The sequence below is a fragment of the Actinosynnema sp. NPDC023587 genome, assembly GCF_040640215.1.
Taxonomy (GTDB): domain Bacteria; phylum Actinomycetota; class Actinomycetes; order Mycobacteriales; family Pseudonocardiaceae; genus Actinosynnema.
In genome coordinates this window covers 114,616-171,145 of record NZ_JBFABG010000013.1, presented here as the reverse complement: position 1 = coordinate 171,145, position 56,530 = coordinate 114,616, and the positions used below count along the sequence as shown (strand labels likewise).

Below are 56,530 nucleotides of genomic sequence, written 5' to 3'. Positions count from 1 at the left end.
GCGCACCCCGACGGGCCGCCGCCCCGCCCTGGCCGCCGCCCTCGGCGTGCTCGAAACCGTGTGCGCGGAACTGGAGCACGACGGCTGAAAGGCCGGGTGCGGCGACCGCCCACGCCGTCAGCCTCCCTGGCGTGACCGCCGGCGGGTGACCGCGATGAGCCCGGCACCCAGTGCCGACACCAGGACGCCCAGCCCGATCAGCAGCCCGACGGGGGAGCTGCTCCCCGTGGCGGCGAGTCCTCCGGGGTACGGCGACACCTGCCCCGGCGGCCTCGGGCCGCCGGGGGTGGCACCCGGGCCGGGCACGCCGCCGTTGCCGGCCGAGGTCGTGGTGGTCGTGCCCGGTCCCGTGCTCGTCGGACCCGTGCTCGTCGGACCTGGGGTCGTCGGTGCCGTGGTCGTGGTGGTGTCGGTCGTGGTGCCGGTCGTGTCGCTGGTGCTGGTGGTGTCGCTGGTGCTGGTCGTCGTCGGGACGACCTCGCACAGGTCCGTGGTGAACGTGTTGCTGTCCAGCGTCACCTCGCCGTTGCGCGCCAGGGCCCGGCCCTGGACGTCCGCGCCGGTGTTCGCCGTGATCGACGTCAGCGCCATGATCGTGCCGACGAAGTCCGAGTCCGTGCCGAGCGTCGCGGAGCTGCCGACCTGCCAGAAGACGTTGCACGCCTGGGCACCGTTGACGAGGTTGATCGAGCTGTTCGACGCGGTGATCAGGGTCGAGGACGTCTGGAAGATCCAGACCGTGTTCGGGTCGCCCTGGCCGTCGAGCGTCAGCGTCCCGCTCAGCTCGACCGCCCCGGGTGCCCGGTAGACGCCGCCGACCAGCGTCAGCCCGACGAGGTCGGCGGGGACGTCGGAGGTCGGCGCGCGGCCGGCCGCGTCGTTGTAGGCGACGGTCAGGTCGCTCTGCGCCTGGGCGGCCACCGCGTCGTTGGCGTGGATGGTGCCCCCGACGAGGCCCGGCGGGAAGCCCGTGATGCTGGTGCCGGGGCTCACGCCGAGGTCGCGGTTCAGGGTGCTGGCACCGGTGTTCGTGACGGACTGGGCACCGAGCACCGAGAAGCTCTCCGCCCCGCCCAGCTCCACCCGCGCCTCGACGGCGAACGCCGAGGGCGGGGCCGACACCGTGCCGAAGAGCGCCAGGGCGCTCATCACCGCGCCGACGGCCCCCAGCGCGGCCCACCGGGAGTGCCGGGACGCCCCGGTCGCGGCCGTTGCGGGTGTGCGGTTCATCCGTGTCGCCTTCCGTCGATCAGCCGAACGGGCCGCCGGCGGGCACGGTCGATCGAGGTCTCCCGCTCACGGGCGGGCGGCCGGACCGCTGGTCCACTGTGGACCGACCCGTGTCCCCGTCCGGGGCCTCGGCCACCGCGTGCAGACGTTAAGGGCGGGGGAGGTCGGTTGCCACGCGAAACCCCCCACGACCGCCCCACGGTGTGGATGTTCCACCCGAACGAGTTTCTCGTTCGGGGCGGTGGGCCGGCGGCTTCCGTACCCGATCGGCGGGACCTGCGCACCGCCGCCGGCCGGAATACTCGACGTCGTGAACGCTTCGCCGACCGCCCGGTACCCGCCTGTCGCCGTGTTCCGGGACCCCCGACCCGGTGGGGTCACCCCCGAGTTCGACCTCCCCGTCCGCTCCCGGGCGCAGCGGACCGCCGCGCTGTTGGGCGCGGTGCCGACGCACGCCGGCCCGGTCGAGCGCACCGCCGCCCTGCGGCGCGCGTCGGCGGTCGCCGAAGGGCTGGTGTCGGCGCTGTCCGCGCAGGGCCCGGCCGTGGTGGGCGAGGACCTGCCGGCCGGGTCGACCAGCCAGTCGTTCTTCCGCGTGCGCGAGGTGGACCTGTCCGACCACCAGGCCGCGCTGCACGGCGCGTCGATCGTGCTGCGCGGCCTGGAAGACCTGGGCGAGGCCCCGCTGTCCGGCTCCGACCTGGCCGTCGAGGTCGCCGGCATGGCGCGCGCCGTGCTCGACCTGACCGGTGCCACCGCCCCGGATTCCCCTCCCGAGGAGCCGGTGTCGCCCGCGCCGGCCGTGGCGGACACGTCGTGGGACGCCCGGTGGACGGCGCGGTGGATCATCGGCCACCAGGTGCACGTGCTGTTCAACGTCTGCGCGGCGGTCGCGGTGACCGACGCCGCGCACCACCTGCGCCTCGGCGCGACGACCTCCGCCCTGCGCAGGCTCGGCCACGCCACCACCTTCGTGCGGGGCTTCCCGGCGGCCATGGCCCACGCCGGCATGATCCCCGTCGAGTACTACACCGCGACCGTCCGCCCCACCATGCAGCCGCCCGAGGTGGAACGCCCGTTGAGCGGGCGGCAGCACCGCGCCTACAAGACCTTCCGCGCGGCGATGAAGGACCTGCTCGCGGTGGTGCCCGAGCCCTACCGGCAGCTCGCCGCCCGGGACCCGGAACTCGCCGCGGCCCGCGACGCGCTGCTCGAAGCCGACCTCGTCGACAGCGAGCGGCACGTCACCCTCGCCTACTCCATGGTGAGCCTGCAACGCTCCATCGCCCAGTCGCCCGACGGCCCGGACAACGCCGTGGGCGAACTGCGCCTGATGCGCCACCGGCGAGCGGCCCGGTACGCGCCGCTGATCCGCTTCGGCGACCACTACGTCGCCGATGCCGTGGCAGCCCTGCGGCACTGACCCCGAGACCGCACCGGAACCAGGAGCGAACGCCGATGCCCGAGCTCGCCGCCACCACCGACAGCGCCACCACCGACAGCGCCACCACCGACAGCGCCCTCACCGTCACCGCCGAGCTGGACCTGACCCCGTCCGACACCGCCGAAGTGGAACGCCTGGCGCGGGGGCTGAGCTCCGACAGCCGGTACCGGGTGGACGCACCGGAGTGGATCGCCCGCGCCCGGGACGCCTGGGACGAGGCTCCGCTGTCCTTGCGCCGCGCGGTGCGCCGGTTCCGGCGGCACTCGGGCCCGCAGGGCGTGCTGGTGATCCACGGCCTCCCGGTCGACGCCGCCGCGCTGCCCGCCACACCGTCCACATCGGACTCGGTGCAGCGCGAACCCACCGTCGCCTCGGCGGTGCTCGCCGTGCTCGCCTGCGGGCTCGGTGACCCGGTCGCCTACCGGGCCGAGAAGTCCGGTGCCCTCGTCCAGGACGTCGTCCCGGTGCCCGGCAAGGAGAACTTCTCCGGCAACGCCGGATCGGCGCTGCTGACCTTCCACAACGAGAACGCCTTCCACCCCCACGAACCCGACCACGTGCTGCTGCTGTGCCTGCGCGCCGACCACGACCGCGTCGCGGGCCTGCGCACGGCCTGCCTGCGCGAGGCGCTGCCCCTGCTCCCCGAGGCCACCAGGGACGTGCTGTCCGCGCCCGAGTTCATCCTCCGACCGCCCCCGTCCTTCGGCACCGACGACACAGCCCGCGCACCGCAACCGGTGCTTTCCGGAGCGGACGACGACCCCGACATCCGGATCGCCCAGATCGCCGTCACCGCGCTGACCCCACGGGCCGAGGCGGCACTGGCCGAACTCGCCCACGCCTTCGACACCGCCGTGCGCACCACCCGACTGGCACCCGGCGACATGGCCGTCGTGGACAACCGGGTCACCGTGCACGGCCGCACACCCTTCCGTCCCCGCTACGACGGAGCGGACCGCTGGGTCCAGCGCACCTTCGCCCTCACCGACCTGCGCCGCTCCCGCGACCACCGCCCCGACGACGGCTACGTCCTCGCCCGGTGACCACGCGCGCCCCTCCGGGGGCCTTGGGCAGCCGGCGCGGTTCGAGCTGCACCAGGCCGGGCACTCCGTCCGCGTGTCCCGGGTCGTCGGCTTGCGGTCGGCCTCCACCCGCATGGTGGTCTCGAACTCGAAACCGGCCTTGCGCTGGACCACCGGCTCCCGGCCGGGGGTGCGTCGCAGGTGCAGGATCGTCTACCGCAGACGACCTCCCGGCGGACCGGAGTCCGTCCCGCCAGGTTTGGCGTCCCCCGTGTCGAGGAACCTCGATCCCATGGGGATCTCGACGTCCCGGCGGCGTCCGTCGGCGTGGTTTTTCGGGTTGATGGGCGTGGCGGTGATCATCGGCTTCGCCATCGGCACGTACGCGGTGTGGAGCAACGACTCCGCGTTGGCCGAACGCGGGCGGAAAGCCACCGCCCGCGTGGTCGACACGCACAAGAACGACGAGGTCGAGTTCCGCACCCCCGACGGCACCCCCGTGCGCGCGGCGATCGGTCCGAGCATCACCGGACCGGAGGTCCGGGTGGGCGAGGAGATCGAGATCATCTACGACCCCGCCGACCCCTCGTCGGACGTCGAGGACGCGCGGGCACCCGACGACCGCAGCTTCGCCTACCTGCTGCTCGGCATCACGGTCCTGGCCGTCGTGGGCGTCCCGTTGGCCACCTTGCGCCTCGCACGCACGTCAGGCCGCACCCCGTCCCCGTGACCGGTCCGCGTCGGCGCGGCGGTGCCGGCCGGGAAACCGTCGAACGACCTCGGGCGGGTGTCCCGTCGACCGGGTAGCCGATCCGGCCGACCCCGGCGGCGAGCAGGCCGAGCGGCCAGTCCGCACCGTCCTGGTCCCCGCCGGGGAACTCGATGTCGCCGTGCCGCCGGCCACGGCTCGTGGTCGTAGGCGTGGGAGCGGTCGGTCCGCGACGTCGTGGCGGTCATGCGCACATCCAAGCCCGAGGGGTCAGGCGGACGTGCGGAGACCTCGGGCGTGCAGGCGGGGGAGCACTTCCTGGGCGAAGTAGTCCAGCTCGGCGAGGTAGTCGACGAAGCTCACCGTCATCCCGGAGAACCCGGCCCGGTGGAAGCGCTCGACCTGGTCCGCGACGTCGTCGGGATCGCCGACCAGGGGGCACGTTCCGTGCCCGGCGGCGAACCGGGAGCGGAAGGTCGCGAGCATCGCGGGGGTGAAGGACTTCGCGTGCAGCCCTTGCAGCCGCATGAGGTTGTCGACCGCGTCCCAGTCGGCGTGGTCGTGGGCGTAGTGGTGCAGGTACTCCTGCGCCTCGCGCCGGGTCGGGCGGCACACCACGTGCGCCGGTGTGAACACCCTGGTGGTGCGGCCGTGGTGCCGCCGCGCCCGGTCGGTCAACCGGCGGACCACCGCTTCCCCGTCCTCCGGACCGGCGACGATGGTGAACGCGATGTCGGCGTTGCGCGTGGCGAAGTCGAGGCCCTGGTCCGAGGACCCCGCGTTGACCACGGGGAGGGGACCGTCGTGCGGTCCGGGCAGCCCTTCGACGTCGCGGAGGCGGAAGAACCTGCCGTCGTGGTCGAAGGCGTCCGGCCGGGTCCAGATGGCCCGCACGACGTCCCACCACTCCTGGGCCAGCGCGTAGCGGTCGTCGTGGCTGTCGGGGAGGTCGGTGCCGAACGCGTCGTACTCGGGCTTGTTCCAGCCCGCCACGATGTTGAGCCCGGCCCGCCCCCGGCCGATCTGGTCGAGCGTGGCCAGTTGCTTGGCCACCGCGACCGGGTGGGTGAAGGCGGTGTGCACCGTCGAGAACACGACCAGGCGGGTGGTGCGCGCGAGGAGGCCCGCACCCGACGTCGTGGGGTCGAGCACCTCGCCGTGGAAGTCGCTCCGCCCTCCGTAGCCCTTCCAGCGAGCGGCCGGCAGCAGGAAGTCGATGCCGACCTCCTCGGCCCGCCCGGCCAGCCGCAGGTTGTCCGCCCAACTCCCGGACCACCGCTCGGGAGCGGTGGTCACGGCCAAGCCCGACGAGCAGTTCGCCGCGAACAGACCGAGCTTGAGCCCCTTGCCGTCCAGGATCGTCTTCATCGGGTGGTCCTCTCGTCGCGATGCCGCCCGCGTGCCACACCCCACGATCCACCTCGCGGGCCGCGAGGTGACCGCACGTTGCGGCTGTTCGTCCCGGTACCGTCGATCTCCTGCGGCGATCCGGCCGAGTCGGCCACGTCCGCGTCCGCGTCGAGGAGGTCGCACGACCATGCCACCGAGGGAGGAGTCCGCGCAGCCGGAATGGGTGCCGCGCGGCAACACGAGGGTGGACTGGGGGAGGGCCTCGGTCAGGGTCAACCCCGACCACAAGCGCGCGGCGTCCCGGTACGGCATCATCAGCGCGCTGTCGGCGGCGGGCATCGACGCGGCGCACATCCACCTGTACTACGACGACGACGAGCACGGCGCGTACTGGGTGGTCGACCCGTTACGCGGTCGCAGCGCGCTGCTCACCGACGACACGGAGAGCTACGCGGGCTGGCTGGAAGGACCGTGGCCGTTCGTCGCGAAGTTCCGCGACCCGGACGGCGTCGTCCGCACGGAGGTCGATCTCTCCCTCGACACCCTCGTGGCCCAGGTCATCGCGTGGTGCACCGAGGGCTGACCGCCGCTAGCGGGCGTTGTAGTGGGCCTGGACCTGGGCTGCGGTCAGGACCCGGGGGTAGAGGGCGACCTCGTCCAGCGTGCCCTTGTACGGCTTGTCCGTCGGAGCGCCGTCCGGGCCGGCGAACGACAGGCGGGAGGCCGGGACCGTGAAGCCCGGCAGGCGCAGCGCCGTCGCCGGGCTCGCCTTGCCGTTGACGTACACCTGCCCGGCGCTCGCCGACACCGTGACGGCGACGTGCTGCCAGGTGTTGTTGGTCAGGTAGCCCGAGCTGAGGGTGATGAGCTGCGTGGACGAGTTCTGCAACAGGCCGACCTCACCGCCGCGCAGCACGATCCGGTAGGTCGCCGCACCGGTCGCCGACACGAACTGGAAGAGCGTGCTCTCCGACGACGCGAAGTCGGCCTTGATGAACGCCTCCCACGTGAACACCGACGGCGCGGTGCGGACCGTGGTGGTCGCGAAGCCCAGAGCGGTGTTGGACGGGAACGCGGCGGCCTTCTGGTTCGGGTCCGAGGTCAGCGCACCGGGCACGCCGTACTGCGGCGATCCCCGGAACTGGGCGTGGAAGTTGTTGCCGGACGCGTCGCGGGCGGTCGGGCCGGCCGTCTCGCCGAGGCGGTAGTAGTACTGGGGCTGGTTGGCCAGGACCGCCGCCGGATACCCGGTCAGCGCCGAGGTCCGCCAGCTCGCGGCGGTCGCGGTGGTGTCGGTGAAACCGGCCCGCGCCGTGGTCACCCCGACGGTGACCAGCACGACCAGCGCCGTCCCGGCGGCCACCGCCTGCCGGGTGGAGCGCGGCCGTTGGCCGAACGCGCCGGCCGTGAGCAGCGACAGCGCGCCCGCGATGGCGATCAGCGGCACCCAGCGGCCCTCGCCGATCCACGTGAGGGGGTAGCCGACCCACGGCACCCGCAGCCGTGCCAGGCCCTGCACGTCGTCGACCGGTACCGGGGTGGGGTCCGGGTCGGCGTTCGCGTCGCCCTTGGTGACCAGCGTCCGGTCGCTGTTCACCGACAGCACCCGGTGCAGGATCGTGCGGTCGTTCGGGCCCGGGTCGCTGAACAGGATGATCTGCCCGGCGGCGACGTCGTCACCGGCGATCGGCGACGCCGCCACGACGTCGCCCCGGTCGATGCGCGGTGACATCGAACCCGACACGACGGCCGAGCTCTGCCAGCCGATCAGCGGCGGTACCAGCGACCACAGCACGAGCCCGACCACGATGCCGAGCACCGCGCGGCAGACCGCCCGCCCGGCCGCTGAGGGCCAGGCGTCGACGGACGGTCGCGCGGTGCTCTCCGGATTTCGGATGTCAGCCTCGTCCCTGTTCGGGAAGCTGTCAGGACGTGGTTTCGGCGGCCCAGGTGAAGGTGACGCCGGTGTTCTTGCCCATCAGCTCGGTGGTGTCACCGGTCGGAGCGAAGTTGTAGGCGATGCGGAAGGTCTTGGCCACCGAGACCGGCGTCTGGTAGCCGAGCACGCCGGTGGAGTAGGAGCTGATCGCGTCGAACGCGGCCAGCGTGCCGGTCCACTGCGCGTTCTGGTCCGGCGCGAAGGACGCACCGGAGCCGGTACCGCGTTGGATGGTGAGCGTGATGTTAGTGGCCAGCACGCCGGTCGGCTCGACGGGAGACGTGGCGTACATCCGGATGTCCGAGGCGTAGTCACCCGTGTAGGTGACGGCGACGTCCTTGGTGCCACCGGTGTCCGGTGCCAGGTTCTCCACCGCGAAGACCGCCTGGCCCTCGTGGTCGTTGGTGAGGTTGATCGTGCCCGTGCTCCACGAGTTCGACCCGGTCGAGGTCTGCGCGGAGAACGCGGCCTGTGATGCGGCGAGCACGAGCACACCGGACAACAGGATTCCCAGCGGTGCCGCTGCGTATCGGACGATGGCCTTGGCTCGCGTCGACTTGGTCATCAGGCTCTTTTCTCTCCAGGTACCAGTGGAACTCATTCTATGTAGGTGAGACGCGCGGAGCGGCTCGTTCGTACGCCGGTTCACGGGTGACGTGGAGCACCCTTCTCTGGGACGCTGAGCAGCTACTTTCCTTGCATGATCAGGACTTGTGATCACGGCAAGATCCACAGTGGACGATCAAGGTGCACGCCTCGCGTCGTGCCGGGTGGCGGCGGGTGGTGGGCGCGAAGAGCGTCGCGCGGGCGGTTCGGCCGTTCCGCGGTCCGACTGTCGGGAAAGCCGGGGAGAGGGAATCGGCAAGTCTTTCCCATGGGCACCCACGATCTCAGGGAATCGCGTCGACGGCATTCCTGGTGGCCGCCGAGGGAATGATGTACTCGACCGGCGTGCACGTTTCAACAGTGACGTCGAGCGGGTTGTCCAGCTCATCCGCGCGGGGGTGGGCCTGAGCCTCGGTGGCCGAGTGTTGCAGCCCGCCCGGCAGCGCCGTCGCCGGGGAGGCCGGAGGGGGACGGAGGGGGACGGAGGTCGTGCGACCGGTGCCGGACGGTGCGACCGTGGAGCGGTTGGGGGTCCACGTTGCGGATGGTGCACCGGGTCCCGATTATCGTCTTCCCGGTGCGGCTCGACGGCCGGCCGGTTGCCCGGCTCGGTGGAACCCGCAGGGGACAGGAGAGGTGATGGGCGGGGTGCTGGACCCCGTGACGCGGTTGGCGGTGCTGGAGGCGATCACCGACGGCGCGTTGCGGGAGCTGGAGCTGGAGCAGGTCTTCGACGTGCTCCTGCCACGGGTGCGCGAGCTGTTCGCGGTGGACACCGCCACCGTCCTGCTGACCGACGCCGGAGGCCGGCAGTTGGTGGCCAGGGCGGCGTCCGGGCTGGAGGCGGAGGTCTTCCAGGGCGTCCGGGTCCCGGTCGGCGTGGGTTTCGCCGGTCGGGTGGCGCAGCAGCGGAAGCCGGTGCGCATCGACCGGGTCGACGAGTCGACCGTGGTGAACCCCCTGCTGTGGACGCGCGGACTGCGCGTGCTGCTGGGCGTGCCCATGGTGACGCAGGGGGACCTGGTCGGCGTGCTGCACGTGGGCCGCACCGCTCCCCGGGAGTTCGACGACGAGGAGGTCGTGCTCCTCCAGCTCGTCGCCGACCGGCTCGCGATGGCCGCGCACGCGCACCGGTCGCGGGTCGAGCGCACCGCCGCCGCCATGCTCCAGGACAGCCTGCTGCCCGAGACGCTGCCGGCCACCGCCGAGTGGCACCTGGCGGCCCGGTACGTACCCGGGGCCCACAGCCCGGTCGGCGGTGACTGGTACGACGTGTTCCGGCTGCCCGGCGACCGGCTGGGCCTGGTGATCGGCGACGTCGCGGGCAGCGGGCTGGCCGCCGCGATCGTCATGGGCCGGCTGCGCAGCGCGTTGCGCGCCTACGCGCTGGAGTTCACCGACCCGGCGGAGGTGCTGGGCAGGCTCGACCGCAAGGCGAGCCACTTCGAGGGCTACGCCATGGCCACGATCGCCTACGGCGTGATCGACACCCCCGCCCACCGGCTGGAGCTGGCGCTGGCCGGCCACCCACCACCCGTGCTGGCCGTGCCGGACGGCCGGTCGGTGCTGGTGGACGCCCCCGTGGGACCGCCCGTGGGGTACGGCCTGGCGGTCACCGGCCGCCGGTCGGTCGGCGTGGACCTGCCGCCGGGCGCACTCGTGGCCCTCTACACCGACGGGCTGGTCGAGCGGCGCGACGTGGACCTGGACATGCGGTTGGAGCGCCTCCGGGCGGTCACCCGGGCCGAGCCGCCGGAGACCGCCTGCGTCCGGATCATGGCCGCCCTCGTGGGCGACACGCCCGCCGCCGACGACGTGGCCCTGCTGGCGGTCCGCCGCGCCATGACGGCCACCTGACCGCCGACCGACCACGGATGGAGCAACACCGGACGGTCCGAACGCCGTGATCCCGATCACGTCCGAGGCTGTGGCGAATGGCGGTGGAACGCTCGGCAGACGGGCTCCCGGGAACCCGTCGGGAAGCGAACTACCACGTCCAACGGCATGTTCGCCTCGCGATCACGACCGCCGCCGCCCCGGACGGGGCCGTGCGCCGACCGCCTCGACGCACGAGTTCGGCGACCCACGTGGGGGAGACACCCGCCCGGTGCGTTAGCCGCCGAACGATCCGGGTAATCCGCGACCACGTGATCACCGTGCCGCGGCACTGCGGGTCACCAGGCCTCCGGGTTCCAGACCAAGGGACCCGGAGGCCGCTCACCTACCCGGTCGGTTTCCCGACACCTGGTCGACGAGTTGCCGCGCGAGCAGCCACACCTTCGTGTTCTCCTCCTGGGAGCGGGCCACGAGCAGCTCGAACGCCCCCTTGGAGTCGACCGCGTGCACGGCCATCAGCACGCCCTTCGCCTGCTCGATCACGCACCGGCGTTCGAGCGCCTCGGTGACCTGCGCGGCACTGCGCACGTGGCCGAAGTCCCGGAGGGCACCGTGCACGACCGCTTCCGCGCCCGCGGTGTACACCCGCAGCAGGTGCGCGTCGGCCTCGCCGAAGCCCTCGGCGGCGAACCCGAAGCAGTTGACGGACCCGGTTCTCCCGCCGCCGAGCGACAGGGGTGCCGACAGGACACCGCCCAGGTGGGCGGCGCGCCCGGCGTCGGCGAAGGACGGCCAGCGCCCGGTGGCCTCGGCGAGGGTCGCCCGGACCACCCGGCCGGTGCGGGCCGCGACCAGGCAGGGACCTTCGCCGGAGGCGTACTGGTGCCGGTCGAGGTCCAGGAAGTCGCGATCGGTGATCGCCGCCGTGACCGCCTCGGCCCCGTCGATGACGGTCACCGAAACGATGTCGGCCGCGGGGACCGACGTGACGGCGTGCTCGCCCACCGCCTGGAGCACCTCGTCCAGGTCACCGGCCCCGGCGGCGGCGCGGGTGAGGGCCGTGATCGCCCGCGTGGTGTCGGAGAGCGCCTCGAACCACCAGGAGGTGGCGGGCAGGGGAGTGGCACTGCGGTCTGCTGCTTCGGTCATCGCCTGACCTCCTCGACGAGCGGTTCGCCGGCCCGGTGGTGTCGCGGGCGGGGGAGTTCCCGGTCGCACGTCGATCGGAAACCAGACTTGCCTGCCGTGTTGGTCACCGCCGCCTGCGGGAACGGTGACGACAGCGGGGCGGTGAGAGCCCCGGAAGGGTCCCTCACCGCCCCGTTGGGCTTGGGTCAGCTCGGCCGTCGGCCGTCTGCGGGGTGGGAGAACGCGGGGTCGGCGACACTGGACGGTGCCGGTGCGCCCAAGGGCTGGGGAGCGGCGGGCCCGGGGCCTGCGGCCGGGTTGGGGCGCGCGGCGGTGTTGGGAGCCGGCGAGCGCTGGGCGTCGGCCGGGTCCGGGTGGGCCGCGCTGCCCGGACCGTCGGGGACCACCCCGCGCCACGCGCCCGTCTCGCCGTCGAGGTCCTCGATGAACTCCTTGAACCGCTTCAGGTCACCCTCGATCCGGTGCCCCACGACGCCCAGGGCCGTGCCGGCCACCTCCAGCGCCGTCTCCGGGTCGTACTCCAGGTGGAGGTGGACCCGGGTGGACGCGTCGGCCAGGCGGTGGAAGGTCACCACGCCGCTCTGCCGGGGGCCGTCGACGCTCTGCCACGCGATGCGCTCGTCGGGGGTCTGCTCGGTGATCTCCGCGTCGAACTCCCGGGTGGCCCCGCCGATGCGCGTCACCCAGTGGGTGCGGGTGGCGGTGAGCTGGTTGATCTTCTCGACGCCTTCCATGAAGGCCGGGAAGGACTCGAACTGGGTCCACTGGTTGTAGGCGGTGGTGACCGGGACGCGGATGTCCACGGACTTCTCGATCGTCGTCGTCAAGCGGAACCCCTCCTGTTGTCGTGGTCGGGATGTCGATCCCGCCGGAGGGGTGCCCGCACCGGGCCGGTTCCACACCTGGTTTCTCCTCCGACGAGGACCCCGGTCCCAGCGGGGCGTCGAGTCCGGAAAGGACGGTCGACGCGCGGTTCCGGCGGTGGGCGTCCGCCGCGACCACCGGTGAGCCCCCGGTCGCCGGGCGTGGCGTCGTCTGATCGGCGAGCGCGCGGACCCGTTTCGCGAAAGCGTCGGCCGGTCCACTTCGGAATTCATCTGCGGGTTTTCGTCCGGTGAAGAATGTATGCACGGTGGCGGTGCCGCCCCGTTCGCACGGCATGGCGGTACTGCGGCACGACGGTCGTCACTATCCGTGCTCCGATATTCGTTTTCGCACCGCGAACAGCACGTTCGCGCGAATTCACCGCTCTGGCAGGGCATCTCGGCCCCTTCACTCAGCGACACCGCGCTCTAGGCCATTAGCGTGGCCCCGGAGGTGCGGAGCTGGTCGGCTTGCTGGCCCCGATCAACGGCCCGTGCTCCACAGGCGACGGGAAGAAGCGCAGGTCAAGAGGATTATTCGCGTTTATTCTTGGTGATTATGGAATAATTTCAGGGTGAGGGAGAGTTCGCGATGTGGTTGTCCGCTGGGCCTGAAACTTACTCTGGGTCGATCGCTCCCACTTTCAGGCGAAAATTCATCGCCCGGGTGGGGCTGCTGGCGTTGGTGCTCACGATGGGCACCACGCCCGCATCCGCGACCGAGCCGCGCTGGCCGGTACGGGTCCAGGTGTTCGTGGCCAACAGCGGGAGCAATACCGTGTCCGTCTACAACACGCGGCTGGGCGAAGTGGTGGCGACCATTCCGGTCGGCGACACACCGGTGGGCGTGGGCACGGCACCGGGCGTGGGCGGGGTGTACGTGGCGAATGAGCAGTCCGACACCGTTTCGGTGATCAATCCGAGGAGCCTCGAAGTGGTGGCGACCGTGCCGGTCGGACTGCACCCGTTCGACGTCGCGGTGACCCCGACCTACGCCTACGTGACCAACTACGGCTCGGGCACCGTCACCGTGATCGACGTCCAGACGAACCAGCCGCTCCAGGCCATAGAGGTGGGCCGGTTCCCCCACGGTGCGGTGGCGAGCCCGGACGGCAGCCGCGTCTACGTCGCCAACAACGGCGGCCAGAGCGTGACCGTCATCGACGCCAACGCCAACAGCACCATCGCCACCATCCCCGTAGGACTCTTCCCCGCCGGTATCGCGCTCAACGCCGAGGGCGACCGCCTCTACGTGGCGAACACGGGCTCGGACGACGTCACCGTGATCGACACCCTGGGCAACCGGCCCATCCGGACGACCAAGGTGGGCAACGCGCCGATCGGCGTGGCGGTCACCCCGGGCGGTCGGGTGCACGTGGCCAACTCGGGTTCGAACACGGTCACGGTCCTGGAACGGTCCGGTGCCGCGATCGGCCCGGCGCTCCCGGTGGCGGAAACCCCCGAGGGGGCCGCCGCGAGCCCGGACGACAGCTTCGTCTACGTCACCAACTCCGGGGCTGACCTGATGTCGGTCATCAGCGCGGGCGCGCCCGCGCTGGTCGCGACGGTGCCCGTGGGCGACGACCCGGAGGGCGTCGCCGTCACCTCCTGACCGCCCCCGGCTCGGTATCGGACAGGTCGGCGGACCGGCGCGACCAGTGCCCCGTGTAGACGGTGTCCGAGGACGGGGAGACGGGTACCCCTCGCCCGAACGAAACTCCACGGGAACTCCACGGGAGGCGACATGAAGGCTGTGACCTGGCACGGGCGGCGCGATGTCCGGGTGGACACCGTGCCCGACCCGATCCTCGAAGAACCGACGGACGTGATCGTGCGCGTCACGTCGACCGGGGTGTGCGGTTCGGACCTGCACCTGTACGAGGTGATGGGGCCGTTCCTGGACGAGGGGGACATCCTCGGGCACGAGCCGATGGGCATCGTCGAGGAGGTCGGCTCGGAGGTCACCGCGCTCAAGCCGGGCGACCGGGTGGTGGTGCCGTTCAACGTCTCGTGCGGCGCGTGCTTCATGTGCGACCGGGGACTGCAATCGCAGTGCGAGACGACGCAGGTGCGCGAGCAGGGCTCGGGCGCGGCGCTGTTCGGCTACACCAAGCTGTACGGGCAGGTCCCGGGTGGACAGGCGGAGTACCTGCGGGTGCCCTTCGGCAACACGCTGCCGATCAAGGTGCCGCAGGGGCCGCCGGACGACCGCTTCGTCTACCTGTCCGACGTGCTGCCGACGGCGTGGCAGGCGGTCGAGTACGCCGACGTGCGGGAGGGTTCCAGCGTCGTCGTGCTGGGCCTGGGGCCGATCGGTGACATGTCGGCGCGGGTCGCCCTGCACCGGGGCGCGGGCCTGGTCATCGGGGTCGACTTCGTGCCGGAGCGGATGGCGCGGGCCAGGGCGCGCGGGGTGGCGGTGCTGGACCTGCGGGAGAGCCACCTGGTGGAGCAGATCCGCGACCTGACCGGCGGACGCGGACCGGACGCCGTGATCGACGCGGTGGGCATGGAGGCGCACGGCGCGCCGGTCGCGAAGCTGGCGCACCAGGCCGTGGGCCTGCTGCCGGACGCCATCGCGGCGCGGTTCATGAAGACGGCGGGCGTGGACCGGCTGCACGCGGTGCGATCGGCGATCGAGATCGTGCGTCGTGGCGGCACCATCTCACTGTCCGGTGTGTACGGCGGCATGGCCGATCCGCTGCCGATGCTGAGGATGTTCGACAAGCAGATCCAGTTCCGCATGGGACAGGCGAACGTGCTGCGGTGGGTGCCGGAGATCCTGCCGCTGCTGACCGACGACGACCCGTTGGGCACCGACGACTTCGCCACGCACCACCTGCCGCTCGCGCAGGCACCGCACGCCTACGAGATCTTCCAGCAGAAGCGGGACAACGCGGTGAAGGTGCTCCTGACACCGTGAGCCGGCACCGGACTCCTCGACGGGCGGTGGTCACCTCCGGTTGAGGCGGGCCACTGCGGCGGTGAGCAGTTCACCCGGCCGGGGAATGCGGGACGCGAGCACGGTGAACGGGCTGCGGCCGATGACCCGGCCAGGGTAGGAACCCGAGACGCGGCCCGGTCCCTCCACCGTCCTGTCGAGGTTGTCCACGCCGTTGTCCGGACCGCTCTTGCGCGAGACGTAGGCGGCCAGCCCGCGCACCGACAGCAAGGCGTCGGTCATCGCGGGGAACAGGCGCTGTCCCAGGAAGAACGCGGCCGTCGAGCCACCGACCGGCACCTCCCGCCGGGGGTGCTCGGCGGCCGTCACCACGGCGTCCGCGACGAGTTCGGGCGCGTACACCGGCGGCAGGGGTCGGGGCAGCTCGCCGAGGTGGGTGCGGGAGTGCTCGAAGAACGGGGTGTCGATCGCGGCGGGCATGATCGTGGTCACCTTGATCGGGTCACCGGACTGGGCCAGCTCGACCCGCAGGCTGTCGTAGAGCGCGCGCAGCGCGAACTTGCTCGCCGCGTAAGGGGCCTGCCACGGCACGGACCGCACGCCTTCGATGGAGGCGATGCCGATGATCGCCCCGCCGCCCGCTCGGCGCAACGCGGGCAGGACGGCCTGCACGGCGTGGACGTGACCCAGGAAGTTCACCCGCATGACCCGGTCGAACTCCGCCGCCGGTACGTCCTCGACCCGGCCGACGACGCCCACACCCGCTGCGGTGACCCACGTGTCGATCCGCCCGAACCGCTCCTCGGCCGCGCGGACCAGTGCCCGGACGGCGGTCTCGTCGGCGATGTCCGTCGGCACGGCGACGGCGCGGTCCCCGATCTCGGCCACCACGGCGTCCAACGCCTGGGCGTTCCGCGCCGCGCACACCACCCGCGCTCCGCGTGCGGCGAACCGGAGGGCGGTGACCCGGCCGATGCCCGACGACGCACCGACCACGACGACGACCTGCTCCGACAACGGTTTCGGCATCGATCCTCTTCCCCTCCACGACGCGCCAGGACCGGACCCGGGCTGCGGGGCGGGGTGACGCGACCGTGGTCCTCACCCGCCCCAGTCCCGAATCCGGTCCTGGCGGCCATCTTCCGGTTGTTCGGCTACGCGCGCGTGAGCCTGGCCCACACGCGGTGCTCGCCCATCAGGGCCAGCAGTTGCTCCACGACCTCGCTCGGCTCGCCGGTCACCACGCCGGGCCCCGTGCCGACCACCGCCGTACCGGCACCCCACGCGCCGATCGCCTTGGCGTGCCGGTAGGTCTCGGCGACCAGCAGGTCGACGCGCGGGTCGACCGGTGACGCGCCCGCACCCGCCTTCTCGTCCCGCACGGGCAGGGCGTCGGGGGCCGGCGGGGGAGCGGCGGCCACCAGCAGCGCGTCGAACTCGACCGAGCGCGCGGTCAGGAACGTCCGCTGGGCCACGAGACCGTGGGCGAGGTCACCGCCCCGGCTCGCGATGATCAGCGGCACGATGCCGGCCGCCTGGAGGGCGAGCTTGGCCGTGCGCACGCCGTCGAGCCCGTCCTCGTCGTCCGCGTCAACGACGATGCCCACCAGTCGTCCGGCCAGCGGCCAGGTCTGCCCGAGCTGGGACAGCGCCGGGCTCGGCTCGACGTCCGGCAGCTCCTGGACCTCGGGCACGGGCAGCCCCAGTCCGGCGGCGACCTCGGCGCACAGGCGTTCGTCGACCCGCGCGAGCACGAGGAGCTCGCGCTCCTTGATCGCCTGCTCGTAGCACTTGCCCAGCTCGAAGGTGAACGCCCGGATCACGTGTTCCTGCTCCACCGGGCTCAGGCTGCGGAAGAACAGCCGGGGCTGGGTGAAGTGGTCGTCGAACGACGCCGCCGCCCGCCGGACCTTGGCGGACTCCGCGACCCGTTGCGGCACCTCGACGAACGCCTTGTCGGCGGCACCGGCGTGGAACGGGCAGCCGCCGTCGAGGGAGTTCGGCTTGTACGGCGCGACACCACCGTGCACCGCGTGCTGGTGGAACCCGTCGCGCAGCATGTCGTTGACCGGCGCGTGGGGCCGGTTGATCGGGATCTGGTGGAAGTTCGGGCCCCCCAGGCGGGTGAGCTGCGTGTCGAGGTAGGAGAACAGGCGGGCGTGCAGCAGCGGGTCGTCGGTCACGTCGATGCCCGGCACCAGGTGCCCGGTGTGGAACGCGACCTGCTCGACCTCGGCGAAGTAGTTGGTGGGGTTGCGGTTGAGCGTCATCATCCCGATCGGCTGCACGGGGGCGAGCTCCTCGGGCACGATCTTGGTCGAGTCGAGCAGGTCGATGCCCTCGAACGTCTGCTCGGGCGTGTCCGGGAACACCTGGATGCCCAGCTCCCACTGCGGGAACGCGCCGGACTCGATCGCGTCGAACAGGTCGCGGCGGTGGAAGTCCGGGTCGACGCCGTTGATGAGCTGCGCTTCCTCCCACAGCAGGGAGTGCACGCCGAGCTGCGGCTTCCAGTGGAACTTCACCAGCGACGTCTCGCCCGCTTCGTTGACCAGCCGGAACGTGTGGACGCCGAAGCCCTCCATGGTCCGGTAGGAGCGCGGCACGCCCCGGTCGGACATGTGCCACAGCACGTGGTGCGTGGCCTCGGTGTGCAGGGAGACGAAGTCCCAGAACGTGTCGTGCGCGCTCTGCGCCTGCGGGATCTCGCGGTCCGGGTGCGGCTTCGCGGCGTGGATGATGTCCGGGAACTTGATGCCGTCCTGGATGAAGAAGACCGGGATGTTGTTGCCCACCAGGTCGAACGTGCCCTCGTCGGTGTAGAACTTCGTGGCGAACCCACGGGTGTCCCGCACCGTGTCCGCCGAGCCGCGCGACCCCACGACCGTGGAGAACCGGACGAAGACCGGCGTGGTCTTGCCCTCGGCGAGGAACCCGGCCTTGCACACGCTCTCCGCCGAGCCGTAGCCCACGAACACCCCGTGCACGCCCGCGCCGCGCGCGTGCACCACCCGCTCCGGGATGCGCTCGTGGTCGAAGTGCATGATCTTCTCGCGCAGGTGGTGGTCCTGCAACAAGGTCGGACCGCGCTCGCCCGCCTTGAGCGAGTGGTCGGTGTCGTACAGCCGCACCCCCTGCGCGGTGGTGAGGAACGCACCCTGCTGGCTGTTGGCCACCTTGGGAGCGCCGGTCGGCGCTCCGGTCGGGCTCACCGTCTCGGGCGCGTCCTGGTCGGGCTTCGGAGGGAGGGGCTCCCGCGGCTCGGTCGGCTCGGTGACGCTGGGCGGCTCACTCGACGGGGCCCCGGGCACGTCCGGGGTCACCAGGTCGGTCACCTTCTCGACAGCCTTCTCCAAAGCGTTCTTCACGATCTTTGCGGGTTTCTTCGATTCCACTAGGTCTCCTCGGGTCACCTGTCTGTCGGCTACCCGGCAAACGGCCGTCTACACCGGTCTTCACTCTTCATCTGGATGGTGTTGGGAACACCGTCCGTGACGGCGCTGGACACGCCCACGCGTGACAGGACCACCCCTCCGGTCGGCCGTCCCGCGCTCGGTGGATCACGGTGGCCGGCCTGTCACCGACAGTGCCCGCCCGGCAGGGCCGTCGTTCCGCTGCGAGCGGAACCGCTGCGGACGGCCGGGTGGCCGGTGGCAGGATGACCCGCATGGCAGAGATCCTCCCCTTCTCCCGGGGCCGCGCGGCCGAGCCCGAGCCGCTGTGGCGCGAGGTGCTCGGCCGCAGCCTGCGCGCCGCCCGGGAGGAGCGGGGCGGCCGGCTGGTCGACGTCGCCGAGCGGGCCGGGATCTCGCCGCAGTACCTGTCCGAGATCGAGCGCGGGCGCAAGGAGCCGTCGAGCGAGATGATCGCGGCGGTCGCCGGCGCGCTCGGCGTCGACCTGCTCGGCCTGCTCGTCGGCATCGCCGGTGACCTCGGGCAGCGTCCGGGCACGGGTCCGAGGGCCGGTCGCCGACCCGGGGGACCCGTGCTCATGGCCGCCTGAGCGCGCTTTCAGGCGCGCTGGTCGAGGACGTGGTCCGCCAGCCCGTAGGTGACCGCGCCGCGCGCGTCGAACACGCGGTCGCGGTCGGTGTCGTGCCGCAGTTCCGCGACGTCGTGGCCGGTGTGCGTCGAGAGGATCTCTTCGAGCTGGGTGCGCACCCGCACCACCTCGTCGGCCCGCAGGATCAGGTCCGGGATGGTGCCCCGGCCCTGCGCGGCCGGCTGGTGGAGCACCACGCGGGTGTGGGGCAGCACGAAGCGGTACCCGGCCCGGCCGGCGGCCAGCAGCACCGCGCCGGCCGCGACCGCCTGGCCGACGCACGTCGTCGCCACCGGTGCCTTGATGAAGCGCATGGTGTCGTACAGCGCGAGCATCGCGGACGGGTCGCCGCCCTCGCAGTTGATGTAGAGGCTGATCTCGCGCTCCGGGTTGTCCGCCTCCAGGTGCAGCAACTGGGCGATCACCGCGTTGGCCACGCCGGAGTCGATCGCGGTGCCGAGGTAGACGATCCGCTCCGCGAGCAGGTGCGAGTAGACGTCCATGATCCGCTCGCCGCCCACGCCGCGCGTGATGACGTTGGGGATGGTGTAGGTGCTCATGCGCGTGCTCCCGCCCGTTGGCCGAGCCCCAGTTCGTGCCGGCGCACGGGCACCACTTGGTCCAGGTCCTCGACGACGTGGTCGATGAACCCGTAGGCCAGTGCCTGCTCGGTGGTGAACCAGCGGTCGTGCAGGGAATCGGTGAAGATCCGGTCGACGGGTTGGCCGGTGTCCCGCGCGGTGAGCGCGAGCACCGTGTCCCGGGTGTGCCGCAGGTCGTCGGCCTGCACCTCCACCTCGACCGCGGAGCCGCCGATCCCCGCCGATCCCTGGTGCATCAGGATGCGGGCGTGGGGGAGGGCGAAGCGCTTGCCCGGCGTGCCGGCGGACAGCAGGAACTGCCCCGCGCTGCACGCCAGCCCGAGGGCGAGCGTCGCCACGTCGCACGGCACGAGGCGCATCACGTCGCGGATGGCCAGCATGGACGGGACCGAGCCGCCCGGGGAGTGGATCCACAGCGCGATGTCCTTGGTCGGGTCCTCGCCGGCGAGGGACAGCATCTGGGTGGCGAGCACCGTCCCGTTGTCGTCGTCGAGCACGCCGTCGAGGACCAGCACCCGCTGGCCGAGGAATCGCTCGCGGAGCCGGTGGTCGAACAGCGGTGGCCTCTCGTGGTTCGTCATGCCCCGACCATGCCGCCCCCGCGCCGCCGTTCGCCGCCGGCTCCGCTGTGAGCAGATCAGCCCACGGCGGACGTGAGCAGATCAGCCCGCGGCGGACGTGGCCGGTCCACTGTGGACAGAACCGCCGCGTCCGGTCGGCGTGCTCCGGTCCCGCGCGGCGGCCCGTTGCCCGCCGCTGAACCGGTCCGGCACAGTGGAGTCATGACGACTGCCAGGAACGCCCGCCACCGGCGGCTCTCGGCCTACCTGGCTTCCCGCGGTGACATCGAGCTCGCCGCCCTCGTGGACGCGGGCCGGGCCCAGGGCACGGGGGTGGGCGGCGGCTCGGCGGTGCTGGACGTCGACGGCGTGCCGGTGTTCGTCAAGCGCATCCCGCTGACCGAGGTGGAACTGGCCCACCCGGGCTCCACCGCGAACCTGTTCGACCTGCCGGTGTCCTGCCAGTACGGCATCGTCAGCCCGGGGTTCACCGCGTGGCGCGAACTGGCCGCGAACCAGCTCGTCACGGACGCCGTCCTGGCCGGCGAGACGCGGTCGTTCCCGCTGCTCCACCACTGGCGGGTGCTGCCCGGCCGTGCGCCGGTCGCGGCCGAGCACGCCGACGTCGACGCGGTCACCGCCGCCCTGGGCGGCTCCCCGGCCGTGCGCGCGCGCCTCGAAGCCCTGGTGGCCGCGTCGTCCAGCCTCGTGCTGTTCAGCGAGTACGTCCCGCTCGCGCTGGCGGACTGGCTGCGCGAGGACCCCGTGGGCAAGGCCGCCTCGGTCGAGCGGCAGTTCGCGCTGATCACGACGTTCCTGCGCGGTCGCGAGCTGCTGCACATGGACGGGCACTTCGGCAACCTGCGCACCGACGGGGACCGCGTCCACCTGACCGATTTCGGGCTGGCGACCTCACCGCGCTTCGACCTGTCGGACGCCGAACGCGACTTCGCCGAGCGCCACGCCACGCACGACGCCGCCTACGCCGCCATGCGCCTGGTGAACTGGCTGGTGACCGACGTCTGCGGGGTGGCCGTGCCGGTCGACGGCGGTCCGGTCGCCCGCAACGAGTTCGTGCTCCGGTGCGCCGCCGGCCACCTCCCGGACGGCGTGCCACCGGTCGTCGCCGCGATCCTGACCCGGCACGCACCCGCCGCCGCGACGATGAACGCCTTCTACTGGCGGCTGTTCGACGGCGAGGTCGACGCCGAGTACCCCGAGGCGGCCCTGGGACCCGGGACGACGCGGTGGCTCAGTCGCCCGGTCGGTCCGTAGCGGCGTCCCCGCGCGAGGTCAGGTCGCGCAGCATCTCGTCGCCGGCGTCCACGTAGGCGGTGAAGAAGTCGGCGACCCCGGTGAGCCGGGACTTGGCGCGGTCGCCGTCGGCCAGTCGGGTGCCGCTGCGGAGCACGCGGACGAAGGCGCGGGTCCGCGCGTGGCTCGCCGCCAGGAGTTGGTCGAACCCGCCCGCCGCTTCGACCAGCAGGCGGCGGCTGCCCGATTGCGGGATGGTGCGCGCCAAACCCCACGCGACCAGTTCGCGGACCGCCGTGCTCACCGCGCCCTTGCTGAGACCGAGCGCGTCGCCGAGGGCGTCGAGGGACGCCGGGTCCGCGTCGAGCAGCAGTTGCCCGTACACCCGGCCGGTCGCGCGCGGCAGGTGCCACGACGCGAGGAGGTCGCCCAGCGCCGCGACGAACGCGGCCCGGTCGTCGTCCGCGCTCACGTCGCGGTCTCCCACCGGGTGACGAGCTCGCCGATCACGGCGGCTGTCGCGGTCCCGGCGTCCAGCGTCACGTTGTGCCCCGCGTCGGGGATGACGTGCTCGGCCACCCCTTCGGCGACGGCCCAGCGGGGCATGGCCGCGGCGATGTTGCCGGTGCGGTCGCGCTCGCCGCGGATGAGCCCCAGCGGCACCGGCGTGCGGTAGGTCCGGTCCGGGTCCACCAATGACGCGGTCGCCCGCCACACGTCCAGGAAGACCCGTTTCGGCATGCGCGCGAAAGTGGCCTCCGACTCCGCGATGCCCTCCGGCGTCACGGCCGAGGCGCGGGCCAGGAGCCCCGGCAGCCGGGAGGCCGGCACGAGTGCCAACGACGGTGCGGCGAGTGCGAGCAGGGACCGTTCGACCGCGCTGAGCGGCCCGGCGTTCCACGTCGCGTCCACGACCACGAGCCCGTGCACCCGATCGGGCAGGCGGCGCACGAGCGCCTGCGCGAGGTTGCCGCCCAGTGAGTGCCCGACCAGCACCGGGCGTTCCAGGCCCAGGTGGTCGAGCAGCGACACGAGGTCGTCCAGCGCGGCTGCGGCGGTGAACCGGGTGCCCGCCGCGAGGGTGGACTCGCCGTGGCCGCGCAGGTCCCAGCCGACCACCCGGTGCCCGGCGGCGTGCAGGGCGCGGGCCGGCACGTCGAACATCCGGTGGTCCATCCCCGCGCCGTGCGTGAACACGACCGGGCGCAGGCTGCCCGCGAGGTCGCGGTACCGCAGCTCGGCGTCCTCGCGACGGAGCACCGCAGTCAGGTTCACCATATTCTGAATATAGCGAATACCTGTCACGGCCCGCACGGGCGCGTCCTCTCCGCGACCGGTCGGAGCCGCTGCCGGCGCGACTCCTCCGAGCGACCGCGCTACCGCTCGACCAGGTGCACCGGGACGCCGAAGCCGGTCCCGGCAGCCAGCAGTCGTCGCACCGCCTCGCGCTCGTCCGACGACCCGTAGTCGACCTGGATCAGCGCGCGGTTCGGGTCGTCGCACGGGGTGCCGACGTTCACCGCCACCTCACCGCCCACGCCCTTGATCTCGTCGGCCAGCCTCTGGTTCCCGGCCAGCCCGGCGGACGCCTCGGCCGGGCTGGGGAGCTGCTCGCACGGCGGGTGGGCATCGGTGGAGGACGACCCGAAGCCGTACGCGGCGGCGGCGACACCCCCGCCCACGACGAGTACCGCGACCACGCCGATGACGATCTTCGACACCGTTCTCACCGCGAACCACCCCTTTGCCCGGAAACGGGAAGCGACCTCCGGCGGATCACGCCGTGACCGCCCGTGCACTGCCGATCTCGTACCGCGTCCCGCACGCCTCGATCATCTCGGCGTCGTGCGTCGACACGATCACCGTGCAGCCGCCGGCGGCGAAGTCCGCGAACAGGTCGATCACCTTGCGGCGGTTCGGCGCGTCGAGCGACGCGGTCGGCTCGTCGACGAACACCACCGCGGCCTGCTTGTAGATGGCGCGGGACAGCGCGAGCCGCTGCTTCTCCCCGCCGCTGAGGTGACCGGCCACCTCCTCCTGGCGACCACCCAGGCCGGTCTGCTCCAGCACGCGCGCCAACCGGTCCAGGTCCCCGGTGGCCCGCTTGCGGAACAGGCCCGAGCTCATCGTGACGTTGAACGCCACGGACTCCTCGTCCATGATCCCGTAGTCCTGGAGCACGAACGCCGCGTGGTCGCGCCAGAACCGCCGTCGCGCGGCGGCACCGTACGCCGTGACGTCGTCGTCGCCGACCAAGATCCTTCCCCGGTCCACCGGGAGCAGCAGCCCCAGGCAGTGCAGCAGGGTCGTCTTGCCCGACCCGCTCGGACCGACCAGGGCCGTCATCGTCCCCGGCTCGCAGCGCAGGGTCTCGCCGTCGAGCACGGTCCGACCGCCGATGGCCACGCCGACGTCCTCGGCTCGCACCAACATCCGCGCAGACTCCGATCAGATCCGCCGCCGACCCACGCCGGCGAAGCACCAGCGGGCGGCGAGCACGTGGCACAGCGGGACGATCAGCAGCCCGACGGCGGCGACCACGAGCACCGCCACCACCCCCTCGGGCCGCTGGAAGAGCAGGGCGAGGCCGGTGAGGCCGATCCCGACGAGGACCTCCCGGGCGACGCGGACCCGCAGGACGTGGGCCCACGACCGACCGGCGAGCCGCAACGGGAAATCGCGCTTGGCGTGCAGCAGGGCGGTGATCAGCGCACTGATCGCGGCGGCCACGGCGAAGGCGACCAAGAGCGCGGCCAACGCCAGGTTGAGCAGCCACGTGACGTAGGCGGTGAACTGCGCCAGCAGGATGCCGTCCTCGGCGATGTAGACCACGTGCAGCTTCCCGGTGAACCCGCGGGCCCGCAGCGAGTCGACGCCCAGACCGTTGCGCTGCAACAACTCCTGCGTCGCCCCGATCTCGCTGAACACGATGTTGCGCGTCGACGCCAGCGAGGTCAGGTTGCTGTCGTCGATCACGCTGTACGCGGAGGGCAGCACCGCGACGAGGACGTCGTGGAGGAACACCAGTTGTCCGCCCCCACCACCCATGGCGACGGGGAGCCGGTAGTCCTGGACGGGCCGGAAGAACCGCATCCCCGCGAGCACCTCCGCACCCGGCCGGCCGTCCCGGGACCACAGCTCCAGCGTGGGTGCCAGGTTCTCGGCGTTCGCCAGCGCCTCGGATCGCGGCACCGGTTCGAGCGCGGGCCGGGGAGCGCCCTTCGTGACCAGGTCGAGCCAGCGCTGGTTCACCAGCGCGACACCGGAGTAGTCGGTCGACCCGGCGGGCCGGGTCCGCTCGGCGAAGGTGAAGGACAGCGCGGCGGTGCCGCGCGATTCCGCGTCCCGCACCGCCTTGCCGAAATCGGGCTCGACCGCGAGCATCTCCTGCTCGCCGAGGCCGAACTGGACGCCGACCTGATCGGAGAGCTGCCGCCACATCGCGGTGTCGGCGGCGGTGGCCGCCGCCTGCCGGTAGGCCGTCCATGCGGGACCGGCCGACGACACGACCAGCAGGAACGTCAACGCCTGCACGATGACGGCGGCGGTCCGCAGGCTGCGCACGGCCGGCTGCCGCAGGGCGAGCACGGTGACCGTGGGCCACGCGGTGGCCGACATGGCGAGCGCCGCCAGCAGCGCGGCCCCGGTCACCGCGAGTTGCAGGCCGAGCAGCACGGTGACGAACGTCCCGACGTAGACCCAGTCGTAGGCCAGGCCCACGTACACCGTCGACGCGGCGAGGACCACCAGGCCCGAGGCGGCCAGCGCCCCCGCGAACCCGCTGAGGTCCTGCACCAGGATGCGCCACACCGGACAGCCGCCGAGGACCCGCAGCGCCCGGCCCCGGGCCTTCATCGACAGCCAGAACAACGCCAGGGCGACGATCATCGCGAAGGCGGCGAGCACCGCCGACAGGAAACTGCCCTCGTTCACCACGAAGCCGAAGGACTCGGAAATCGAAGCGGCCCGCGCGTGCACCACGACGCCCTCGCCCGACAACGCCGCGATGAACTCGTCGAGCCGGGAAACGTCCCCGGTCAGCAGGTAGGAGCCGTCCGCGTAGGAATTCGCCAGGCGTTCCCGGTCGACCACTTGCCCCGTGCCGCCGCCGAACCAGCCGAATTCGGTGGGCGGCACGTCCTCGGCGAAACTCACGAAGACCTTGCGATCCGCCTCGCCGGCACCGGCGAGGTCCGGCGCGATCTTGACCAGGCCGAGTCCCAGTCCGGTGTCCAGTTGCGCCAACCGGTCGAATGCCTGCTCGTCGTCCAGCGCCGACGACCCGAAATCCAACCCCACCCGGCCGTGCGCACCGATGGCCTGCGGATACTCCCGGTCGTGCAGATCGGTGACGATGGTCGCCACCAATGCCAACAATGCGAACAGCGCTCCCGCTACGACCGCGACGATCCGCTGGTACAACGGCTCTCCCCCGGGAGTTCCTGTCGAACTGTCGATTGACAGCGCACTCCGGCTCTGGTAAGTGCCGGCACCGGAGTCGAGGAATCAGTCATGTTAGTGATGTCGGCGCAGGGCCGCAACGGTCAGGGCCGCCGTAAGCGAAGTGCCCCGGCACCGGACGGCCACGACAAGAATGCGCGCCACCTTCCGGACGACGTTGTCGGGCCGCGCGGGGTTCGAGGGGCGAGAGATTCGCATCGCATCGGCGGGTAATCGCCCGACCTCGCTGCGGAGTCGGTTGTGGACGGTCGATCTCACCGGCCGGCGGACGGATTCCCGGTCGGGGTAACGCGGCGAGACCGCGCGGCGAAGAGTCACTGATGATGATCGTCAGCCGCGTCGTGGCGGCCTGGTGGATCACCGCCGCTCGGCCGCGCCGACCGACTTCGAGGAGCCGCACCGCCCATGGCACAGGACGAGAACTTCCGGTTCGTCGTCGCAGAGGAACGGCTGTGCGAACTGGCCGACAACCAGACGGGCCAGGTGGTCCTGCGCGGCGACATCCACGCCGCGAAGATCAACGCGGACGTCGAGCAGGCTGTCGTCTACGTCGACCTGAGCGACTCGACCGTCTCGGCCGTCACCAAGCGCGTGGGCGACCCGGAGCCCGCCGGCATGGCCTGGGACAACAACCAGGACCAGGGGTACTTCCTGGAGAGGATCGCGGTCCTCGTCACCGCCACCACCCAGGACGGCGAGAAGCTGGAGCTGCGGCAGAACGCGCCGCAGACGACCCACGAGCGGGGCACGGTCTCCAGCCACGTGGACTACTCCCTCGGCGCGGACGAGGCGGCGAGCATCGGCTTCTTCGGCGAGGAGCCGACCGGCTCGGTGTCCGCCGGCGTCCACGAGGGCATCTCGTGGGGCAACTCCTACTCCCGGGAGATCCAGGACTTCGAGGTCGACAACCAGTCCACCGGCACCGAGGCGGCGCACTTCTACGACCTCCGCGCGCACAGCGGCGGCCGGTACGACGACTGGAAGTCCCTGATCCACAACGACATCACCACGTTCGGCATCGGGCACATCGACCTCGTGCACCCGGTCAACCGGACCTGCGTGTCGAACGTGCCGATCGCCTCCCAGGCGGTCTTCTCCCTGCCCCGGCTCACCGGCGAGCAGCACCTGGTGATCGACATCTCCATCACCGCCACCTTCCGGCGGGTGTGGGCGGAGACCGCGGACTTCCTGCTGGAGATCGAGAGCCACAGCCACGAGATCACCGCGACCGCGACCACGACCAAGGTCCTGTACCCGTGACCGAGGCACAGGGCGGGCCGCCGTTGCGCGAGTGGGCAACCGTCGAGGTGGGCGTGCTGTACCGGTGCCAGCAACCCGGTTACGACCCGCAGGGCGACGGCGACGCCCCGCACGCCTTCACCGAAGCCCAGATCGCCTTCCTGCGCGGCCAGGGGGTCGGCCTCATCGTGTCCGCCAACGAAGAGGCCCTGCCGGAGGACAACGTCAAGCTGCTCCAGGACTCCGGCATCCGGTACGAGCACTTCCCGGTGGTGGACTTCACGGCCCCGACCCGGGAGCAGGTCGTCCGCGCGTCCACGATCATCCAGCGCACGGGCCAAGAGGGCAACGCGAGCCTGGTCTACTGCGGTTTCGGTCACGGGCGGACGGGCACCTTCGTGACCGCGTGGGAGATCCTGACCGACCACCCCTTGCGCGAGCAGGCGGCGAGCCTGGCGGAACTGTGCCACGCGAACCACGTCGAGCGGGCGGAACAGGAAGCGTTGTTGGAACGGCTGGACACGGACCTGCGCGGGCTGCTGGTCGAGCCGGACGCCGGCGGCTCGGACTCCGGCGGCTCGGAATCCGACGAGTCGGACTCCAGCGAGTCCGACTCCGACGGCGACTCCTCCGGTGATTCCGAGTCAGGGGACCGCGACGTCGACGACCGCGAACCCCGCGACTTCGACACGACCGATCAGCGCAGCGCGTCCGAAGGACCGATGAGGGACGGCCCGATCGACGGCCGTTGAGCCGACGCCGAGGACGCTGCTGTTGCGGCTCGGCGCGTGGTCGCGGTTCGGGTCACCACCAGGGGGTGGAGTTGCCCGGGGTGCAGGTTCCGTTCGGGGCGGCCACGTAGCACGCGCGGAAGGCGCGGCTCGGGCTCGGGCTCGTCGGGTACGCCTGCGTGTAGTTGCGGCTCCCGGCGGTGTAGGTGGAGAAGTCGTCCGCGATCCGGTCACCGGTCAGGTCGACCTCGAAGCGGATGAGCTCGGGGCCGGTGTAGTCGAGGATTCGGCCCCAGCCGTACTGCGTGCCGCCGCAGTTGCCGTGGCGGACCTGGACGAGCCGGCCGCTGACGGTCTGCTGCACCGCCGTGAGCGGGTTCGCGCACGTGGCCGGGTCGTTCAACCACGGAGGCGCTGCCGCAGCCGTGGCCGTCCCCGCGAGCAGCAGGGTGAGCGCGGCGGTGGTCGTCAGGACCGCCGTGATCTTCGTCGTCTTCCTCATGGTTCCCCCTTGTCGCCGGTGCGGCGGACACGGTCGGCGCTGCCGCGCGCGACCGCCGGGCGGTGGTCGTCGGCGTCGTGGTGCCGGCCCGGCCCGGTGTCGTCACTCCCCGCCGACACGAGCCCCCCGCCGTCCATCCCCATGGTCCCACTGTCGGTGGATGCCGGCATCGACCCATCCGGGTGAACACGAACCACCGCTCGGGAGCAGGACGATCCACTGTGGACTTGGCTTGATCGGCTACCGGACAACGATTCCAGTGGACGTGGGTCCTTCGGTCGACGGTCGCGCGACTGCGGTGTGCGCGCTCAGCCGTCGAACCAGTCCCGGCCCGTCTCCGCAAGGTCGGCCCTTTGAGGGGGAGGTCGACAATCGCGGTCGGTCCACTTCGGACTCGAAGCAACCGGGGGGTCGTGCGGGTTCGGGCAGGTGGGCGATGTGGTCCGGGGTGGCGGCGCGCCTCGACCGCCCGTCAGTGCGTCCAGTTGCCGTTGTACGCGCTGGACGTCGTTGTCCCGGTCCTGCCGCGTGCGCATGGCTCCTGGAACCGGTGCAGGTCGACCGCGACCCCGGTCGCGTCGGTGACCAGCACGTACCCGCCGGAACGGCGCACGATGGCCGGTCCACCGACACCACCGGGCCGTCGACCTCCACGGCCACCTCGCCCGGCAGCAGGACCACGACAGACCCCCGGCGCGACGGTACCCGGGCCCCGGGAACAGCCGGTTGAGCTGGGCGGTGCGGAAAAGCGGCAAGCCGTGCGCACGGCGGGTCGGCGATCATGGCACCAGGCGGCCCACCAGGGTCGTCGGGACAGCCCGACCAGCTCGACGGAAGGACCGGAGATGAAGCTCATCGGCAGAAGGCTCGCGCGGGCAGGGGCCGCCCTCTGCGCGGCGGCGGCGCTCGTGCTGTCGACGACCCCCGCCGCGACGGCGGCCACCCCGCGCAACGGGGTCTGCGAAGACGGCGAGTTCTGCCTGTACTACTACACGGAGCTGCGCGGATCGGTGTCCGACTTCACCACGTCGGTTCTGAACTACGGCAGCTCCCAGCCCTCCTGCTACGACTTCAAGGGGCCGGGCGACGGGCAGGGCCTGTGCGTCAAGAACAACGCGCGCTCGGCGTGGAACCGGCGCGGCGACCACGTCTGGGTCTTCTTCAACTCCAACCACAGCGGCGACTTCGACGTCGTCGGCTCCGGGAGCATGCGCGACCTCGTCAACACCTTCGACAACAACGCCTCGCACGGCCTCTGATCAGCGGCCCGGCGTGCCGGGCGGTCCACCGGCGGACCGCCCGGCACGCCGGACGGGTCAAATCACGACAACGTCCACCGGAACGCGCGGGGGTCCGGGAGCCCGATGCTGTTGCCGATCGCGAAGCCGCTGTTGCTCAGACCGGCCGGCTTGACGAGGACGCCCTCGGGCTGGGGCAGGGTGGTCAACGTGCCCGCCCGCCACAGGAACACCCGGAACCCGTCATTCCCGTTGTCCCACCCCACGACGTCACCCCGGTCGTTGACGGCGATCGCCTCTCCGAAACCGGACGTGCCGAGGTCGATCGCCTTGCCGTCGCGCCACAGCACGGGTTTGCGCGTGCCGCTGTGGTTCAGCCACCCCACCACGTCGCCGTGGCGGTTGATCGCGTGCACGTTGTCGGAGACCTGGGCATCCTCACCGGGCAGTGCGGTCGCGCTGTCGCCGGACCACAGCACGGCCCGGTACTTCCCCGCGACGTACGCGTGACCGGCCACCGCGTCCGACTCGTTGAGCGCCATGGGGTAGTAGAACGACGCCTCGTCGATACCGGGCAGGCGCGTGCAGCGGGTGCTGGAGCAGCGGAACGCGTAGGACTCCTCTCCCGTGTGCCGCGCACCCGCCGTCGTGCCCCGGTTGTTGACCAGCCGGTGGACGACGCGCGAGCCTGTGTCGCCGAGCGGCAACTGGGCGAAGGTCCCGTTGCGCCACGCGCCCGCGTGGTCGGGGTAGTAGTCGTCATAGCCGGGCCCGTTGTAGGCCACCGGCACCACGCCCGCGTCGTTGATGTCGCGCGTCGTCGCGACGCCCAGGCCGTTCTCGGGCGGGGTCCGCCGGGTGGTCGTGCCGTTGGACCACACGCCCATGCTGCTGATCAGCGGGCCGGCGACCTTCCTCACCCAGTGGACGAGCACGTCCCCCTGGCTGTTGATGCCAACGCCGTTCCCGCTGCCCAGCGGGGTTGGGTCCGGGCCGTCCCAGCGCACGGCGGTGTTGGAACTGGGTCTCGGGAACGGGTTCGGCGATGCGCTCATGCCCGACACCAGCCCGGCCTCGTTGACCGCCGACGCCTGTGCGGCCGGCCACCCGTACGCCGGCATCAGCTCGATGATCGAGGCCGTCGCGTGGGCGGCCGGTGTGATGAAGACCAGTGTTGCGATCGCGGTGGGAATCGACAACCAGCGCATCCGTGCTCCCTCGCTCAAGCGGTGGGGTCGGCCTGCGGAAAACCGTAGCGACACCGACGCGGCCGACGGTCCCGCCGAGTGGTTCAACCACTGCCGGTCCGTTCGGGGGGTGGGTGGAGCGCCGCGTCGGAGCCGGGGGAGCGCGGGGTGGGATCGACTTCTCGACTCCCGCGATTCCGGGGGAAACTCCGAAGTCGCGCCCAGGCTCACGAGATTTTTTCGTCCTCGCCGGCCGTTGTGTCCAGCTCGGTTCACCACGGCGATTCCGCCGAGGCGAACCCACCGGCCCGCACCCCTCAAGGGCCGTCGCGCAAGCGGTTCCACCTGCGCAGACCTCGGCGGAACGCACGGCGCGCGGCACGCCGGGTCGGCCGTCCCGCCCTCGTCGGCGGTGGGGTCCGAAGATCCCCGGGAAGTGGTCGGCGGATTCCTCCTGGGCCGATATTCGACTATCATGATGGGCGATGTATCAAGCCGTGAAGAATTGTCGTTGTGGTTCGGTCGCCCCGGTGCGACGAGTTCGCGCGTCCGCAGTGGACGAAGCGGGATGAGCCGCGTGGACGTGCGCAGCAGGAACAACGTCGTGGTGGTCGGGCAGCCGCACGGGCCGACCGTGCTGCTCGCACACGGTTTCGGCTGCGACCAGAACCTGTGGCGGCTGGTCGTCCCGGCACTGGCCGAGCGCTTTCGCGTGGTGTTGTTCGACCACGTCGGTGCCGGCAAGTCGGACCTGTCGGCCTGGTCGCCCGAGCGGTACTCCACGCTGGACGGCTACGCGCTCGACGTCCTCGACATCTGCGCCGAGCTGGACCTGCGCGACGTGGTCCTGGTCGGGCACTCGGTCTCGGCGATGATCGCGGTGCTGGCCGCGAACCGCGACCGCTCGCGGATCGCGAAGCTGGTGCTGGTGACCCCGTCACCGTGCTACGTGGACGACGGCGACTACCGGGGCGGGTTCAGCCGCGCCGACATCGACGAGCTGCTGGACTCCCTGGACAGCAACTACCTGGGCTGGTCGGCGACCATGGCCCCGGTGATCATGGGCAACCCCGACCGGCCCGAGCTCGGCGAGGAGCTCGCCGAGAGCTTCTGCCGCACCGACCCGGCGATCGCGCGGACGTTCGCGCAGGTGACGTTCCTGTCCGACAACCGGGACGACCTGGCCGACGTGGAGGTGCCCACGCTCGTCCTCCAGTGCGCCCACGACGCCATCGCGCCGCCCTCGGTCGGCCGGTTCGTCACCGAGCGGATTCGCGGCAGCGAGCTGGTGACGTTGGACGCCACCGGTCACTGCCCGCAGCTCAGCGCGCCTGAGGCGACGGTCGCGGCGGTAGTCGCGTTCGCGGAGACAGGCGTGCGGTGAGGCGCGAAGCCGGTGACGACTTGACCGGCCGCGACGACGAGGTGCCCCGGCCGGGCACCTCGGACCCGGCGTTCTCCGCGTTGCTGGAGGACAGCGCCGAGGACCTCTACGAGCACGCACCGTGCGGGTACCTCTCCACGTTGATGGACGGCACGATCGCCAAGATCAACACGACGCTGCTCGGGTGGCTGGGACACCACCGCGACGACCTGGTCGGGCGGCGGCGGTTCGTCGACCTGCTGACCGTCGGCGGTCGGATCTACCACGAGACGCACATCGCGCCCATGCTGGGCATGCACGGCGCGATCGGCGGGCTGGCCCTGGAGCTGCGGAGGGCCGACGGGAGCCGGCTGCCGGTGATGGTGACCTCGGTGGTCAAGACCGGCCCGGACGGCACGGCCCAGCTCGTCCGCACCACGATCTTCGACGCCCGCGACCGCCGCGCCTACGAGCGGGAGCTGCTGCGCGCGCGGCAGGAAGCCGACCGGGATCGCGAGCGGGTCCAGAAGCTCGCGACCACCCTCCAGCGCACGTTGCTCCCGCCGAGGCTGTCGACGGTCCCGGGGATGGACGTCGCCGCCTACTACCACCCGGCCTCGGCGGACGAGGTCGGCGGGGACTTCTACGACCTGTTCCCGCTGGCGGGCGGCACCTGGGGGTTCTTCCTCGGCGACGTCTCCGGCAAGGGCGCGCCCGCTGCCGCGATCACCTCCCTGACCCGCTACACCCTGCGCGCCGCCGCCGCGTCCGACCCGGACCCGATCACGGTGCTGCGCGTGCTCAACACGGTGCTGCACCACGAGTACAACGGCACCGACCCGCGCTTCTGCACCGTCCTCTACGGCGTGCTGACCCCCACCGCCGACGGGTGCGCCATCGAGATGGCCACCGGCGGGCACCCGCCCGCGGCGCTGCTGCGCGCCGACGGCGGGGCCGAGTTCGTCGACATCCCCGGTGGTCAACTGGTCGGGGCGCTGCCCGACGCCCACTTCGCCGGCACCCGCGTCCGCATGAGCCCAGGAGACACCATCATGCTCTACACCGACGGGCTCACCGAAGCCCGCACCCGCGGCCGGGTGCGCCACAACGAAGAGGAACTGCTCGAATTCCTCGCCACCGTCGGCCCCACCACCGCCACCGGCGCGGTGGCGGCGGTGACCGGCCTGCTGCGGCGGTTCGGCGAGGGCGTCGACGACGACACCGCCCTGCTCGCGCTGAGCCTCCCCGTCGGAACCGCCCGACCGTGACCGACCACCTCACCGTCACCACGCGGCCGATCACCGGCGGCACCGTGCTCGAATTCGCCGGCCGCCTCGACGCCGTCACCTCGCCGGGGGCGCTGCGCACCATCGGCGGCCTCGCCCTGCACCGGGGGCAGCGGCTGGTCCTGGACCTGACCCGGCTGGACTTCTGCGACTCCAGCGGCATCTCGGTGCTGATCACCGCCCGCAGCACCGCGCTGGCCGCCGAAGCCGCCCTGGCCCTGGTCGCCGTGCCGCGCGGGCTCAGGGGCATGCTGGCGCGCACCGGGCTGGACGCCGTCTTCCCGATCTACCCCACCCTCGCCCGCCTCGAAGAGTCCTGGGTTCCCCGGCCCTGAGCGGTGCGCGACCCGGATCGCCCGCCGCACCGGGAAGTGCGATAGCTCGGCACTCGGACCCGCTTGTGGGGCAAGAGAGTCTGCCCGCCGACGCGACCGGGCCACGTTCTGCGCGGCCACCAGCCGAGCCGCCGCCCGAACGCCGCGTTCCGCCAGCCGGGAACACGCCGACGCGCTGATGTCACGAAAACCCCTTCAGGGCAAGGGGTTGCGTGCTGGGTGTCCACGAAGCGGGAAACCGGATCGGGCGATGCGTACTTCTGTACATTCACCGCCGACCCGAATTCCCGGCTCGGCACGGAGTTTCCCATGGCGCAGAAGGAACCGTGACGCGTCGCGCTGTCCGCCACGCACGCGGTCCTGGTGCGCGTCGCGGCGGTGGCGGCGCTGGTCGCGCTCTGGGAACTCCTGGTGCTGGCCGAGTTCTGGCCGCCCGCCGTCCTGCCCGGCCCGGTGCGGGTGTGGGACCAGTTGCTCGCCGCCTCCGACAGCGGCAACGGCCAGGGCGGGTACGCCGGGTCCACCGTGGTCGAACGGCTGGGCGTCAGCCTGCGCCGGGTCGGCTACGGGACGGCCTACGGGATCGTGGTCGGCGTCGTGCTGGGACTGGTCATGGGGCTGGTCCCGCTGGTCCGCGCGGTGGTCGAACCGTTCGTGACGTTCCTGCGCGCGCTGCCGCCGCTGGCCTACCTGAGCCTGCTGGTCATCTGGTTCGGCATCGACGAGGAACCCAGGGTGTACCTGCTGGTGGTGGCGGCGTTCCCGCCCGTCGCGGTGGCCACGGCGGCGGCCGTCACCGGCGTGAACCGGCAGTACGTGGAGGCCGCGCACGCGCTGGGCGCGAGCCGGCTCGGCGTCGTCGGCACGGTCGTGCTGCCCGCGTCCGCACCGGAGATCCTCACCGGCGTGCGGCTGGCCGTGGGCGTGGCCTACAGCTCGGTCGTGGCCGCCGAGACCGTCAACGGCGCGGACGGCATCGGGGGCATGGTCCTCAACGCCCAGCGCTACAACCAGACCTCGGTCGTCCTGCTCGGTCTCGTCGTCATCGGCGTGACCGGGCTGCTCATCGACACCGCCATCCTCGCGCTGCAACGCGCCGTCTCGCCGTGGCGGGGACGGGCGTGAGCGCCGACACCGGGAGCCCGACGATGTCCGTCACCCGCAGATCGGTCCTGTCCCTGCTCGCCGCCGCGCCGGTGCTGGCCGCGTGCGGGGTGGGCGGCTCCTCGCCGTCCGACCAGGACGGGCGGCAGGTCCGCATCGCCTACCAGAACTTCGCCGACAGCACGCTGCTGGTGAAGGACCGGGGCGTGCTGGAGAAAGCCCTTCCCGGGCACCGGATCGCCTGGACCCCGTTCGACTCCGGGGCGAGCATCAACACCGCGTTCCTCGGCGGTGCCATCGACCTGGCGGTCATCGGCAGCAGCCCGGCTGCGGCGGGCCTGTGCCCGCCGCTGGCCATCCCCTACCAGGTCGTCGAGCTGCTGAACGTGATCGGTGACAGCGAGGCGCTGGTGGTGCGCGAGGACAGCGGCATCACCGACATCGGGCAACTGGTGGGCCGCAAGGTCGCCGCGCCGTTCGGCTCCACCGCGCACTACAGCCTGCTGGCCGCCTTCGAGCGGGCCGGCGTCGACCCGGCCTCGGTCACGCTGGTGGACCTCGAACCGCAGAACATCCAGGCCGCCTGGCAGCGCGGCGACATCGACGGCGCGTACGTGTGGACACCGGTGCTCGGCGTGTTGCAGAAGGACGGCACCACGCTCACCGACAGCGCCCGGCTCGCCGCCGCCGGCAAACCGACGCTGACCTTCACCGTGGCCCGCAAGGAGTTCATCGAGCAGAACGGCGACGTGCTGGACCAGTGGCTGGCCGCCACCGACGACGCCATCAAGAAGATCAAGAGCGAACCGGCGGTGGTCGCCGAGGCGGTGGCGCGGCAGATCGGCGCGAGCGTGGACGACGCGCTCTCGCAGCTCAAGCAGAACATCTACCCCGACCACGCCGAGCAGCGCACGTCGCGGTACTTCGGGACGGCCGACGCGCCGGGCGAGCTCGCCGACCAGCTCCGGGCGACGGCGCAGTTCCTGCACGGGCAGAAGAAGGTCGACTCGGTGCCGGACGTGGCGGCGTTCCGCGCGGCCCTGCGGGCACCACGTGGGTGAGCCGTTGGTCGACCTGGTCGACGTCGCGCACCGCTACCGGGCCAAGGGCGCGGACGTGCCCGCCCTCGGACCGCTGGACCTGCGCGTCGAGCCCGGCGAGTTCCTGGTGGTCGTCGGGCCCTCCGGGTCCGGCAAGAGCACCCTGCTCCGGGTCGTCGGCGGGTTCGAGCACCCCACCGCCGGCCAGGTCCGGGTGCTCGGCGGCACGCCCGTGCCGGGCCGCGACGTCGGCACGGTGTTCCAGCAGCCCCGGCTGTTCCCGTGGCAGACGGCGGGCGGCAACATCGCCACCGCGTTGCGCTGGGCGGGCGTCCCGCGCGCCACCCGGCCCCAGCGGACCCGCGACCTGCTCGACCAGGTGGGCCTGGCCGGACTGGGACCGCGCCGCACGTGGGAGATCTCCGGCGGCCAGCAGCAGCGGGTGGCGATCGCGCGGGCGCTCGCCGCGCGGCCCCGCCTGCTGCTCATGGACGAGCCCTTCGCCGCGCTGGACGCGCTGACCCGCGAACGGCTCCAGGAGGACGTGCGGTCGCTGACCGACGGCGGGCGGGGCGTGGTGTTCGTGACGCACAGCGTGGACGAGGCCGTGTACCTGGCCAGCCGCGTGGTCGTGCTGTCCGACCGGCCCGGTCGGGTGGCGCTGGACCTGCCCGTCGCGCTGCCGCGCTCGGGGGTCGCCGCCGACGAGTTGCGCGGGTCGGCGGACTTCGCCGCGCTGCGCGGCGAGGTGGCGGGCGCGGTCCGGGCCGTGGCGGCCTGACCAGGAGGAGTGGGGACCATGACGCACATCGAGCCGCTCACGCCCGTCCTCGGTGCCCGGGTGACCGGGGTCGACCTCGACGACGTGCGGTCGGCCGAGGCGGGCGCACCGCTGCGCGCGGCGCTGGTCGAGCACAAGGTGCTGGTGTTCCCCGGCCAGGCGCTGACGCCGACCGCCCACCGGCGGTTCGCCGCCGCGCTGGGCGAGCTCACGCCGGCGCACCCCGTCGTGCCGGGCCTGGACGCGGACCACCCCGAGATCTACGTGCTCGACGCGGGCGACGGCGGCAAGGCACCGGTGTGGCACACCGACGTCACGTTCGTGTCCCGCCCGCCGCTCGGGTCGGTGCTGCGGGCGGTGGTGCTGCCGCCGACCGGCGGCGACACGTGCTGGACCGACCTGGAGGCGGCCTACCTGTCCCTGTCCGAGCCGGTGCGCGAGCTGGCCGACAAGCTCACCGCGCTGCACGACGGGCGTGAGGACTTCGAGGAGTACTTGCGCGACCGCCTGGGCGGCGAGGGCAGCACGTGGGAAGGGGAGCGCGTCCGCTCGCTGGAACCGGTCGAGCACCCGGTGGTGCGGGTGCACCCCGAGTCCGGCCGGCGCAGCCTGTTCGTCAACCCCGGCTTCACCACGCGGCTGCTGGGCGTGTCGGAAGCGGAGAGCCGGGCGCTGCCGGACGTCTTCTTCGCCGTGGTCGGCAGGCCGGAGTTCACCGTGCGGCACCGTTGGCGGCAGGGCGATGTCGTCGTGTGGGACAACCGGAGCACGGCGCACTACGCGGTGGACGACTACGGCGACCAACGCCGCGTGATGCACCGGATCACCCTGCGCGGAGACGTGCCGGTCGGGGTCCAGGCGTTGTCCGGCAGGTGATCCGACCACTCGGCCGTTGACGGGACACCGCGTGGTCGGTGGCGGCTGGTCACGGTGGGTGGTGGTCGTGGTCCTCGATCGGGTGCACCACCACCGCCCGGCGGGAACCTCGGTCGTCCGCGTCGCCCCGAACCCCTCGGGCTGCCACGCTCCGGGCACGTCCCCGTGCCCGGAAGCGAGCGCCCCATGCCACTCACCAGGCGTCGTCTGACGACGTCGCTCAAGGTCCTGGTCCTGTTCGGCGCGTTGATGGCCGGCAGCCCGCCGACCGCCGACGCCGTGATCGACCCGCACGCGCAACCGCCCACCGCCGGGCCGCGGTCCACCCGAGACACCGGGGACCGGCCGGGGCCGGGGGTGGTCACCCAGGCGGCGGACATCCTCCACCACGGGGTGAAGTCGGTTGCCGGGCCAGGCGACCGGCGACTTGGGTTCGAGCCGGACGCACCCACCACGGGAGGACCCTCATGACGCGCCAACTCGACCCGACCGCACAGGTCGCCGCGCCGGACCGGGACGACCTGCGCCGGCTCGCGCGCATCCCGGACGAGGAACAGCGCGGGCTCGCCTACCGCGACCTGCTCCGGCGCGGCGGCAGGTCCGAGGAGATCACCGACCTGTCGATCGCGGAGAACGCCCTGCTGTACCCGCTGCTGTCGGAACAGCTCTTCAAGGCCCTCCCGCACCCCCTGCCGGAGAGGTCGACCCGGTACGTCTCGCCGCAGGACACCGAGCGGATCACCACCGCCATGGCCCGGCACTTCGAGGAGTCGTTCGGCGTGCCGCACGTCGACCCGAAGACCGTCTTCGCCACGGCCGGGGTGTCCTCGGCGCTGGAGATCATCGCGCTGGCCCTCCAGAACCCGACGGTCGACGGCGCGGTGCCGGTGCCGCGCGGCGACGCCGGTCCCGTGCCGCGCGGCAGCAACGTGCTCATCCCCGCGCCGTACTGGCAGGGCTTCAACTGGTCGTTCGAGGAGGTCCCCGGCCTGAAGTGCGTGCCGGTGCCCACGTACAAGCAGGGCAACGCGGCGGAGCAGGACACCTTCGAACTGACCGTGGACGACCTGGAGGCGGCGTACGCGCGGTGTGCGCAGCCGCCGAGGCTGCTCGTGCTCACCAACCCCCACAACCCGCTGGGCGTCAACTACCCGCCGGGCCTGCTGGACGCGATCTACGAGTGGGCGCTGGCCAAGTCCCCGAAGATGCACATCATCTCCGACGAGATCTACCGCCACTCCCAGTTGCGCCACACCTCCGACCGGTTCGTCAGCGCGTTGGGACTGGCCGGGAAGCACGGGGCCGTGGACCGCGTCCACGTGGTGTGGGGCTTCGCCAAGGACTTCGGCCTGTCCGGCTTCCGCACCGGGTTCATCGTCTCCGGCTCGCCCGCCGTGCAGCACGCCATGACCGAGAACGCCGCCGACCCGTGGGAACGCCGCCGCCCGCTGTCGTGGTTCAGCCAGTTCGACTCGCTCAAGCAGTTCTACATCGACCCCATCACCGCGCTGAGCGGTGCGGCGTGGGATGAACTCACCACCGAGTACTCCCACCGCCTCCAGCGGTCCTTCGACGCCGTCAGCACGACGCTGGGGGAGCACGGCATCAGGTTCTTCCGGCCGCCGGGCACGAACAGCACCCAGTTCTTCTGGCTCGACCTGCGCGAGTTCCTGGCCGGTGCGCCGCCGGCGGAGGGCCCGGAGACGGTCCTGTTCGGCGACGACCCCGACGAGCCGGAACAGCGCCTGGCGCACTACATCCTGAAGGAGGCCGGGGTCAAGCTCCTCACCGGTGCCACCATGTACCAGATGGACCCCCGGGGCTTCTACCGCCTGTGCTTCACCGCCGCACGCCTCGACACCCTCCAGCCCGCCGTCGAACGACTCTGCCGCGCCCTGAGGAAGCTCGACTCCTGACGTCCGCGCCGGCCGCTCGCCGGTCGCGGTGTCGCGGAAGGACGGTCGTCCGCCACGCGAGCCCCGGGCCGCGTGGCGGGCGGTCCGAGCGGTGCGCCGGTCCCGGTCGACGCCTCGGCAGCGCCCGTCGTGTTAGCGTCCCCGGCACGAATGCCCGCGACGGCCCGCGAAGGAGCGACATGACGACCCTGCCCTGGACCGTCGACCCGGAGTCCTGCGCGCTGCTCGTCATCGACATGCAGAACGACTTCGTGCGCGAAGGCTTCCCCATGGCCGTGCCGATGGCGCGCGAACGGCTGGCGACGATGCGTGATGTCGTCGACACGTGCCGCGATGCCGGCGTGCCGGTCGTCTACACGCAGCACATCCTGTACGACAGCTTCGACGTCTCACCGCTGGAAACCGCTTACATCCCCCGCTTGCAGGAGGCGGGGATGCGCGACGGCACGCACGGCGCGGAGATCGTCGACGAGCTCGCGCCGCGACCGGACGAGATGGTCATCCGCAAGCACCGCTACGACGCCTTCCACAACACGCCGCTGCACAGCGTCCTGAACACGATCCGGGGTCTGCGGCGAGTCGACACGGTGATCATCATCGGCACGCTGACCGAAGCGTGCTGCGAGTCGACCGCGCGCAGCGCGTACATGCACGACTACCGCGTCGCCTTCGTCTCCGACGCGACCGGCGCGCTGTCCGAGGATGCCCAGGAGGCCACCCTCCGCTCGATCCGGACCTTCTTCGGGCGGGTGCTGTCGGCCGCCGAGCTGGGTGCCGAACTGGAGCGGAGCCCCACGCCGGGGTAGCCGGTCCCCGGCAAGTGTTTCCGACCGCCTGACGTCCTACTCGCCCGGGTCCCAGGCGATGAGCCGGTCGAGGACACGGCGGTCGCCGGCGAGTTCCAGCGAGTCCACCGGAGAACGGCCGTACATGGCCAGGACCAGCTCCCCGGCCGTGGCGCGAACGGAGACGTCGGCAGCGTCGGCAGCGGGCGCGGCCAGGCGCGCGGCCCGTGCGCCGTCGGCGGAAAGGCGGAGACTCCACGACCGGCCCTCGGTCGCGTGGTAGACGACGGTGGCGGGCTCGTGCGGCCAGGCCGATGTCGTGGCGCAGCAGGTGAACAGGAACTCGTCGACGCCGTCGAGCGCCACCTCGTCCGGCAACGGCCGCGCGGCACCCGCGGTGAGCTGGGCGTCGTAGGTGTGCACCGCGATCTCCTGGACCTGGTGCCGGGCGACGGCTCCGCTGGTCCTCGGCGACTGCGAGGTGCCCCACCCCGTCCAGCAACCGCGATCCGGCCCGGCCTCCCGCAGCGCGTCCAGCAGGTGCCGCGTCGAGTCGGCCAACCAGACCAGCAGCTCCTCGCGCCCCCGGGGCGGGTCACCCCCGGCGGCGGCCGGGCGGGTGTCGGCGGGCCCGGCGGCGACGGTGGCGGCCCAGCGGCGGCGGCCCTCGCCCAGGTGCCGCGCCAGGTCGGACAGCGTCCACCCGGGGCAGGTCGGCACCCGCACGTCGAGACTGGGCGCGGCGGCGACCGCGACCCGGAACGCGGTCGACCGCTCGTCGATCAGCCGCAGCAGATCGGGGAATTCCAGCGTCTCGTGCACTGCGGCTGTCTACCACCGCGCCCCGGTCACCGGACAGCGATTTTCACCCCGGGGGCCGACGCGGTGGCCCCCGGGAGCCCGGAGCGGTCAGCGGCTCCCGGCGGGGTCGCGGCTGCCGACCTCGGTGGCGTGCACGAAGCGGTCCGGGCGCAGCACCACGACGTCCGTGCCGTGCTCGGCGAACCAGGCGGTGAGCGCGCCGTCCACGTCCTCGACGGTGGTGATGTCGGCGGGCGCGTCCGCGCCGGGCGGCGCGATGCGCACGAAGCGGGCCACGGGACCGCGCCAGCCGATCGCGGTCGCCGCGTCCACACCGGGACCGACCACGGCGAACTCGGCACCCAGCACGTCGTCCAGCGGCACCCGCCTGCCGCCGACGGCCACGTCGGGCTGCGGGAACATCGTGCCGATCGGTGCCCGGTGGCCCGGCAGCGCGGGACGCGGTTTGAACTCGAAGTGCCGGATCGCGCGGCGGACCCGGGGCACGACCTGCGCGGCGCGCAGCACGGCGTCCCGGACGGCGGCCCCGAAGCGGTTGCGCACCAGGAAGACCCGGCCCATGCGCACGCTGGTCCACGCCATCGCCTCGGTGTGCGGTCGGCGCTCGGCCTCGTAGCCGTCGAGCAGCGCCTCGTCGGCGTCGCCGCGCAGCACCTGCGCGATCCGCCACGTCAGGTTCGCGGCGTCGCGCAGCCCGCTGCACAGGCCCTGGCCCAGGAACGGCGGCATCTGGTGCGCCGCGTCGCCGAGCAGGAACACCCGGCCGTCCCGCCAGCGGTCGGCGATCAGGTGGTGGAAGGTGTAGACGACCGCGCGGGTGACCGTGAACCGGTCCGGGTCCACGTACGGCGTGATCAGCCGGCGGATGCTCGCCGCGCTCGCCACGGCTTCCGGGTCCTCGCCGTCGAGGAGCATGAACTCCATCCGGTAGGTCCCGAAAGCGCCCGGCGACACGAACGCGGGCCGCCGCCAGTCGCAGGCGAACCGGGTGGTGTCCACGCGGGTCGCGCCCGGTTCGACGACGCCGGAGACCGCGAGCCACGGTTCTTCGTTCGAGGTGCCGGTGAGCGCGATCCCGGCGGCGGTGCGCGTGGTGCTGCGCGCGCCGTCGGCACCCAGCACGTACCGGGCCTCGACCTCCGCGTCGACCCCGTCGCGGCGCAGGGTGGCGGTCACGTGGTCGTCGTGCCGGGTCAGGGCGACCAGCTCCGCGCCGGTGCGCAGGGTGACGTGCGGGAACCGGTCCAGCCCCCGTCTCAGCACCGCTTCCAGCCTCGGTTGGTCGAAGAAGTGCAGCGGGCCCGCGCCGAGGCCGAAGTCCACCTCGTCCAGCGCGATCTCGGCGAACACCCGGCCCCTGGCGTTGACGTACTCGGCCCGGCGCGGCGGGTGGGTGTCGCGCTCGACCTCCCGGCGCAGGCCCGCCTGCTGGTAGATCCGCAGCGCCTCGTCGTCGCAGGAGAACGCGCGGGACTGGCCGTGCGGCTCGGTGCTCCGCTCGACGACCAGCGTGCGCACGCCCCGCGCGCCCAGCAGGTTGGCGGTGAGCGCACCGACCGGCCCGCACCCGATGACCACGACGTCGTACATGGTTCCCCCTCCGTTGTGCCGTCCTGCGGCCAATCGCAGCGCAGGGCTGTGGAGGTCGTGTGGAGGCGCTAGTGGAAGCGGGCCAGCAGCAGGTGCGCGCCCTGCGCCTCGGCGATCGCGCGGCCCGCGTCCAGGTCGCGCGCGTCACCCGAGGCCAGGCCGCGCACGCGGTGCAGCTCGGCGGCCAGGACGTGCTCGCCGACGGCCCGCGCGGTGCCCAGGCCCTCGTCGGCGAGCGCGGCGGCCCGCTCGTGGTGACCGGCGACGAGGTGCGCGCCGGCGACGGCGGCGATGGTGATCGTGCGGGTCGAGCGCAGGCCCAGCCGGTAGATGCCGTCGGCGGCGGCGCGCACCGCCGCCGGCCCGGCCGCGTCGCCCCGGCGCAGGGCCGCCCACTCGGCGAAGAAGTCGCCGGTCGTGACGAAGTGCGCCATGTGCCCCCGCGCGCCGATGCGGCGGCACTCCCGCGCGGCCCGTTCGGCGGCGGGCACGTCGTGCTCCTGGAGCGCCGCCCACCCGGCGAACAGCTCCGCGTTGGCACGGCCGTACGGGTCGCCGGTCCGCTCGGCCAGGGCGCGCGCGGCGGCAAGGTCCGGTCGGGCGTCCAGGCCGCGCAGCGACCGCACGAGTGCGCGGAACTCGTGCACGGCGAGGGTCGGCGTGCGGCCGGTCTGGCCGCGCAGCAGGCGTTCGTCGAGGTGGTCCAGCGCGGTCGTGAGGTGCTCGTCGGCGTCCGCGAGGCGGCCGGTGAAGTAGGCGGTGACGCCGAGCAGGTAGTGGGCGGCGGTCGTGGTGAGCCCGCCGCCGTCTACGGCGAGCAGCCGGGTGGCCAGGTCGACCGCCAGCGGGAAGTCCGCGCGGTTGCAGGCCAGTTCGCCGAGCGTCCACAGGGCGGTGCCGAGGTCGGCGGGACCGGGGCGGTCCGCGCCCAGCAGGGTCAGCAGGTGGTGGGCGCGGGCGGCGGCTTCGGCCACCGCGTCGCTGCCGACGCCGACGGTGATCTGGAGCAGGGCCGTGCGGCGCAGGTGCGCCGCCAGCTCCTCGGCCGGGTCGGTGAGCAGCGCCGCCGCCCGGTCCAGGTGGGTCAGGGCGTCCTCGAAGGCCAGCCGGCGGGTGGCGTCCTCGGCCGCTTCCAGCGTCCAGCGCAGGTGGTCGGCGGCGCGGTCGCGCGCCCGGCCGTAGTGGTGCGCCAGCTCGGCCGGGGTGAGCAGGTCGTGGGCGGTTTCGGCGAGGCGGGCGTGCAGGGCGGCGCGCCGGGTGGGGGACAGGTCGGCGTACGTCGCCTCGGCGAACAGCGGGTGCCGGAACCCGACGACGCCCGGCGCGGTCTCGGCGACCAGGTGGTCGGCGGCGGGCGCGGGCGTGCCCACCACGGCGACGTCCAGGTCCCGGCCCGCGACGCAGAGCAGGTCCAGGCAGTCGCGGGTGGCGTCGTCGAGGGCGTGCAGGCGGCGGCGGACGGTGTCGCGGATGCCCGGCGGCGGGTCCTCCGGCGAGGTCAGCAACTCGGTCAGGAAGAACGGGTTGCCGCCGGTCCGGGTGACGAGCCGGTCCACGGCGGCGGCGGACGGGGTGGTGCCGGTGTGCTCGCGCACCAGGTCGGCCACCGCGCCCGCGTCGAGCCCGGCGGGGTGCACGCGGCGGTGCCCGGGGGAGCGCGCCACGTCGGCGAGCGCGGCCACCAGGTCCGGGTCGTGCTCGTAGGGGCGCAGCGTCGCGACCACCAGGGCCCGCGAGGTGTGCAGGACCGGTACCAGGTAGCGCAGGAGCAGCAGCGAGTCGGGGTCGGCGGCGTGCAGGTCGTCCAGGACCAGCACCAGACCCGCGTCGGCGGCGGCGGTGTGGACCAGCGCGGCCACGGCGTCGTAGGCGCGGAAGCGGGCGGTCGGGTCGACGCGGCCCGCGCGGTCCGCGCCGAGCGGTCCGGTGAACCCGGCCAGCGCGGGCTGCCCGCCGTCCGGCGACAGCGCGCGCACCACCTGCGTCCACAGCCAGAACGGCGGCGTCTGCCCGATGTCCGGGCAGCGCGCCCACACGACCGGCGTGCCGGCCGCTGCGGCACGCGCCCCGAGGACCCGGGCCAGGCTGGTCTTCCCGATGCCGGGCTCGCCGACCACCGCCGCGAACCGCCCACCCGCGTGCCGGGCCGCGAGCAGCACTCCGTCCAGCACCGCGAGTTCGCGTTCGCGGCCCACGATCCGCACCCCGTCGAGCCCGGCGGCTCGTCGAGCCGGGGAACCGGGCGGAACGGTCTGCGGCGGGGTGGTCTGCGGCTGCGCGACGGCGACCGGCACGTCCTGGGCAAGGATGCGCTGGTGCAGGGAGCGCAGCGGTGGGGAAGGGGTCACGCCGTGCTGGTCGAGCAGGACGCGCCGGCCTTCGTCGTAGACCGCCAGGGCCTCGGTCTGCCGGCCCGCGTGGTAGAGGGCGAGCATCAGTTGGCCGCGCGCGTGCTCGCGCTCCGGGTGGTCGGTGACGAAGCGCCGCAGGCCGGGAATGGTCTCGTGGTGCCTGCCGAGCGCCACGGAGGCGGTGGCGAGTCCTTCCTCCGCGACCAGGCGGGCTTCGGCCAGTGCGGCGAGGTCGGCGCGCACGGCGGCGAGGTCGACGGCCACCTCACCCCGCCACAGCGCCAGCGCCTCGCGGTAGCGGTGCTCGGCCGACGGGACGTCCCCGGCGGCCAAGGCCGCTGCCGCGTCGTCGGCGAGGGTGGTGAAGCGGACGGCGTCCACGGCGTCCGCCGGCACGGCCAACTCGTACCCGCCGGTGTGCCCGCGCAGCAAATCGGCGGGCGCGCGGTGGCCGCGACCGGGTTCGAGCGCGCGCCGCAGACCCGCGACGTGGGTCCGGAGGGTCACGGCGGCACTGGCCGGCGGCCGGCCGTCCCATAGGGCGTCGGCCAGCCAGTCGGTGGTGAGCACCCTGTTGGGGCGCAACAGCAGCAGCGTCAGCAGGTCGCGCTGTCGCGGCCCGCTGACCGGGACCTCGACGCCGTCGCGCTCGACCCGCAACGGCCCCAGGATCGCGAACCGCACGACGTGACCCCCTGGTAGCAGCGGCGAGGAGCGTACCTCCCCGCACCGCTCGGAAGTTCATCGCCGCTGTTGATGCGGTACGGCCGCTCCCGTCGACGGGGCGTGGGCACGGGCGGGTCCCGGCGCTTCTGCACGCGCCGGGACCCGCCCGCAGCAGGGGGGTGTCAGCAGTGGCCGACGGAGGTCTGCCCCTCGACGAGCGACGAGTGCGTGTAGCCGGTACCCCACGGGGTGGACAAGCGGAACCAGCGGGCCGATCCGTAGTCCGAGGCGGGCGGGCTCACGTGCTGGCTGTCCAGCCAGCACTGCATCGTGACGCCGGTGCCGTTGCCCATGTACGCGATGCTGCCGCACGAGGTGGTGGGGCAGGTGCGCAGGTGTGCGCCACCTGAGTTCGAGCCGATGTAGCTGGCGAGCACGCCCGGGCCTTCGGCAGACGCCGGGGTGGCACCGGCGGCCAGGACGCCGCCGAACGCCACGGTCATCAGGGCCAGCGCCGCCGCTCGAACGGTCGTCCGCTTCCTCTTGTGCTCCACGGTCTTCCACCTCTTTCCGTTGTCGGTGAAGGTTCAGTCGATCGGGACTTCCCCATCGTGGAGCCGCTCCGGACCCGCCGGTACACCAGGCGTTGGCCAATCGGCGGCCACGTTCCGGCCAGTGCCGCGATCACCCGAGCGGCGTGGCCGCGATCTCGGGCGAGGTCGCACCGGTGCCCAGATCCGGTGCCGAGCGGTCGGCCCCGGTCTGGAGCCCGAGCGCGAGCCCGAGCGCGAAACCGATGGCCAGCAACCAGATGCCCAAACGCAAGAGGCGGCCCAAGGGGCAGAAGAGGTCCATGATCGACTCCCGGTCAGCGTGTGCGGTGTCAGTTCCGAGAGCTCTATCGTGCAGCGCTTCCACCGGCGGGAAGGGGTTTTCCGGTGTCCCACCGGTGCCGATACCGGTGCACCGCGCGGGATGACAACCGCTGGACACCTTCCGGTCAACCCCGGCCGCGACCACCGGTACCGATCGCCGGCGCGATTGAATCGGAGTCACGCCAAGAGGAAGGATGCCGATGCCCGGTCCCCACCCCGAGACGAGGCTCCTGGTCGCCGAGCTCAAGCTCCTGCGTCGAGGACGCGGTGTGCTCGCCCCCGAGTTGAAGCGCGGCCTCGGCCACTCGGTCCGGGTGCTGTGCGGGATCGGCGTCGAGGACGACGACGCGACGGCGCGGGCCAAGCTGTCCGCGACATTGTCGGACCTGGCCGCCGGGCTGCCGGAAGACCTGCGGATCTGCTTCACCGCGGCCTTCGCCCTCACCGACGAGGTCCGGTTGCCGTTTTACCTCCAGCGGCTGGAGTGGGCCGGTGCCCGGCTGGACCGCGAGGTCCGGACCGTGCGCCGGCGGGTCGACGAGAGCCTGCTGAGCGCGGCGCAGCTGGTCGCGGCCCGGCGCGCGGGCAGACCGGCCCTGCTCTGGTACACCAGCGACCTGCGGACCACGGTGTCCGTGGCCGGCGCTGAGGTGTTCGAGACGCGCAGGGTCGTCGCGTGCGACGACGGCGTGGAGGAACTCGACCTGGGGTGGTCGCTCACCCCCTCCCGCAGCGGGACGACCGACGTCGAGGGCGTGCAAGTCGAGGTCATCCATGGCGGGGTGCTGGTGCGCCGCTCGCGCGAGGCGTCCGCCCGGATCGCCACCACGGTGCGGTTCGCCGAGCCGTTGAGCGCCGGCCAGGAGCAGGAAATCGGGTTGCGGATCGTGCCCGGCGGACCACCGTGCCGGCACTACGTGTGTACCCCGCACGGGCGGTGCGACCGGTTCTCTCTGCGGGTGGTGTTCGCCGTGCCGCCACAGCAGGTCCTCGTGCTGGACGGTGTCCCCGCCTTCGAGGTGGAGGACGACCTCGTGCCGCGCCGCGCTCTCCCCGTGGGCCGGTCGCGGGAGTTCGCGGTGACGTTCACCGACCTGGTCGCCCACCTGTCCTACGGGTTGCGCTGGCGGTGAGCGGGCCGAGCCGTCAGCCCTTCCCCCGGTTCGCCAGGTCGACGCGGGCTGCGGCCTCGCCCAGCACGGCCGGGTTCAGCTCCGCGCTTAACGCGTCCGCGGTCGACCAGTGCGCACGGGCTGCGGCAACGTCGCCGCGCCGCGCCGCGACGTTGCCGCGACCGGTGACCGCGCGGGCCTGTTCGTCGATGTGGCCCGCCAGGTCCGCCAGGTCGGCGGCCTCGGCGTACCGCCGGTCCGCCTCCGCCGGGCGGGCGGCATGGTAGTCGATCCAGGCCAGGCAGTTCACCGCCAAGACGACACCCTCGACGTCCGCGTCGTCCTGCTGGGCGAGCTCCAACGCCTGCGTGGCGTGCTCGGCGGCTTCGTCGATGCGGCCCAAGTCGGTCAGCGCGAGGGCGAGGCCGCGCAGCGCGATCATGCTGTTGCGCTGGCGGCCGGTGCGCCGGTAGGCGGCCAGCACCTCGGCCAACTCCTCGACGGCGGTTTCGGTCTCCCCGAGGTAGATCCGTGCCCACGCCGTGCTGGACAACGCGTCGACCACGCCGTACTCGTCCCCAGCGTCGCTGAACGCCTCGTACGCGCGCCGATGGCTGTCCAGCGCCGCGTCGATCGCGCCCGCCTTGATGTGCGCCATCCCCAGCCCGTTGAGCATCATGCCGACCGCGGACAGGTCCTCTTGTGCGCGGGCCGCCACCAAGCCGTGTCCGTGGGTGGTCAGCCACGGCTCGATCAGCCGGTCGTGGAAGAAGATCCCGCGCAGCAGGTGGGCCAGTTGCCAGCACTGGCGGTGCAGCTCGTGCCGACCCGCCAGCTCGACGAGCCGGACGAGGGTCGGCCAGTGCGCCCGCAACCAGCCCAGTGCGGCGACGCGATCGTGCAGTGGGTGGGCGTGCACCGGTTCGACCGGCTGGTAGCGCCCTGGATTCATCAGCAGGTCGGCTGCGGCGACCCGGTCCACCGCGTGGTCCACGAGGCGGGCCACGGCCGAAGCCCGTGCGGCACGGTCGATTTCGGGCCGGACGTGGTTCACCGCGTACAGGCGGACCAGGTCGTGCATCCCGTACCCGTGCTCGCCCAGCGTCACCAGGTTCGCCTCGTGCAGCCGGTCGAGCAGGCGGTCGGCCTCGCCGAGCGGTAAGGCGCACATGGCTTCCACGGCGTCCGCCTCGATCACCGCGCCGGGGTGGCAGGCCAGCAGCCCGAACATCCGCCGCTGGTCGGCGGGCAGCTCGGCGCAAGACATCGCCAGCGCCGCCGCCACCCCGCGCTCGCCATCGTCCAGGCTGGCCAGGCGGGTGCGCTCGTCGGCCAGTCGCCGGCGGAACCGGGCCGCGCTCCAGCCGCCGTCGGCGTACCGCACGGCGGCGATCCGCACGGCCAGCGGCAGCTTGTCGCACAGCGCGACGATGTGCACGGCCTCCGCCGAGTCCGGTGCGACATCACCGACCAGCGCGCGGAACAGGCCCACGGCGTCATCGGTGCCCAACGCCCCGATCCGCACGTGCCACGCATCGTCCAAGGCTGAGAGCTTGCGCCGACTGGTGATCAGCACGCGGCACGCCTCCTCGGCGGGCAGCAACGGGCGGACCTGGGCCGCGTCTGCGACGTTGTCGAACACCAGCAGGACCCGCCGCCCGCGCAGGCGGTCGCGCAGCACGTTCGCGCGGCCGTCGAGGTCGGCCGGGACGCGGTCGCAGCCCAGCAGCGTGAGCATGGTGTGCAGGACGTCGGCCGAAGAGGCCGGGACGACACCGGGCGTGTGCCCGCCCAGGTCGAAGAACAGCGCGCCGTCGGGGAAGTCGCCCTCGGCTCGCCGTGCGGCGGTGAGCGCGGTGGCCGTCTTGCCGACGCCCGCGGTGCCGTGCAGCACGCATACCCGTACTTCCCCCTCGCCGAGCAGCATCGACGTCAACGTCGCCAGTTCGTGACCACGGCCCACGAAGTGCTGCGGAGGTCCGGGCAGACCGCGCGGACCGGTCGTGTCCGGTGCCACGGCCGTGTTCCCGTCCGGCAGCAGCGCGAGCAGTTCACCGTCGGCCCGCAAGGCCGCGTCGAACCGCGTGGCCAGGTCGCGCTGCACGTTCACGCGACTGTTCTCGATCCGACTGATGTACCCCTTGGTCAGGTACACCTTCGCCCCCAGTGCGTCCTGCGACAGGTTCGCGGCCACCCTGCGGCGGCGCAGCTCGGTTCCGAATTCGGTCATGGCTCCCGGGTTTCTCGACGAGCGGGGCAGAAAGACCCCCGCCCGTGTCCGCTGCGAGGCGGGCACGGGCGGGCACGGGGCGGGCGGAGCGTCACACAAGCAGGCTGATCAACAAGAGCACGATCATGGCGTAATGAGTGTGCACCGCATTTCTCCTTTCGACAATCGGTCGGTGAAAGTCGGTGCCACCATCGTGCTCGGACCATTCGGTGCGCCACAAGATCATGGGGTTTCACACTGTTTCGGGTGTTCGGAAACGTTTCGTCACACCGTTTGCCGCACTTCTGCGGTATCCGCCCGGTGAAGCCGTCGGCGCAGCTCACGTGGGTAAGCTGCGAGGGCGGAGACGGGGTGGTGTTGTGCGCGCTGACGACCGGATGGACGAGCTCATCGCGGACCTGAAGGTCCTGCGTCGGGGCCTCGGTGTCCAGGAGACCTCCGTGCCCCGGTCCGCCGGGGCGGCGCTGCGCCGGGTCTGCGGGGTGCCGGACGGCGCGTCGGCGGGCGTCGTCCGGCAGCGGATCGTCACCGCGCTGGGCGAGCTGGTCGACCGGATTCCCGAGGGCCAGCGGGCGATCGCGCGCGCGGTGCTCGGCTTCGACAACCCGGCCAACCTCTCCTACACGGCCCGGCTCGCGCGGTTGGGCGAGGTCGTGGACCGGGACACCCGCACGATGCAGCGGCGCGCGGACGACGTCGTCTGCCTGGTCGCGGAGCTCGCCCTCGCGCCGGGAATACCGCCACCGGCCGGCACTGCGGACGGTACCCCCTGGCACACCCGGGAGTTGAAGGTCCGCGTGCTGCTGCGCGGTCCCGGGGTCGAGGTGTTCGAGACGCGGCGGGTGGTGAGCCACGTGTCCGGCCTGACCGGGATCGAGCACGCCGTCTCGGTGATCCCGGCGACCGCACCGGGCGGTCCGGTGGACCTGCGCACTCTGGGTATCGACGAGATCGAGGGCGGCGAGGTGGTCGACCCTAGGGCGGTGTCAGCGCACCGCGTCGCGTTCACCCTGCGCCCGCCCGAGCCGCTCGGGCGCGGGGACGAGCACTCCTTCTTCTTTCGCGTCCGGGTGCCCACCATCGCCCCCCTCTACTGCTGCACGCCGGAGTTCGCCTGCGAGCGGTTCGTGCTCAGCGTGGGCTTCCTCCGGGGCGTGCCGCCCCGGCGCATCTGGCGCATCGAGGGCGAGCTCTCCATGCAGGCGGACGACCCCACGCCCGTCCGCCGACCGCTGTACCCGGACAGCGCCGGCGAGGTGCGGGTGGAGTTCGAGGACCTGCGTCCCGCCCGGTCGTACGGCATCGGGTGGGAGCCGTCCGCCTGAGCCCGGCTACCTCGTGGTGGGCACCGGTGCACCGGAGGTCGGCATCCGGCCGGGTACGCCGGTCAGGCGGGGGTCGCCGAACACCAGTTCTGCTGCCTGGCACGGCTTGACCGGCGCATCGAGCTGCCACTGGACGGTCAGCCGCAGTGCGCCGGACAGGTCGACCTTCACCGGTACCGGGTGGGCGAACCGAACGGTGTCGGTGAACAGCGGACGGTCGTCGACGATCACCTCGACCCGCACCGCGGTCTCCTTCACGCGCGCGTCGTCGGACAGGCCGAGGGTGCCCTCCAGGGACAGGTAGCCGCGCAGGAGGTTGTACTCGACGGACCCCTTCTCCCCGCCGCAGTCGCCCAGCACGGAGGTGAGGCTGTGGGGGAAGACGGTGCCGTTCACGCTGACCCCCTCCATATGCTGGCTGCCGTACCACTCGCCCGCCACGGGCTTGAGCGAGTCCAACTGGACGGGCACCGGGCCGGTCGCCGTCGGCGGCGCGGACGTGGTGGTGCCAGAAGTCGTCGACGAGATCGATTGCGTGGTGGTCGTGGTCGTGGTGGTCGTGGTGGTGGCGACGGTCGTGGGTACCGGCGGCGAAGGTGGCTGCGCCTCCGGCTGGCCGTCCCCGGAGAAGAGCAGCACCCCCGCACCGACCATCGCCACCAGGCCTGCACCGAGCAGGACCCTGGTCTTCTTCCGCTTGGGCACGATCGCGAACCTTCCGGTGGACGGGAGAGGAACGGGTCGGGGCGGTGCGGGCACGCCGTCGACGAGGGCCAGCCCGCCGAGGATCAGCGCCAGCTCGCCGCACTGCCGGGTGACCTCGGCGGCGGAGGGCCGGTGCAACGGGTCCTTGGCGAGCATCCGGCCGATCAGGTCGGCCAACTCCCGCGGCATCCCCGGCACGACGCCGGGCACCATCGACTCGTGCTGCCGCAGCACCTCGGTCAGCGAGCCGGTGAACGGCGGCCGGCCGCAGCACGCCTCGTAGAGCAGCGCACCCAGCGAGTACACGTCGGCTCCGGCACCGATCGCCCGGTCACCGGCGATCTCCGGGGCGGCGTACTGCGGCACCGCGGTCGTGATCTCGTCGCGAGCGGTCCGCCGCAACGTCACCCGGGCGGCTTCAACGCCGTACCCGGTGAGCAGCACCGCCGAGCCGTCGAGCCGCACGTTCTCCGGGCACACCGCCAAGTGCAGCGCGTACGCGCCGTGCAGGTCCGCCAGCACCGAGGCGATGTCGGCACCCAGCGACGCGACCTGCGCCGGCAGCACCCGGACCTCCACGTCCAGCAGGTCGCGCAGGGTGGCCGGTGGCAACGGGTCGGTCACCAGCCCGAGCCGGTCGCCGTCGCGCACCACCTCGCGCACCACCGCCAGCCGGGCGTTCTCCGCTCCCACCACCTGCGCCAGTTGCTCGCGGATCTGGGCGTCCACCCCCGGGGTGGTGGCCAGCCGGCGGTCCACCAGCGTGATGGACACCGGCGATGCCGGCCGGTCCGACCCGGCCTCCACCAGGTGCCCGGAGCGGACCTCGCCCAGCGCCGACCCGGCGAGCGGCGGGCCCAGCGCGTACCGGTTGCCGAAGTTCTGGTTCATCAGCGGTCGTGTCTCCTCTCCGCACCGGCTCGGCCGGTGCGCGACGAGCACACCTGTGCCGGTGGTCCGCCGAGAAGGTCACCGGCACGACAGAACGACGACGGTCGGAGCTACCGCTTGCGCGTCACGTCGTCGAGGGAGTTGAAGAACTTCCACACCGGCTTCGGCATCTTGATTAACAGGTTCCCGGTGCGCGCCATGCTCGCCCACTGCTGCCACGGGCCGTGCTGCTCGACCAGCACCTGCCGGGACTCCGCGATCAGCGGCCGGGCGCGGTCGAGCTCGTTGCCCTTCGCCAGGCAGATGCCGAGCTGGAATCGGGTCAGCTGGCTCTCGGGGTGTCCCCGGCCCAGCACGGCGGTCTGGCGCGGCAGCAGCTCGTCGAAGATCACCGCCGCCCCGCTCCAGTCCTCCAGGCCCATCGTCGACAACCCGGTCCACTGCCGGGCCTTGAGCCGCAACGGGTGGTCGGCACCGAGTCGGCTGGCGATCCGCTCCTCCGCGTCGGCGAGCTCGGTCAGGGCTTCGCCGTGCCGAGAGTTGTTGTGGAGGGTCTGGCCGCGCAGGACGAGGAGTTCGAGGGTGAGCGGGTGGTCGCGGCCGAGCCACTCGGTGGACTCGTCCAGCGCGCGGCGCACCTGCTTGACCGCCTGGCCCCACTCCACCGGGCGGGCGCGCATCTCCGACCACGCCAGGGTCAGCTCGGCCTCGGCGAGCACCGCGACCGCCTGCCTGCTCAGGTGGTGGCGCGGCACACCCGCCGCCGCGAAGACCTCGATCAACCCGGTGGTGTCCTGACGCGCTTGCACGACCTTGCCGGTGAGCAGCCGCAACCGGGCCTGCTCCAGCAGCGCGACGGGGCGTGCGCCGCGGTGGTCGGACACCGGTTGGGCGTGCAGCACGCCAGGCAGCAGCCCGTCCAGAGTGGCCAGAGCGGCGCGGTAGTCGCCGCGCAGTCGCAGGGCCGCGACCCGGGCCAACCCGACCCGCACGCGTTCCTCGGCGGGCAGCCATACCGGGTCCGACCCGTGCTCGGCCACCGCGGGGTGGTCGTGGAACACCCGGTTCGCCGCGGCGAAGTCACCGGCCAGGTCGTGGGCGGCGGCGGCCAGGAACCGCGCCCGGTACTCGGTGCGGCCGTCCCGGTCCCCGCGTGCCCTGGAGATCAACTCGGTCGCGTGGGCGAGCGCGGCGGAGGTGTCCCCGGCCGCCACCGCGAGCCGTGCCGCCGCCACCAGGTCCTGGACCGGCCCGGTGGTACCGCACAACCGCGCTGCGGTAGCCCGCGCGTCGTACGCCGCCGAGATCTCGCCGCGTTCCTCGTAGCGGACGGCCGCTTCGCGCAGGAGGGCGAGCCGCAGCGGTACCGGGACCTGGTCGTGTGCGGCGACGCGGAGCGCGTGCAGCTGGAGGTCCAGGGAGAGCGCGGGTCCGGCGAGCGCGGCGGACACCACCACCGCCGCGCGGTGTGCGCAGGCGGCGAGCACCTCGACGTCGGCGTCACGGCGCACGGCGTCCGCGACCAAGGCGTGCAGCTGCCACGTCTGCCGGCTGCCGGGTACGCGGTCGCTGCGGTGCAACAGGCTGAACTCCTCCAGCTCCTGGAGCGCCTTGGCGACCAGCATGGGTGCCGCGCCGCCCAGGCGCGCGGACACCCCTTCGACGAGGAGTTCACCGGTGAACGGAGCCGGGCCCAGCACGGCGGCGAAGTCCAGCACCGCGCGGGCGTGGGCACTGCGGGCGCGCACGACGCGCGCCAGGTCGTCCACTGCGGGATCGGCGGCGGGTTCCCGGCGCAACGCCTCGTCCAACGCGCCGGTGCCCTGCGCCTCGCGCAGTTCCCGGACGATGGGCAGCAGGGCGACCGGGTGGCCTCCCCACCGCTCGGTGAGCGCGGCGATCGCGCGGCGTTCCACGCGGTCGAGCGACGGCCACTGGGCGCGGAACAGCTCCTCGACCTCCTGCGGCGTGAGCCCGCCGACGGCGACCGCGCGGACCTCGGCCGTCGGCGGCACGGTCTGGGCGGTGAGCACGGTGTGCACCCTGGGCGACGGCAGGACCAGCCGGTCGATGGCCGCGCCCACGCCGTCCGGGACGTCGTCCACGACCCACAGCACCTCCTGCCCGGCCGAGGTCAGGCGGTCGGCCAGGGTGGCGATCGCCTGGTCCGGTGCCAGCCCGCCGAGGTCGAGGCCGAACCGGGTGGCGGCCACCCGCCCCACCGCCGCCGCGAAGTGCCCGAGCACGCGGTCCGCCGGCACACCGGCCAGGTCCACCCACTCCACACCGCCTGGGTACGCGTCGCGGAACAGGAACGTGTACTGCTCAGCCAGCACGGTCTTGCCCATGCCCGCCGGGGCCTTGAGCACCACCGCCGAATCCGGCGCGGGCTCGTGCGCTGCCCACAGCCGGCCGCCGTGCAGGGCGCTGTGCACGTCCCACAGCTCCCGGTAGCGCCCGACGAACCTGCGGGGCCGAGCCAGCCGGGCGTGCAGGTCGCCTTCCGCGGGCGGTGCGCCGAACGCGATGCCGTTCGTGGCGGCCACCTTGGCGACGACGGCGTCGGCCAGCGCGTCCGCGCTGTGCGGCCCGACCCACGACGAGTAGACCGCGTCGGTCAACTCCACCGGCGCGATGTGGTTCTCGTCGGGCTCCGGGTTCGCCACCAGCACGCGGTCGCGTGGATCGCCGTGCCGGCGGGCGGCGAGGAACGCCCTGGTCAACTCCCACTGGCAGGCGTAGCGCAGCGGGTAGCGCCGGGAGTAGAAGGCCAGCAGCACGGCCGACTCGTCCAGTTCGCGCTTGAGGTGGCCGGTGATCGGGTCGAACAGCGACAGATCCTTGTCGCGAAACACCTTCACCCCCCGCGCGCGCAGCGCCCGCTCGATCAGGTCCACCGCGGGTTCGTCCGCCCACGTGTAGCTCAAGAAGACCTGCGGCGAAGTCCGGTGCGTCATCGTTCTCCTGTCGGTTCGCGTTCTGCCACCACGATGCCGGATGCGCGGGGAACGCGATTCGGTGAAGACCGGACAAAAGCACGACAAAATCGCGGCAACAGTGGTTAACCGGCCTTCCCTGGTGCAGTTCCGGTTGAATTACGACGCTGCCGGCCGACAACCGGGGATCAGTCGGTGAACACCGAAAACCGACTGCGGGTCACGGACACCGCCGAGGGGCGTGGCCGACCTGCTCGGCGCGATCCACGGCTTGTTGAGGTGGTGGCCGCCTACCGCGCGAAGGCGCGTGGCGGCTGGAGTGGGGGGCCGCCACATGAGCGGCCCCGCGACCAGGATGGTCGGGGCCGGTGCTGCGGCCAGCGGCCGATCAGCCGGCGTAGGGGGCCTTCGCCGCCTTCGCCGCCGTCAGGAACGCCCCCTTGTTCTTCGGCCAGAACAAGCTGTCGACGCACGAGTACTGCGGGAAGAACCCGCCGCAGGTGCCGCTGGCCGAACCGATCTCGAACGTGTAGCTCGCGATACCCAGGGTGCCGTAGGTGAAGTCGTCGGTCGTGCCCGTCGTGTCGCCTTCGGCACCGACCGTGTAACCGTTGAACGCCGCCATCTTCCGGCCCAGTGCCGCCAACTGCGCCGCGTTCGGGTTCGCGTTCCACG

The 56,530-nt window shown here is 72.6% G+C and carries 51 protein-coding genes and 1 pseudogene (2 of these 52 running past the window's edge); 25 read left to right on the top strand and 27 right to left on the bottom strand.

The genetic code is table 11. The features are described from left to right. Positions 1-88, top strand: the 3' end of a protein-coding gene (locus tag AB0G01_RS28525; protein ID WP_360951482.1) for a LysR family transcriptional regulator. The gene continues 827 nt to the left of window position 1, outside the view; only the last 88 of its 915 coding nucleotides appear in the window; its start codon lies off the left edge, out of view; the stop codon is at positions 86-88. 29 nt (positions 89-117) lie between these two features. Here AB0G01_RS28525 and AB0G01_RS28520 read toward each other — a convergent pair whose 3' ends face one another. Beyond that, positions 118-1,230, bottom strand: a complete 1,113-nt coding sequence (locus tag AB0G01_RS28520; protein WP_360951479.1) for an ice-binding family protein — start codon at positions 1,228-1,230, stop codon at positions 118-120. 310 nt (positions 1,231-1,540) lie between these two features. On the opposite strand from AB0G01_RS28520, the gene AB0G01_RS28515 reads away from it, so the two are divergent. The 3 genes from AB0G01_RS28515 to AB0G01_RS28505 all read left to right on the top strand — a co-directional run bounded on the left by AB0G01_RS28515 (position 1,541) and on the right by AB0G01_RS28505 (position 4,426). Next, the gene (locus tag AB0G01_RS28515) at positions 1,541-2,653 is read left to right on the top strand and encodes a hypothetical protein (RefSeq protein ID WP_360951476.1); all 1,113 of its coding nucleotides are present in this window, start codon (positions 1,541-1,543) and stop codon (positions 2,651-2,653) included. Between the two features lie 35 nt (positions 2,654-2,688). Further along, complete coding sequence (locus AB0G01_RS28510; RefSeq protein WP_360951473.1) at positions 2,689-3,717, top strand: TauD/TfdA family dioxygenase; 1,029 nt, start codon at positions 2,689-2,691, stop codon at positions 3,715-3,717. 271 nt (positions 3,718-3,988) lie between these two features. Then, positions 3,989-4,426, top strand: a complete 438-nt coding sequence (locus tag AB0G01_RS28505; RefSeq protein ID WP_360951470.1) for a DUF3592 domain-containing protein — start codon at positions 3,989-3,991, stop codon at positions 4,424-4,426. Between the two features lie 249 nt (positions 4,427-4,675). On the opposite strand, the gene AB0G01_RS28500 is transcribed toward AB0G01_RS28505, so the two are convergent. Continuing rightward, entirely contained in the window at positions 4,676-5,773 is a 1,098-nt protein-coding gene (locus AB0G01_RS28500) for an LLM class flavin-dependent oxidoreductase (RefSeq protein ID WP_360951467.1), read from the bottom strand. Between the two features lie 169 nt (positions 5,774-5,942). Between AB0G01_RS28500 and AB0G01_RS28495 the strand changes: the two genes are divergently transcribed. Continuing rightward, positions 5,943-6,338 carry a hypothetical protein gene (locus AB0G01_RS28495; protein WP_360951465.1) on the top strand — a complete coding sequence of 132 codons (396 nt, stop codon included), beginning with the start codon at positions 5,943-5,945 and terminating at the stop codon, positions 6,336-6,338. Between the two features lie 6 nt (positions 6,339-6,344). Here AB0G01_RS28495 and AB0G01_RS28490 read toward each other — a convergent pair whose 3' ends face one another. Both AB0G01_RS28490 and AB0G01_RS28485 read right to left on the bottom strand, forming a co-directional pair. Further along, the gene (locus AB0G01_RS28490; RefSeq protein ID WP_360951462.1) at positions 6,345-7,574 is read right to left on the bottom strand and encodes a signal peptidase I; all 1,230 of its coding nucleotides are present in this window, start codon (positions 7,572-7,574) and stop codon (positions 6,345-6,347) included. Positions 7,575-7,680: 106 nt separating this feature from the next. After that, the gene (locus tag AB0G01_RS28485) at positions 7,681-8,259 is read right to left on the bottom strand and encodes a hypothetical protein (RefSeq protein ID WP_360951459.1); all 579 of its coding nucleotides are present in this window, start codon (positions 8,257-8,259) and stop codon (positions 7,681-7,683) included. Positions 8,260-8,939: 680 nt separating this feature from the next. Here AB0G01_RS28485 and AB0G01_RS28480 point away from each other — a divergent pair. Then, a complete protein-coding gene (locus tag AB0G01_RS28480) occupies positions 8,940-10,157 on the top strand; it encodes a GAF domain-containing SpoIIE family protein phosphatase (RefSeq protein ID WP_360951457.1) in 1,218 nt (405 codons plus the stop codon). Positions 10,158-10,517: 360 nt separating this feature from the next. Here the strand turns inward: AB0G01_RS28480 and AB0G01_RS28475 are convergent, their stop codons facing one another. Both AB0G01_RS28475 and AB0G01_RS28470 read right to left on the bottom strand, forming a co-directional pair. Further along, on the bottom strand, positions 10,518-11,285 hold the full coding sequence (locus AB0G01_RS28475) for a GAF and ANTAR domain-containing protein (protein WP_360951455.1): 768 nt from the start codon (positions 11,283-11,285) through the stop codon (positions 10,518-10,520). Positions 11,286-11,653: 368 nt separating this feature from the next. After that, a pseudogene (locus tag AB0G01_RS28470) lies at positions 11,654-12,112 on the bottom strand (SRPBCC family protein); the annotation flags it as partial. 703 nt (positions 12,113-12,815) lie between these two features. On the opposite strand from AB0G01_RS28470, the gene AB0G01_RS28465 reads away from it, so the two are divergent. Together AB0G01_RS28465 and AB0G01_RS28460 are read left to right on the top strand one after the other, a co-directional pair. Beyond that, on the top strand, positions 12,816-13,760 hold the full coding sequence (locus AB0G01_RS28465) for a YncE family protein (RefSeq protein WP_360951453.1): 945 nt from the start codon (positions 12,816-12,818) through the stop codon (positions 13,758-13,760). A 132-nt stretch (positions 13,761-13,892) separates the two neighbouring features. Continuing rightward, positions 13,893-15,071 carry a zinc-dependent alcohol dehydrogenase gene (locus AB0G01_RS28460; RefSeq protein WP_360951451.1) on the top strand — a complete coding sequence of 393 codons (1,179 nt, stop codon included), beginning with the start codon at positions 13,893-13,895 and terminating at the stop codon, positions 15,069-15,071. A 30-nt stretch (positions 15,072-15,101) separates the two neighbouring features. Here the strand turns inward: AB0G01_RS28460 and AB0G01_RS28455 are convergent, their stop codons facing one another. Then, on the bottom strand, positions 15,102-16,079 hold the full coding sequence (locus AB0G01_RS28455; protein WP_360951448.1) for an SDR family oxidoreductase: 978 nt from the start codon (positions 16,077-16,079) through the stop codon (positions 15,102-15,104). 125 nt (positions 16,080-16,204) lie between these two features. Then, on the bottom strand, positions 16,205-18,445 hold the full coding sequence (locus AB0G01_RS28450; RefSeq protein WP_360951445.1) for a catalase: 2,241 nt from the start codon (positions 18,443-18,445) through the stop codon (positions 16,205-16,207). 272 nt (positions 18,446-18,717) lie between these two features. Between AB0G01_RS28450 and AB0G01_RS28445 the strand changes: the two genes are divergently transcribed. Continuing rightward, entirely contained in the window at positions 18,718-19,053 is a 336-nt protein-coding gene (locus AB0G01_RS28445; RefSeq protein ID WP_360951442.1) for a helix-turn-helix transcriptional regulator, read from the top strand. A gap of 8 nt (positions 19,054-19,061) precedes the next feature. Here AB0G01_RS28445 and AB0G01_RS28440 read toward each other — a convergent pair whose 3' ends face one another. Further along, the gene (locus AB0G01_RS28440; protein WP_360951439.1) at positions 19,062-19,652 is read right to left on the bottom strand and encodes an ATP-dependent Clp protease proteolytic subunit; all 591 of its coding nucleotides are present in this window, start codon (positions 19,650-19,652) and stop codon (positions 19,062-19,064) included. Then, positions 19,649-20,275 (bottom strand): ATP-dependent Clp protease proteolytic subunit, encoded by a 627-nt coding sequence (locus tag AB0G01_RS28435; RefSeq protein ID WP_360951436.1) that lies wholly within the window; start codon positions 20,273-20,275, stop codon positions 19,649-19,651. The genes AB0G01_RS28440 and AB0G01_RS28435 overlap by 4 nt, the downstream gene beginning before the upstream one ends. 201 nt (positions 20,276-20,476) lie before the next feature. Between AB0G01_RS28435 and AB0G01_RS28430 the strand changes: the two genes are divergently transcribed. Next, a complete protein-coding gene (locus AB0G01_RS28430; protein ID WP_360951433.1) occupies positions 20,477-21,529 on the top strand; it encodes a serine/threonine protein phosphatase in 1,053 nt (350 codons plus the stop codon). Here AB0G01_RS28430 and AB0G01_RS28425 read toward each other — a convergent pair. The 5 genes from AB0G01_RS28425 to AB0G01_RS28405 form a co-directional block, all read right to left on the bottom strand. Next, positions 21,507-21,980, bottom strand: a complete 474-nt coding sequence (locus AB0G01_RS28425; protein WP_360951430.1) for a MarR family transcriptional regulator — start codon at positions 21,978-21,980, stop codon at positions 21,507-21,509. The two genes, AB0G01_RS28430 and AB0G01_RS28425, sit on opposite strands and share 23 nt — an antisense overlap. Further along, positions 21,977-22,786, bottom strand: coding sequence for an alpha/beta hydrolase (locus AB0G01_RS28420; RefSeq protein WP_360951427.1), 810 nt, complete (start codon positions 22,784-22,786; stop codon positions 21,977-21,979). Before AB0G01_RS28420 ends, AB0G01_RS28425 begins: the two co-directional genes overlap by 4 nt. A 98-nt stretch (positions 22,787-22,884) precedes the next feature. Further along, positions 22,885-23,229: a hypothetical protein gene (locus tag AB0G01_RS28415; protein WP_360951424.1), complete on the bottom strand. Its 345-nt coding sequence runs from the start codon at positions 23,227-23,229 to the stop codon at positions 22,885-22,887. A gap of 55 nt (positions 23,230-23,284) precedes the next feature. Beyond that, positions 23,285-23,941, bottom strand: a complete 657-nt coding sequence (locus AB0G01_RS28410) for an ATP-binding cassette domain-containing protein (RefSeq protein ID WP_360951421.1) — start codon at positions 23,939-23,941, stop codon at positions 23,285-23,287. A 15-nt stretch (positions 23,942-23,956) separates the two neighbouring features. After that, positions 23,957-25,930, bottom strand: a complete 1,974-nt coding sequence (locus tag AB0G01_RS28405; RefSeq protein ID WP_360951418.1) for a hypothetical protein — start codon at positions 25,928-25,930, stop codon at positions 23,957-23,959. A 444-nt stretch (positions 25,931-26,374) separates the two neighbouring features. On the opposite strand from AB0G01_RS28405, the gene AB0G01_RS28400 reads away from it, so the two are divergent. Further along, on the top strand, positions 26,375-27,229 hold the full coding sequence (locus AB0G01_RS28400) for a hypothetical protein (RefSeq protein WP_360951415.1): 855 nt from the start codon (positions 26,375-26,377) through the stop codon (positions 27,227-27,229). Continuing rightward, the gene (locus AB0G01_RS28395; protein WP_360951412.1) at positions 27,226-27,960 is read left to right on the top strand and encodes a hypothetical protein; all 735 of its coding nucleotides are present in this window, start codon (positions 27,226-27,228) and stop codon (positions 27,958-27,960) included. The genes AB0G01_RS28400 and AB0G01_RS28395 overlap by 4 nt, the downstream gene beginning before the upstream one ends. 52 nt (positions 27,961-28,012) lie before the next feature. Here the strand turns inward: AB0G01_RS28395 and AB0G01_RS28390 are convergent, their stop codons facing one another. Next, positions 28,013-28,441: a hypothetical protein gene (locus AB0G01_RS28390; protein WP_360951409.1), complete on the bottom strand. Its 429-nt coding sequence runs from the start codon at positions 28,439-28,441 to the stop codon at positions 28,013-28,015. 472 nt (positions 28,442-28,913) lie between these two features. Then, a complete protein-coding gene (locus AB0G01_RS28385; RefSeq protein WP_360951406.1) occupies positions 28,914-29,054 on the bottom strand; it encodes a hypothetical protein in 141 nt (46 codons plus the stop codon). 232 nt (positions 29,055-29,286) lie between these two features. Between AB0G01_RS28385 and AB0G01_RS28380 the strand changes: the two genes are divergently transcribed. After that, positions 29,287-29,700: a peptidase inhibitor family I36 protein gene (locus AB0G01_RS28380; RefSeq protein WP_360951404.1), complete on the top strand. Its 414-nt coding sequence runs from the start codon at positions 29,287-29,289 to the stop codon at positions 29,698-29,700. 62 nt (positions 29,701-29,762) lie between these two features. Here the strand turns inward: AB0G01_RS28380 and AB0G01_RS28375 are convergent, their stop codons facing one another. After that, the gene (locus AB0G01_RS28375; protein WP_360951401.1) at positions 29,763-30,887 is read right to left on the bottom strand and encodes a hypothetical protein; all 1,125 of its coding nucleotides are present in this window, start codon (positions 30,885-30,887) and stop codon (positions 29,763-29,765) included. Between the two features lie 556 nt (positions 30,888-31,443). Here AB0G01_RS28375 and AB0G01_RS28370 point away from each other — a divergent pair. The 10 genes from AB0G01_RS28370 (at position 31,444) to AB0G01_RS28325 (ending at position 40,373) form a co-directional block, all read left to right on the top strand. Then, positions 31,444-32,250 (top strand): alpha/beta hydrolase, encoded by an 807-nt coding sequence (locus AB0G01_RS28370; RefSeq protein WP_360951625.1) that lies wholly within the window; start codon positions 31,444-31,446, stop codon positions 32,248-32,250. Continuing rightward, the gene (locus tag AB0G01_RS28365) at positions 32,247-33,497 is read left to right on the top strand and encodes a SpoIIE family protein phosphatase (protein ID WP_360951398.1); all 1,251 of its coding nucleotides are present in this window, start codon (positions 32,247-32,249) and stop codon (positions 33,495-33,497) included. Before AB0G01_RS28370 ends, AB0G01_RS28365 begins: the two co-directional genes overlap by 4 nt. Then, positions 33,494-33,850, top strand: a complete 357-nt coding sequence (locus AB0G01_RS28360) for an STAS domain-containing protein (RefSeq protein WP_360951395.1) — start codon at positions 33,494-33,496, stop codon at positions 33,848-33,850. The genes AB0G01_RS28365 and AB0G01_RS28360 overlap by 4 nt, the downstream gene beginning before the upstream one ends. Before the next feature lie 363 nt (positions 33,851-34,213). After that, positions 34,214-34,975 (top strand): ABC transporter permease, encoded by a 762-nt coding sequence (locus tag AB0G01_RS28355; RefSeq protein WP_360951392.1) that lies wholly within the window; start codon positions 34,214-34,216, stop codon positions 34,973-34,975. A 23-nt stretch (positions 34,976-34,998) separates the two neighbouring features. Then, positions 34,999-36,015, top strand: a complete 1,017-nt coding sequence (locus AB0G01_RS28350; RefSeq protein WP_360951389.1) for a glycine betaine ABC transporter substrate-binding protein — start codon at positions 34,999-35,001, stop codon at positions 36,013-36,015. Next, entirely contained in the window at positions 36,008-36,775 is a 768-nt protein-coding gene (locus AB0G01_RS28345) for an ABC transporter ATP-binding protein (protein ID WP_360951386.1), read from the top strand. Before AB0G01_RS28350 ends, AB0G01_RS28345 begins: the two co-directional genes overlap by 8 nt. An 18-nt stretch (positions 36,776-36,793) precedes the next feature. Continuing rightward, on the top strand, positions 36,794-37,651 hold the full coding sequence (locus tag AB0G01_RS28340; protein WP_360951383.1) for a TauD/TfdA family dioxygenase: 858 nt from the start codon (positions 36,794-36,796) through the stop codon (positions 37,649-37,651). A gap of 186 nt (positions 37,652-37,837) precedes the next feature. Next, on the top strand, positions 37,838-38,122 hold the full coding sequence (locus AB0G01_RS28335) for a hypothetical protein (protein ID WP_360951380.1): 285 nt from the start codon (positions 37,838-37,840) through the stop codon (positions 38,120-38,122). After that, the gene (locus AB0G01_RS28330; protein WP_360951377.1) at positions 38,119-39,567 is read left to right on the top strand and encodes a pyridoxal phosphate-dependent aminotransferase; all 1,449 of its coding nucleotides are present in this window, start codon (positions 38,119-38,121) and stop codon (positions 39,565-39,567) included. The genes AB0G01_RS28335 and AB0G01_RS28330 overlap by 4 nt, the downstream gene beginning before the upstream one ends. A 179-nt stretch (positions 39,568-39,746) precedes the next feature. Beyond that, a complete protein-coding gene (locus AB0G01_RS28325) occupies positions 39,747-40,373 on the top strand; it encodes an isochorismatase family cysteine hydrolase (protein ID WP_360951374.1) in 627 nt (208 codons plus the stop codon). Positions 40,374-40,409: 36 nt separating this feature from the next. On the opposite strand, the gene AB0G01_RS28320 is transcribed toward AB0G01_RS28325, so the two are convergent. The 5 genes from AB0G01_RS28320 to AB0G01_RS28300 form a co-directional block, all read right to left on the bottom strand. Further along, positions 40,410-41,174: a maleylpyruvate isomerase family mycothiol-dependent enzyme gene (locus AB0G01_RS28320; RefSeq protein WP_360951371.1), complete on the bottom strand. Its 765-nt coding sequence runs from the start codon at positions 41,172-41,174 to the stop codon at positions 40,410-40,412. Between the two features lie 87 nt (positions 41,175-41,261). Further along, positions 41,262-42,764 carry a bifunctional 3-(3-hydroxy-phenyl)propionate/3-hydroxycinnamic acid hydroxylase gene (locus AB0G01_RS28315; protein ID WP_360951368.1) on the bottom strand — a complete coding sequence of 501 codons (1,503 nt, stop codon included), beginning with the start codon at positions 42,762-42,764 and terminating at the stop codon, positions 41,262-41,264. Positions 42,765-42,832: 68 nt separating this feature from the next. Continuing rightward, the gene (locus tag AB0G01_RS28310) at positions 42,833-45,799 is read right to left on the bottom strand and encodes a BTAD domain-containing putative transcriptional regulator (protein ID WP_360951365.1); all 2,967 of its coding nucleotides are present in this window, start codon (positions 45,797-45,799) and stop codon (positions 42,833-42,835) included. A gap of 164 nt (positions 45,800-45,963) precedes the next feature. Then, a complete protein-coding gene (locus tag AB0G01_RS28305) occupies positions 45,964-46,335 on the bottom strand; it encodes a hypothetical protein (protein ID WP_360951362.1) in 372 nt (123 codons plus the stop codon). Positions 46,336-46,465: 130 nt separating this feature from the next. Continuing rightward, positions 46,466-46,636 carry a hypothetical protein gene (locus AB0G01_RS28300; protein WP_360951359.1) on the bottom strand — a complete coding sequence of 57 codons (171 nt, stop codon included), beginning with the start codon at positions 46,634-46,636 and terminating at the stop codon, positions 46,466-46,468. Positions 46,637-46,856: 220 nt separating this feature from the next. Between AB0G01_RS28300 and AB0G01_RS28295 the strand changes: the two genes are divergently transcribed. Continuing rightward, a complete protein-coding gene (locus AB0G01_RS28295) occupies positions 46,857-47,789 on the top strand; it encodes a hypothetical protein (protein WP_360951356.1) in 933 nt (310 codons plus the stop codon). 13 nt (positions 47,790-47,802) lie between these two features. Here AB0G01_RS28295 and AB0G01_RS28290 read toward each other — a convergent pair whose 3' ends face one another. Further along, complete coding sequence (locus tag AB0G01_RS28290) at positions 47,803-49,998, bottom strand: helix-turn-helix domain-containing protein (protein ID WP_360951353.1); 2,196 nt, start codon at positions 49,996-49,998, stop codon at positions 47,803-47,805. 359 nt (positions 49,999-50,357) lie between these two features. Here AB0G01_RS28290 and AB0G01_RS28285 point away from each other — a divergent pair, with 359 nt between their 5' ends. Then, positions 50,358-51,323 (top strand): hypothetical protein, encoded by a 966-nt coding sequence (locus AB0G01_RS28285; RefSeq protein WP_360951350.1) that lies wholly within the window; start codon positions 50,358-50,360, stop codon positions 51,321-51,323. A 6-nt stretch (positions 51,324-51,329) separates the two neighbouring features. Here AB0G01_RS28285 and AB0G01_RS28280 read toward each other — a convergent pair whose 3' ends face one another. The 3 genes from AB0G01_RS28280 to AB0G01_RS28270 all read right to left on the bottom strand — a co-directional run. Beyond that, complete coding sequence (locus AB0G01_RS28280; protein ID WP_360951347.1) at positions 51,330-52,919, bottom strand: protein kinase; 1,590 nt, start codon at positions 52,917-52,919, stop codon at positions 51,330-51,332. 110 nt (positions 52,920-53,029) lie between these two features. Beyond that, a complete protein-coding gene (locus tag AB0G01_RS28275; RefSeq protein WP_360951344.1) occupies positions 53,030-55,876 on the bottom strand; it encodes a TIR domain-containing protein in 2,847 nt (948 codons plus the stop codon). Positions 55,877-56,243: 367 nt separating this feature from the next. After that, on the bottom strand, positions 56,244-56,530 hold the end of the coding sequence (locus AB0G01_RS28270; RefSeq protein WP_360951342.1) for a M14 family zinc carboxypeptidase. It continues 997 nt past the right edge of the window; 287 of the gene's 1,284 nt are visible here — the last part of the coding sequence; its start codon lies off the right edge, out of view; the stop codon is at positions 56,244-56,246.

Bases quoted from the DNA above. Each gene is read 5' to 3' on its own strand.
- AB0G01_RS28520 (WP_360951479.1), bottom strand. From the start codon at position 1,230: ATGAACCGCACACCCGCAACGGCCGCGACCGGGGCGTCCCGGCACTCC.
- AB0G01_RS28510 (WP_360951473.1), top strand. From the start codon at position 2,689: ATGCCCGAGCTCGCCGCCACCACCGACAGCGCCACCACCGACAGCGCC.
- AB0G01_RS28505 (WP_360951470.1), top strand. From the start codon at position 3,989: ATGGGGATCTCGACGTCCCGGCGGCGTCCGTCGGCGTGGTTTTTCGGG.
- AB0G01_RS28500 (WP_360951467.1), bottom strand. From the start codon at position 5,773: ATGAAGACGATCCTGGACGGCAAGGGGCTCAAGCTCGGTCTGTTCGCG.
- AB0G01_RS28495 (WP_360951465.1), top strand. From the start codon at position 5,943: ATGCCACCGAGGGAGGAGTCCGCGCAGCCGGAATGGGTGCCGCGCGGC.
- AB0G01_RS28485 (WP_360951459.1), bottom strand. From the start codon at position 8,259: ATGACCAAGTCGACGCGAGCCAAGGCCATCGTCCGATACGCAGCGGCA.
- AB0G01_RS28480 (WP_360951457.1), top strand. From the start codon at position 8,940: ATGGGCGGGGTGCTGGACCCCGTGACGCGGTTGGCGGTGCTGGAGGCG.
- AB0G01_RS28475 (WP_360951455.1), bottom strand. From the start codon at position 11,285: ATGACCGAAGCAGCAGACCGCAGTGCCACTCCCCTGCCCGCCACCTCC.
- AB0G01_RS28460 (WP_360951451.1), top strand. From the start codon at position 13,893: ATGAAGGCTGTGACCTGGCACGGGCGGCGCGATGTCCGGGTGGACACC.
- AB0G01_RS28455 (WP_360951448.1), bottom strand. From the start codon at position 16,079: ATGCCGAAACCGTTGTCGGAGCAGGTCGTCGTCGTGGTCGGTGCGTCG.
- AB0G01_RS28445 (WP_360951442.1), top strand. From the start codon at position 18,718: ATGGCAGAGATCCTCCCCTTCTCCCGGGGCCGCGCGGCCGAGCCCGAG.
- AB0G01_RS28440 (WP_360951439.1), bottom strand. From the start codon at position 19,652: ATGAGCACCTACACCATCCCCAACGTCATCACGCGCGGCGTGGGCGGC.
- AB0G01_RS28435 (WP_360951436.1), bottom strand. From the start codon at position 20,275: ATGACGAACCACGAGAGGCCACCGCTGTTCGACCACCGGCTCCGCGAG.
- AB0G01_RS28430 (WP_360951433.1), top strand. From the start codon at position 20,477: ATGACGACTGCCAGGAACGCCCGCCACCGGCGGCTCTCGGCCTACCTG.
- AB0G01_RS28420 (WP_360951427.1), bottom strand. From the start codon at position 22,786: ATGGTGAACCTGACTGCGGTGCTCCGTCGCGAGGACGCCGAGCTGCGG.
- AB0G01_RS28410 (WP_360951421.1), bottom strand. From the start codon at position 23,941: ATGTTGGTGCGAGCCGAGGACGTCGGCGTGGCCATCGGCGGTCGGACC.
- AB0G01_RS28400 (WP_360951415.1), top strand. From the start codon at position 26,375: ATGGCACAGGACGAGAACTTCCGGTTCGTCGTCGCAGAGGAACGGCTG.
- AB0G01_RS28390 (WP_360951409.1), bottom strand. From the start codon at position 28,441: ATGAGGAAGACGACGAAGATCACGGCGGTCCTGACGACCACCGCCGCG.
- AB0G01_RS28380 (WP_360951404.1), top strand. From the start codon at position 29,287: ATGAAGCTCATCGGCAGAAGGCTCGCGCGGGCAGGGGCCGCCCTCTGC.
- AB0G01_RS28375 (WP_360951401.1), bottom strand. From the start codon at position 30,887: ATGCGCTGGTTGTCGATTCCCACCGCGATCGCAACACTGGTCTTCATC.
- AB0G01_RS28350 (WP_360951389.1), top strand. From the start codon at position 34,999: ATGTCCGTCACCCGCAGATCGGTCCTGTCCCTGCTCGCCGCCGCGCCG.
- AB0G01_RS28340 (WP_360951383.1), top strand. From the start codon at position 36,794: ATGACGCACATCGAGCCGCTCACGCCCGTCCTCGGTGCCCGGGTGACC.
- AB0G01_RS28335 (WP_360951380.1), top strand. From the start codon at position 37,838: ATGCCACTCACCAGGCGTCGTCTGACGACGTCGCTCAAGGTCCTGGTC.
- AB0G01_RS28330 (WP_360951377.1), top strand. From the start codon at position 38,119: ATGACGCGCCAACTCGACCCGACCGCACAGGTCGCCGCGCCGGACCGG.
- AB0G01_RS28325 (WP_360951374.1), top strand. From the start codon at position 39,747: ATGACGACCCTGCCCTGGACCGTCGACCCGGAGTCCTGCGCGCTGCTC.
- AB0G01_RS28315 (WP_360951368.1), bottom strand. From the start codon at position 42,764: ATGTACGACGTCGTGGTCATCGGGTGCGGGCCGGTCGGTGCGCTCACC.
- AB0G01_RS28300 (WP_360951359.1), bottom strand. From the start codon at position 46,636: ATGGACCTCTTCTGCCCCTTGGGCCGCCTCTTGCGTTTGGGCATCTGG.
- AB0G01_RS28295 (WP_360951356.1), top strand. From the start codon at position 46,857: ATGCCCGGTCCCCACCCCGAGACGAGGCTCCTGGTCGCCGAGCTCAAG.
- AB0G01_RS28290 (WP_360951353.1), bottom strand. From the start codon at position 49,998: ATGACCGAATTCGGAACCGAGCTGCGCCGCCGCAGGGTGGCCGCGAAC.
- AB0G01_RS28280 (WP_360951347.1), bottom strand. From the start codon at position 52,919: ATGAACCAGAACTTCGGCAACCGGTACGCGCTGGGCCCGCCGCTCGCC.
- AB0G01_RS28275 (WP_360951344.1), bottom strand. From the start codon at position 55,876: ATGACGCACCGGACTTCGCCGCAGGTCTTCTTGAGCTACACGTGGGCG.